At 49.9% G+C, this 57,671-nt stretch carries 52 protein-coding genes (2 of these 52 running past the window's edge); 24 read left to right on the top strand and 28 right to left on the bottom strand.

The features are described 5' to 3' along the window. Positions 1-656, top strand: the 3' portion of a protein-coding gene (locus tag F463_RS0107640) for a hypothetical protein (RefSeq protein WP_018986480.1). It extends 862 nt beyond the left edge of the window; 656 of the gene's 1,518 nt are visible here — the last part of the coding sequence; its start codon lies beyond the left edge, outside the window; its stop codon occupies positions 654-656. Here the strand turns inward: F463_RS0107640 and F463_RS14200 are convergent, their stop codons facing one another. The 10 genes from F463_RS14200 to hrcA all read right to left on the bottom strand — a co-directional run bounded on the left by F463_RS14200 (position 657) and on the right by hrcA (position 9,594). Next, positions 657-1,373 carry a BUD32 family EKC/KEOPS complex subunit gene (locus F463_RS14200; protein WP_018986481.1) on the bottom strand — a complete coding sequence of 239 codons (717 nt, stop codon included), beginning with the start codon at positions 1,371-1,373 and terminating at the stop codon, positions 657-659. It lies immediately after the preceding gene. Further along, on the bottom strand, positions 1,370-2,398 hold the full coding sequence (gene waaF, locus F463_RS0107650) for a lipopolysaccharide heptosyltransferase II (protein WP_018986482.1): 1,029 nt from the start codon (positions 2,396-2,398) through the stop codon (positions 1,370-1,372). Before waaF ends, F463_RS14200 begins: the two co-directional genes overlap by 4 nt. Continuing rightward, positions 2,395-3,852: a bifunctional D-glycero-beta-D-manno-heptose-7-phosphate kinase/D-glycero-beta-D-manno-heptose 1-phosphate adenylyltransferase HldE gene (gene hldE / locus F463_RS0107655; protein WP_018986483.1), complete on the bottom strand. Its 1,458-nt coding sequence runs from the start codon at positions 3,850-3,852 to the stop codon at positions 2,395-2,397. The genes waaF and hldE overlap by 4 nt, the downstream gene beginning before the upstream one ends. Further along, on the bottom strand, positions 3,852-4,412 hold the full coding sequence (locus F463_RS0107660) for a D-sedoheptulose-7-phosphate isomerase (RefSeq protein WP_018986484.1): 561 nt from the start codon (positions 4,410-4,412) through the stop codon (positions 3,852-3,854). Before F463_RS0107660 ends, hldE begins: the two co-directional genes overlap by 1 nt. 24 nt (positions 4,413-4,436) lie before the next feature. Beyond that, positions 4,437-5,426, bottom strand: coding sequence for an ADP-glyceromanno-heptose 6-epimerase (gene rfaD / locus F463_RS0107665; protein ID WP_018986485.1), 990 nt, complete (start codon positions 5,424-5,426; stop codon positions 4,437-4,439). A 428-nt stretch (positions 5,427-5,854) separates the two neighbouring features. Continuing rightward, on the bottom strand, positions 5,855-6,163 hold the full coding sequence (locus tag F463_RS0107670) for a hypothetical protein (RefSeq protein ID WP_018986486.1): 309 nt from the start codon (positions 6,161-6,163) through the stop codon (positions 5,855-5,857). A 150-nt stretch (positions 6,164-6,313) separates the two neighbouring features. Next, a complete protein-coding gene (gene hemH / locus F463_RS0107675; protein ID WP_018986487.1) occupies positions 6,314-7,420 on the bottom strand; it encodes a ferrochelatase in 1,107 nt (368 codons plus the stop codon). A 95-nt stretch (positions 7,421-7,515) separates the two neighbouring features. Continuing rightward, on the bottom strand, positions 7,516-7,734 hold the full coding sequence (locus F463_RS0107680; RefSeq protein WP_018986488.1) for a glycine zipper 2TM domain-containing protein: 219 nt from the start codon (positions 7,732-7,734) through the stop codon (positions 7,516-7,518). A 147-nt stretch (positions 7,735-7,881) separates the two neighbouring features. Continuing rightward, complete coding sequence (locus tag F463_RS0107685; protein WP_018986489.1) at positions 7,882-8,379, bottom strand: FxDxF family PEP-CTERM protein; 498 nt, start codon at positions 8,377-8,379, stop codon at positions 7,882-7,884. A 162-nt stretch (positions 8,380-8,541) separates the two neighbouring features. Next, positions 8,542-9,594: a heat-inducible transcriptional repressor HrcA gene (gene hrcA, locus F463_RS0107690; RefSeq protein WP_018986490.1), complete on the bottom strand. Its 1,053-nt coding sequence runs from the start codon at positions 9,592-9,594 to the stop codon at positions 8,542-8,544. Between the two features lie 63 nt (positions 9,595-9,657). On the opposite strand from hrcA, the gene F463_RS0107695 reads away from it, so the two are divergent. After that, positions 9,658-10,527, top strand: coding sequence for an NAD(+) kinase (locus tag F463_RS0107695; RefSeq protein WP_026295427.1), 870 nt, complete (start codon positions 9,658-9,660; stop codon positions 10,525-10,527). 19 nt (positions 10,528-10,546) lie between these two features. Beyond that, entirely contained in the window at positions 10,547-12,205 is a 1,659-nt protein-coding gene (gene recN, locus F463_RS0107700) for a DNA repair protein RecN (protein ID WP_018986492.1), read from the top strand. Here recN and F463_RS0107705 read toward each other — a convergent pair. Both F463_RS0107705 and fur read right to left on the bottom strand, forming a co-directional pair. Beyond that, complete coding sequence (locus F463_RS0107705) at positions 12,156-12,749, bottom strand: DNA-deoxyinosine glycosylase (RefSeq protein ID WP_245545173.1); 594 nt, start codon at positions 12,747-12,749, stop codon at positions 12,156-12,158. The two genes, recN and F463_RS0107705, sit on opposite strands and share 50 nt — an antisense overlap. 22 nt (positions 12,750-12,771) lie before the next feature. Further along, positions 12,772-13,191, bottom strand: coding sequence for a ferric iron uptake transcriptional regulator (gene fur / locus F463_RS0107710; RefSeq protein ID WP_018986494.1), 420 nt, complete (start codon positions 13,189-13,191; stop codon positions 12,772-12,774). A 112-nt stretch (positions 13,192-13,303) separates the two neighbouring features. Here fur and F463_RS0107715 point away from each other — a divergent pair, with 112 nt between their 5' ends. The 6 genes from F463_RS0107715 (at position 13,304) to F463_RS0107745 (ending at position 22,205) form a co-directional block, all read left to right on the top strand. Further along, positions 13,304-15,706, top strand: coding sequence for a L,D-transpeptidase Cds6 family protein (locus F463_RS0107715; protein ID WP_051082061.1), 2,403 nt, complete (start codon positions 13,304-13,306; stop codon positions 15,704-15,706). A 48-nt stretch (positions 15,707-15,754) separates the two neighbouring features. Further along, entirely contained in the window at positions 15,755-16,561 is an 807-nt protein-coding gene (dapB, locus tag F463_RS0107720; protein ID WP_018986496.1) for a 4-hydroxy-tetrahydrodipicolinate reductase, read from the top strand. Between the two features lie 230 nt (positions 16,562-16,791). After that, on the top strand, positions 16,792-17,931 hold the full coding sequence (gene carA, locus F463_RS0107725; protein ID WP_018986497.1) for a glutamine-hydrolyzing carbamoyl-phosphate synthase small subunit: 1,140 nt from the start codon (positions 16,792-16,794) through the stop codon (positions 17,929-17,931). Then, positions 17,931-21,146, top strand: a complete 3,216-nt coding sequence (gene carB / locus F463_RS0107730) for a carbamoyl-phosphate synthase large subunit (RefSeq protein WP_018986498.1) — start codon at positions 17,931-17,933, stop codon at positions 21,144-21,146. Before carA ends, carB begins: the two co-directional genes overlap by 1 nt. A 93-nt stretch (positions 21,147-21,239) precedes the next feature. Then, positions 21,240-21,722 (top strand): transcription elongation factor GreA, encoded by a 483-nt coding sequence (gene greA, locus F463_RS0107740; RefSeq protein WP_018986500.1) that lies wholly within the window; start codon positions 21,240-21,242, stop codon positions 21,720-21,722. 27 nt (positions 21,723-21,749) lie between these two features. Next, positions 21,750-22,205 carry a DUF4149 domain-containing protein gene (locus F463_RS0107745; protein WP_018986501.1) on the top strand — a complete coding sequence of 152 codons (456 nt, stop codon included), beginning with the start codon at positions 21,750-21,752 and terminating at the stop codon, positions 22,203-22,205. Positions 22,206-22,258: 53 nt separating this feature from the next. On the opposite strand, the gene yhbY is transcribed toward F463_RS0107745, so the two are convergent. Beyond that, positions 22,259-22,567, bottom strand: a complete 309-nt coding sequence (gene yhbY, locus F463_RS0107750) for a ribosome assembly RNA-binding protein YhbY (protein WP_018986502.1) — start codon at positions 22,565-22,567, stop codon at positions 22,259-22,261. 56 nt (positions 22,568-22,623) lie between these two features. On the opposite strand from yhbY, the gene rlmE reads away from it, so the two are divergent. The 5 genes from rlmE (at position 22,624) to F463_RS0107775 (ending at position 28,150) form a co-directional block, all read left to right on the top strand. Beyond that, positions 22,624-23,244, top strand: a complete 621-nt coding sequence (rlmE, locus tag F463_RS0107755) for a 23S rRNA (uridine(2552)-2'-O)-methyltransferase RlmE (protein WP_018986503.1) — start codon at positions 22,624-22,626, stop codon at positions 23,242-23,244. Between the two features lie 147 nt (positions 23,245-23,391). Further along, positions 23,392-25,302, top strand: a complete 1,911-nt coding sequence (gene ftsH, locus F463_RS0107760; protein WP_018986504.1) for an ATP-dependent zinc metalloprotease FtsH — start codon at positions 23,392-23,394, stop codon at positions 25,300-25,302. A gap of 92 nt (positions 25,303-25,394) precedes the next feature. Beyond that, positions 25,395-26,219 carry a dihydropteroate synthase gene (folP, locus tag F463_RS0107765; RefSeq protein ID WP_026295430.1) on the top strand — a complete coding sequence of 275 codons (825 nt, stop codon included), beginning with the start codon at positions 25,395-25,397 and terminating at the stop codon, positions 26,217-26,219. A 60-nt stretch (positions 26,220-26,279) separates the two neighbouring features. Further along, positions 26,280-27,632, top strand: coding sequence for a phosphoglucosamine mutase (gene glmM / locus F463_RS0107770; RefSeq protein ID WP_018986506.1), 1,353 nt, complete (start codon positions 26,280-26,282; stop codon positions 27,630-27,632). 17 nt (positions 27,633-27,649) lie between these two features. Next, complete coding sequence (locus F463_RS0107775) at positions 27,650-28,150, top strand: hypothetical protein (RefSeq protein WP_018986507.1); 501 nt, start codon at positions 27,650-27,652, stop codon at positions 28,148-28,150. Positions 28,151-28,176: 26 nt separating this feature from the next. On the opposite strand, the gene F463_RS0107780 is transcribed toward F463_RS0107775, so the two are convergent. The 8 genes from F463_RS0107780 to F463_RS0107820 form a co-directional block, all read right to left on the bottom strand. Next, positions 28,177-29,046, bottom strand: a complete 870-nt coding sequence (locus F463_RS0107780) for a mechanosensitive ion channel family protein (RefSeq protein ID WP_018986508.1) — start codon at positions 29,044-29,046, stop codon at positions 28,177-28,179. Between the two features lie 29 nt (positions 29,047-29,075). After that, entirely contained in the window at positions 29,076-31,025 is a 1,950-nt protein-coding gene (locus F463_RS0107785) for an alpha-amylase family protein (RefSeq protein ID WP_018986509.1), read from the bottom strand. Positions 31,026-31,028: 3 nt separating this feature from the next. Further along, a complete protein-coding gene (locus tag F463_RS0107790) occupies positions 31,029-33,245 on the bottom strand; it encodes an HAD-IIB family hydrolase (protein WP_018986510.1) in 2,217 nt (738 codons plus the stop codon). Between the two features lie 339 nt (positions 33,246-33,584). Next, positions 33,585-34,142, bottom strand: a complete 558-nt coding sequence (locus F463_RS0107795) for a flavin reductase family protein (RefSeq protein WP_018986511.1) — start codon at positions 34,140-34,142, stop codon at positions 33,585-33,587. Next, positions 34,142-34,879, bottom strand: a complete 738-nt coding sequence (locus tag F463_RS0107800) for a hypothetical protein (protein ID WP_154650032.1) — start codon at positions 34,877-34,879, stop codon at positions 34,142-34,144. Before F463_RS0107800 ends, F463_RS0107795 begins: the two co-directional genes overlap by 1 nt. Before the next feature lie 69 nt (positions 34,880-34,948). After that, entirely contained in the window at positions 34,949-35,122 is a 174-nt protein-coding gene (locus tag F463_RS14955; protein WP_018986513.1) for a hypothetical protein, read from the bottom strand. Beyond that, positions 35,119-35,634 carry an ATPase gene (locus F463_RS0107810; RefSeq protein ID WP_018986514.1) on the bottom strand — a complete coding sequence of 172 codons (516 nt, stop codon included), beginning with the start codon at positions 35,632-35,634 and terminating at the stop codon, positions 35,119-35,121. Before F463_RS0107810 ends, F463_RS14955 begins: the two co-directional genes overlap by 4 nt. Before the next feature lie 172 nt (positions 35,635-35,806). Beyond that, complete coding sequence (locus F463_RS0107820; protein ID WP_018986515.1) at positions 35,807-37,588, bottom strand: glutamine--tRNA ligase/YqeY domain fusion protein; 1,782 nt, start codon at positions 37,586-37,588, stop codon at positions 35,807-35,809. A gap of 167 nt (positions 37,589-37,755) precedes the next feature. Between F463_RS0107820 and F463_RS0107825 the strand changes: the two genes are divergently transcribed. Genes F463_RS0107825 through F463_RS0107835 form a run of 3 tightly spaced genes read left to right on the top strand, consistent with a single transcriptional unit; the run spans position 37,756 to position 40,326 of the window. Further along, positions 37,756-38,745, top strand: coding sequence for a biotin--[acetyl-CoA-carboxylase] ligase (locus F463_RS0107825; RefSeq protein WP_018986516.1), 990 nt, complete (start codon positions 37,756-37,758; stop codon positions 38,743-38,745). Beyond that, entirely contained in the window at positions 38,742-39,512 is a 771-nt protein-coding gene (locus tag F463_RS0107830; protein ID WP_018986517.1) for a type III pantothenate kinase, read from the top strand. The genes F463_RS0107825 and F463_RS0107830 overlap by 4 nt, the downstream gene beginning before the upstream one ends. 13 nt (positions 39,513-39,525) lie before the next feature. Further along, complete coding sequence (locus F463_RS0107835) at positions 39,526-40,326, top strand: SPOR domain-containing protein (RefSeq protein WP_018986518.1); 801 nt, start codon at positions 39,526-39,528, stop codon at positions 40,324-40,326. A 70-nt stretch (positions 40,327-40,396) separates the two neighbouring features. Here F463_RS0107835 and lpdA read toward each other — a convergent pair whose 3' ends face one another. After that, positions 40,397-42,169: a dihydrolipoyl dehydrogenase gene (lpdA, locus tag F463_RS0107840; RefSeq protein ID WP_026295431.1), complete on the bottom strand. Its 1,773-nt coding sequence runs from the start codon at positions 42,167-42,169 to the stop codon at positions 40,397-40,399. 74 nt (positions 42,170-42,243) lie between these two features. Further along, positions 42,244-42,714, bottom strand: coding sequence for a hypothetical protein (locus tag F463_RS15165; protein WP_018986520.1), 471 nt, complete (start codon positions 42,712-42,714; stop codon positions 42,244-42,246). Between the two features lie 207 nt (positions 42,715-42,921). Here F463_RS15165 and F463_RS0107850 point away from each other — a divergent pair, with 207 nt between their 5' ends. The 4 genes from F463_RS0107850 (at position 42,922) to F463_RS0107865 (ending at position 48,705) form a co-directional block, all read left to right on the top strand. Further along, positions 42,922-44,499: a glycoside hydrolase family 17 protein gene (locus F463_RS0107850; protein WP_018986521.1), complete on the top strand. Its 1,578-nt coding sequence runs from the start codon at positions 42,922-42,924 to the stop codon at positions 44,497-44,499. A gap of 44 nt (positions 44,500-44,543) precedes the next feature. Next, a complete protein-coding gene (locus tag F463_RS0107855; protein WP_018986522.1) occupies positions 44,544-47,105 on the top strand; it encodes a glycosyltransferase in 2,562 nt (853 codons plus the stop codon). Positions 47,106-47,196: 91 nt separating this feature from the next. Then, positions 47,197-48,285 carry a PA0069 family radical SAM protein gene (locus F463_RS0107860; protein WP_018986523.1) on the top strand — a complete coding sequence of 363 codons (1,089 nt, stop codon included), beginning with the start codon at positions 47,197-47,199 and terminating at the stop codon, positions 48,283-48,285. 9 nt (positions 48,286-48,294) lie between these two features. After that, the gene (locus tag F463_RS0107865) at positions 48,295-48,705 is read left to right on the top strand and encodes a gamma-glutamylcyclotransferase family protein (protein ID WP_018986524.1); all 411 of its coding nucleotides are present in this window, start codon (positions 48,295-48,297) and stop codon (positions 48,703-48,705) included. Between the two features lie 46 nt (positions 48,706-48,751). Here the strand turns inward: F463_RS0107865 and aceF are convergent, their stop codons facing one another. Together aceF and aceE are read right to left on the bottom strand one after the other, a co-directional pair. Then, positions 48,752-50,095 (bottom strand): dihydrolipoyllysine-residue acetyltransferase, encoded by a 1,344-nt coding sequence (gene aceF, locus F463_RS0107870; RefSeq protein ID WP_018986525.1) that lies wholly within the window; start codon positions 50,093-50,095, stop codon positions 48,752-48,754. A 27-nt stretch (positions 50,096-50,122) separates the two neighbouring features. Next, positions 50,123-52,792: a pyruvate dehydrogenase (acetyl-transferring), homodimeric type gene (gene aceE, locus F463_RS0107875; protein WP_018986526.1), complete on the bottom strand. Its 2,670-nt coding sequence runs from the start codon at positions 52,790-52,792 to the stop codon at positions 50,123-50,125. Positions 52,793-53,091: 299 nt separating this feature from the next. On the opposite strand from aceE, the gene F463_RS0107880 reads away from it, so the two are divergent. Then, positions 53,092-54,549, top strand: coding sequence for a M17 family metallopeptidase (locus F463_RS0107880; RefSeq protein ID WP_018986527.1), 1,458 nt, complete (start codon positions 53,092-53,094; stop codon positions 54,547-54,549). A 2-nt stretch (positions 54,550-54,551) separates the two neighbouring features. Here the strand turns inward: F463_RS0107880 and F463_RS0107885 are convergent, their stop codons facing one another. The 3 genes from F463_RS0107885 to F463_RS0107895 are packed head-to-tail and all read right to left on the bottom strand — an operon-like array spanning position 54,552 to position 56,617. Beyond that, on the bottom strand, positions 54,552-55,778 hold the full coding sequence (locus F463_RS0107885) for an NAD(P)/FAD-dependent oxidoreductase (RefSeq protein WP_018986528.1): 1,227 nt from the start codon (positions 55,776-55,778) through the stop codon (positions 54,552-54,554). A 39-nt stretch (positions 55,779-55,817) separates the two neighbouring features. Then, complete coding sequence (locus F463_RS15170; RefSeq protein ID WP_018986529.1) at positions 55,818-56,249, bottom strand: protein tyrosine phosphatase family protein; 432 nt, start codon at positions 56,247-56,249, stop codon at positions 55,818-55,820. A 20-nt stretch (positions 56,250-56,269) separates the two neighbouring features. Beyond that, entirely contained in the window at positions 56,270-56,617 is a 348-nt protein-coding gene (locus tag F463_RS0107895; RefSeq protein ID WP_018986530.1) for an ArsR/SmtB family transcription factor, read from the bottom strand. 215 nt (positions 56,618-56,832) lie between these two features. Between F463_RS0107895 and F463_RS0107900 the strand changes: the two genes are divergently transcribed. Beyond that, positions 56,833-57,498, top strand: coding sequence for a Crp/Fnr family transcriptional regulator (locus F463_RS0107900; protein WP_018986531.1), 666 nt, complete (start codon positions 56,833-56,835; stop codon positions 57,496-57,498). Positions 57,499-57,620: 122 nt separating this feature from the next. Then, positions 57,621-57,671 carry the start of a glycine zipper 2TM domain-containing protein gene (locus tag F463_RS0107905; protein ID WP_018986532.1) on the top strand. 546 nt of this gene lie beyond the right edge of the window, so 51 of the gene's 597 nt are visible here — the first part of the coding sequence; its start codon is at positions 57,621-57,623; its stop codon lies beyond the right edge, outside the window.

Here is a 57,671-nt window from a genome sequence, read left to right on the forward strand (position 1 = left end):
GCGTTGCAGGTTGGTCACCCACTCTGCTCGCTTTTGCTGAAAGGCATTCGATCAAGAAAAGTATGGAGCCAGTAGCCTATAAAATTTTGCTTTTCTGGATCGCACTATCATGGTTAATAGGTTGTTTGATTACTTTTAAAGTCAATCTGCTTTCAGCGCGTTATGTCGCCTTATTTGGGTTTGCGCTGATTATTTTTGCCAGTTTTGCTCTGCAGCGTTTATTGCATGACAAACGCCCGGTGAAGATGAGCAGGCAAGCAATACTTGGATTATCGGCCATTATTTTAATGGTGGGTTTTGTCAGTAATGTAAAATCAAAGCCAGAAACGTTTTACTATGAGATTGATGCCGTCAGTTATGTGAAATCAAGGCTGATGCCAGGTGACCAAGTACTCTACTCCTCAGCCAAGCAAAGATTTTATGCTGGTGCTGCATTTGATACTCGGTTTGACTATTCCTGGCAAGCGTTAGACAAACGCATAGCGGCTGGAGAGTTGCAACAGTATGAATATATCTTGCTGAAGTGTGGCGACAGCATTGATGAGCAGAAGAAGCTTGCCCAGCTACGACGTCAGCTCACAGCATTTAAACTGGAAAAGGTTTTTTATGGCCACAAAAACAAAAAAAGGGTTTTGATCTTTAAAAAAGCCGTTTAGTTAGTGTGGAGGATGCAACAGAAAGTCCTGCATTTTTTTTCTCAGCCAGCGAGATTTCAAGGTACTCAGTTTCGCCTCTGAAATGTAACTCTCTTGCAAAAGAGACCAGCGAGAGATGCCAAATGACTGATTGAGCGTGGCGTATCGAGTCAGATGCCTGAAACTGCGTAATCGAGTGCTGAACCACAGTTTCCATGGATAAATATCCATATCCGCTATATCAATTAACCCTAACTGCCCGTCGGGCGTCAGCACGATGTTCCCAAGATGCAGGGAACGGAAATATATTCCCTTTGCATGTAATTCTGCAATGAATTTGCCCAGTTGCACTACAAGGGTGTCACTCATCAATTGTTGCTTTAATAAATCCTTTAGCGTCTGTCCGGCCAGTGGTGCGTATTCAACCACGTAAGTATGCTTGGTCAGCGTTGCTTCTGTGGGGCAGGGGAAGTCAGGTGCTTTCAGCAATTCCGCATTGTCAGCTTTGTAGCATTGTTTGACTTGTACCGTCGGGATTCCCTTTTGATCTAGTTTCCGTGCATGTTTGCTAAATCGCTGTGCATAGCCATGAAGACGTGCCCACCCGTACTGGTGGCGCAGGCGGAAAACTTTTAGATAATCCCCACCAGGCAGTTGTAGCACCTTGATGCCACGCGGGTCATATTCTACGATGGTGGCATCTGCGAGATGCGCTCGTGTGAGTACTGGGTACTTCATGCAGTCTCTTCTGCCAAAGGAGAGAAGTTGATATGTCTTATCATGCGCTCCGGCAGCATCTGTTTTAAACAATTTAAGTGTCCCAACGGGCATATTCGTTCAAAACAAGGGCTGCACTCCAAGGCTAGATATTCAATCACAGCTTGCGGGTGCATAGGCGGTGTGTGTTTGGGGTCTGACGAACCATAAACCGCAATCAGTTTCTTATCTAGTGCAGCTGCCACATGCATGAGGCCTGAATCGTTACTGATTACGGTATGGCACAATGACATCAAATCAATCGCTTCGCCCAATTTCGTACTGCCAGCCAAATCTATGCAGCGTTGCTGCGTGAGATGTTGGATTGTTGTCGTGACCTGTTTGTCTTTTTCAGAACCGAATAGCCAGACCTGCCAACCCTGATTGAGGGCATGAGTGGCGACTTCAGCGTAGTATTCTGCAGGCCAGCGCTTGGCTTCACCGTATTCTGCACCTGGGCATAGACCTAAGACGGGTTGTTGCGTTTGCGGAATATCGAATTTGGCTAACAGTGCCTGTGCATGTTCGCGGTGTGTCAGCAAGACTGGTTGCGGGAGTTGTTCAGGCAGCTTCATATTTTTTTGCAGGCCGAGTGCCACAAACCGTTCCACCGTTTTCTTGAGCACGGTTTTATCCAGTTGACGCATGTCGTTGATCAAGCCATAACGCATTTCACCTTTAAAGCCGGTACGAATGGGTATCTTGGCTGCCCAGGGCAGGATGGCAGACTTCAGGCTGTTAGTGAGCAAAATTGCCTGGGTAAATCCTTGTTTGGCCAACTCACGCCCTAATTTAAAGCGCTCACGCAAAGCCAGGTCACCATGTTTAAATGGCAAGGCAATGGCATGTGTGACCTCAGGCATTCTTTCCAGTAATGGCAAGGTCCATGCAGGTGCGGCGACGGTAATTTCGCAATCGGGTTTATCTGTTTTGAGTTGCTTGAACAGGCTTTGTGCCAGCACCATGTCGCCCACCCATGATGGGCCGATTACAAGGATTTTGTTCATGCGTGCATTTTTTTGATCAGGTTAGTGGTGCTACGGCCTTCTACCAGGTCAATCAGCGCAATTTCACCCCCCCACGATAACACCTCTTTGCCACCCACTACCTGGTCGGTGGTGTAGTCACTGCCTTTGGCAATCACATCTGGTTTGATGGCATTGATCAACTTCAGTGGCGTTTCTTCGTCAAATAAAATCACAGCATCTACAGATTCGAGTGCCGCCAGCACGCGGGCACGGTCTTGCTCGTTGACCACGGGGCGGGTTGGGCCCTTGAGCGCAGAGACTGAACGATCAGTGTTCAAGCCAAGAATCAGCCTGTCACCTCGTTTTTTGGCACCTTCAAGGTAAGTCACATGCCCGGCATGCAGCAGGTCAAAGCAGCCATTGGTGAATACGATTTTCTGACCCTGCTGTTTCCAGGTGGCTACTTTATGCAACAGATCGGGTAATTCGCTCACCTTATGCGCCTGCTCGCTGCCTTGCTCCGTCGCGATGGCATCTATCAAGTCGGCTTTGGTGATGGGTACTGTACCCACTTTGCCGACAACCACCCCGGCAGCAATATTCGCCAGTGATAGGCTATCGAGCGCGTTTAAGCCATGCATTAATCCGGCGGCCAATGTGGCAATAACAGTATCACCCGCGCCAGACACATCAAACACCTGTTTGGCGGTTGCGCTCAGATGGCTGGTTTGGTCTGCAATCAGCGTAATGCCTTCTTCGCCACGCGTGACTGCTAAAAAGTCTAAAGCCAACGCGGCTTTGAGACTACTGGCCTTGTCTATCAAGCCGGCATCATTTACCTGAGTGTCGCATGCTTCAGCCGTTTCTTTTTTATTTGGGGTCAGGGCAGTCGCGCCACGGTATTTATCGTAGTTGCGTCCTTTAGGGTCAACCAGTACCGGAATATTGTGTGTGCGGCCATAGGCAATCACTTGTTGGCAGACTGCTTCAGTGAGCAATCCTTTTGCGTAGTCTGAAAGGATAATGAGCGCAGGCCTTTGTTGTAACGCTGTTTGAATGGTTTGTGTGACTTGTTCGGCTTCAGTTTCAGATAAGGTGCTGGTGATTTCCTGGTCCAGGCGCATCATTTGCTGATGCCCGCCCAGAATACGGGTTTTTGCAATAGTCGGGCGTACTGGTGTGGTAATCATCGCCTGTGTATCAATACCATACTCAGCCATCGCTGCCAGCAATCGCTGACCTTCATTATCACTGCCAATCAGGCCTACCATGCGCGTCTGTATCCCTAGCAATGCCAGGTTCGCAGCCACATTGGCGGCACCGCCCGCACGTTGTTGTTCTGATTTAATCAGTACCACCGGCACTGGAGCCTCCGGAGAAATCCGGTTCACTTCACCCATCAGGTAGCGATCCAGCATCACATCGCCAATCACCAGTGCATGCTGTTGGGTTTCACCAAAATGCGGAACAAGTTTAGCAATGATAGGATTCATCAGGATTCCAGAATCTCACACAGGCAGTGGCCAATAAAAATATGTGCTTCCTGGATGCGCGCCGTGACGCTGGAAGGGACCACAATATTGTGTTGGCAAAGGGTATTCATTTTGCCACCGCTGCCACCGGTCATGCCTATGGTGGTTGCGCCGATTTCATTGGCTGTTTCAATCGCGCGCACCACGTTGGCGCTGTTGCCGCTGGTTGTCAGGCCAATCAGGATATCTTCCGGGCGGCACAGTGCTTCTACCTGACGCGCAAAAATATAGTCATAGCCATAATCATTACCGACTGAGGTAAGGATAGACGTATCCGTCGTCAGGGCGATAGACGGCAGGCCTCTACGCTCTTTTTTGAAGCGGCCGACAATTTCAGCCGCAATATGCTGGCTATCGGCTGCACTGCCACCGTTACCGCATAACAGCACCTTGCCGCCACGCTGGATACAGTCGCGCAGTAGGTTGCCAACTTCACTGATCAACGGGAATAAGGATTCCAAGGCCTGAAACATAGCCATATGGGCAGCATGTTCACCTTTAAGGTATTCAATATTATTCATATCGCTCACAATCTCTGAAGCCAGTTATGCGTAAGGGTCATCCTGCAGCAAATAGTTCTGCACGTAGTCCTTCACGCCTTCTTCCAGTGTAGTAAATGGCTTTTTATAACCTGCATCGCGCAGTTTTTTCATCTCTGCCTGGGTAAAGTACTGATATTTGCCCTGTAGGTCTTGCGGCATGTCAATGTAAGTAATGTTGGGTTCGCGGCCCATGCTGGTCATCACACTGGTTGCCAGGTCTTTAAAACTGCGTGCCTGACCGGTGCCGATATTGTAAATAGCATTCGCTACAGGTTTGTTTTTTAATGCAGCTTCGAGAAAAAAGCCCATCACATCAGCCACATCTTTCACATATACAAAGTCACGCAACTGCATCCCATCTTCCACGCCGGGCTTGGTGCCTTTAAACAGGCGCATGGTGCCGGTTTCGCTAAACTGGTTAAAGGTGTGATAGGCCACGCTGGCCATGCGCTCTTTATGGTATTCGTTCGGCCCATAGACATTAAAAAACTTGAAGCCTGCCCATGCCGGAGGTGTCGCCTGTTTTTGTGCCACCTGCTGCATCACCCACTGGTCAAAAAAGTGTTTGGAGTAGCCATAGCCATTCAACGGGCGCAGATTTTCAATGCTGGCATCGTCATAACCTTGCTCGCCACCACCATAGGTTGCCGCAGAACTGGCGTAGAAAAATGGCACTTCATACTCAGTACACCACGACCATAAGTCCTGCGAGTAATGCATGTTATCGGCCACCAGCTTGTTAAAGTCTCGCTCAGTGGTCGCGCTGATCGCGCCCATATGAATCACCGCCGTGATGTCGTCATTCTCTTCCAGGAATTCAAACAGCTGGTCTTTATCCAGGTATTCGGCATAGTGGCGGTGCACCAGGTTTTGCCACTGGTTTTCATGCGTGATGCGGTCAACAATCACCAAGTCTTGCCGACCCAGTTTGTTGTTCAAATGCCAGGCCATAATAGAACCAATCATGCCTGCACCACCGGTGATAACGATCATAAGGGAACGATTAAAACGTTAAAACGCGATTATAACGCGTAATTAGGGAGGGCTGGCATAGGATTCTAAGATGTAGATTTCACTAGTTAATTACATCCACACAAGCTTGATGTAAGTTAAATCAATATCCAGTGATTGCAATTTAAGTTTTGTCATTCGTGAAACTCAAGGTATGAAGTAGTTCTCATCTCCAGATACACGGGACTCGGAAAAAAGTAGTGATGAAACTTTGCTCGGACCATATTTACATTTTTCACGAAAGAAGAATTTAAGGAAATTATGGACGCCTTTAGCAACTTTAACTGCATTTTCGCTATCCTAAAATTTAGGATTGATTGCTATATCGAGAGCTTTTGTTCGCACTGCTTCTGTTGACATCTCAGCTTCGGGGTCGCCATGCCACTCTACCTTGTGAGTTTTGAGATGTACTAAGCCATCGCGTAGAACTTTTCTTTTATCCATTCAATCTGGTGAGTTCCTCTCTCTAAATTTCTATTTTTGAAGCGCATGCGTAAGTAAAAATCAAACTTTCCTAAAACTGGCAATCTATCAATTTCTCCATGAACAGTTTTTTCTAGATTTAGGCTTTCAATACAAGTGTTTGCTGCCGCTTCAAGTAGCAATAGTGAGAAGACAATTGACGCTCGACTAAGTGGATATACCTTCTCATCAATGGGGTGAAGCTTGCAGGCTTCAACTAAGAAGTTAATACTGTCAAGAAGTAGTGTGTCAAACATTGCGCTCATAGGCAATGTGTATATGATTCATATTGGATTGTCTTATCGCAATTAGCTTGTTTTCTGAAGTCCTAATTCTTTGAAATTTATATTAAGTTAGTATTTTTGTCGCCATTAGAACAGTAGATTGCGCTTTAATAACTGCTAAGTTTAGTATTTAGCTCCCATCGTAACAGCACGTTGCTTACTTGCTTGGGTATCAGCTTCAGCTTTCACCGGATCAAACTCACTACTCACCCAACCCTGCAAATGCTCCAGCGCAATATCGCGCATGGCTTCAATCCAAACCGCTTCACTATTAAGTGCTGGGATGTAGTGATACTCGCCACCGCCCACAGATTGGAACAAATGTTTGCCTTCCATGGCAATTTCTTCCAAAGTCTCCAGGCAATCGCTGCTAAAACCAGGGCAGACGACGTCTATGCGCTTGAGTTGCTGTTTACCTAAGGCGTCCAGCGTGTTGGCGAGGTAAGGTTGCAGCCATTCCTGGCGCCCGAAGCGGGATTGAAAGGCGACCTGGTATTGTTCTTTGCTTAAGCCTAAAGCTTCAGCAAGCAGACGTGCGGTTTTGTGGCATTCGCAGTGGTAGGGGTCACCTTTAAGCAGGTGGAATTTTGGCACGCCGTGAAAGCTCATGACCAGTTTTTCAGGTTTGCCATGTTGCTTCCAGTACGCTTGGATATGGCTGGCCAGGGCCTGGATATACAAGGGATGATCATGGTAGTGCTTGATGGTGCGGATGGCAGGCACGTTACGCATCTTAAGCAGCACACGCCAAACGGCATCCAGCGCAGCAGCGGTGCTACTGGCTGCGTATTGCGGATAGAGCGGGAATACCAGGATGCGGTCACAGCCTTGTGTTTTAAGAGACTCAATGGCGCTTTTCATGCTGGGGTTGCCATAAGTCATACCCAGTTCAACGGCAAAAGGCGAGTTAATTTTTTCTGACAGGTAGCCTTGCAGCAGTTTTTTCTGCTGCTGGGCATAGACCATGAGCGGAGAGCCTTCTTTGGCCCAGATGCTGGCGTATTTTTCAGCAGATTTTTTCGGGCGTACTACCAGGATAATGCAATGCAAAATCCAGCACCAGATAAAGCGCGGGATTTCAACCACGCGCCTGTCCATGAGGAACTGTTGCAAATAAGGGCGTAACGCTTTGGCTGTCGGTGCATCTGGCGTGCCGAGGTTAGCTAACAGGATTCCCACTTTTGGTTGGCTGCCGTGGGTGTAAGCAGGCTCAGGTTGGTAATAGCTCATATGGGCATTTTAAGCGAATTAATGCCCATATGACGCATGCCATCTAAAAAAGTGCGATACCAGCCAGTTTTGGCCCAGCTGGCGCAAAAAGCAAATTATTTCTTGTTGATCTGGTTGCCGACAACGCCGCCAACCGCTGCACCACCTACGGTACCCAGTGCGCTACCGCCGGTTAGAATTGCACCGCCCACAGCACCAATACCTGCACCGATTGCTGTATTTTTACCACGAGTGCTCATAGAGCCACAGGCAGAAAGACTGAGAAATAATGCTAACAAGATAGACCATGTCATGCCTTTGCGAAAATTATTCATTTTTTTCTCCTTGAGATCTGGTGGGAGGGATTATGAAAAATCTAGAGTCAAAATGAACAGAGGTATCGTACTGATTCGTTTGTCAGAGGAATCGGACAAGAAATAAAAATCCCCGCAGACAAGCGGGGATTGATTAATAGCGTTCAGTTAAACTTTTTCACGCATTTTCCTGCGGCCTGCCACGCCAATTAAGCCCAATCCAGATAGCATTAACGCCATGGTCTCAGGCTCTGGAACAGCATTCGCTAAGGTGATCGTACCCGCGTAACTGGCATTTGTACCAGAGCTTTCTCCCACAACCTGCAGATAGTAGCTGCCTTGTTGAATGCTGTTTGCAAATCCAAAAGAAAGATTGGTAGAGCCTGAATTAAATACACTACCATTCATGACCAGGTTCTTGTTTTCATCCAATAGGTTAAATTCCTGGAGATTGAAAGTTGCGCCAGTTCCAGAGACGCTGGCGAGCACTTGTTGCAAGCCATCTGTACTAAAGGCAATGTAATCATCGAAGCTTGTGTTGCCGCTAAATGAATTGCTGAAAACATACCCGCCACCAGCTTGAGTAGCCTCATAGGTTGCAGCATAGGACGGATTAATGAATAAAGTACTTAAACCGAAAGCTATTAACAACGCAGTTTTTTTCATGACAAACTCCTGAGTGATTAAAAAGTCGTACTTGTGATGAGCCTTGTGGGCAGATCACTAAGCATCTAGCTCAGGATTGTGAAAAAAATACAGATTAAGGTTTATCGGCGATTGGCTGATATCTGTGTCGGAATTACTAACCTTAATGCCGTTAGAGCATATCTAATTTGAAAGCGCGTTAGACAGAAGTTTAGCTGTGATGTCGACAATAGGAATAATCCGCTCATAAGCCATGCGAGTAGGGCCAATAACCCCTAGAGTACCGACGACTTGTCCATCCACTTCATAGGGGGAAGTGACCAGGCTGCATTCATCCAGTGGCAGGTAACCACTTTCACCGCCGATAAAAATTTGCACGCCGTCTGCACGCTGGCTGTGGTCGAGTAGTTGCATCAGTGCCGTGCGCCGCTCAAAAATCTCAAACAGCTTGCGCAGGCTGGTCACATTGGTGGAGAGGTCATCCACTTGTAATAAATTGCGCTCGCCTGAGATGACAACCGTTTCTTTTTCTGAAGACTCTGGCTGGCTGGTCGCCTCCAGGGCTGCCGACATCAGACGATTGATATCTGCCTGTACTTCTTGCAACTCTTGCTTGAGCTTGGACTGAACTTCTTCCAGTGTTAAGCCCTGGCACTGGCTGTTGACGTAATTGCTGGCAGCGGTGAGTTCGCTGGCGCTAAAGGTTTTATCTGTGAACAGCATGCGGTTTTGCACTTGTCCATCTTCTGTCACCAGAATCACCAGGATTTTTTTGTCATTTAAATGCAGGAACTCCAGATGTTTGAGTACATTACGTGTCCGTTTGGGCGTCATGACAAGACCGGCAAATTGCGTCAGTTGCGACAACATGTCGGCAGCACTGTTAATCAACGCTTGCGGGTTGGGCGAAGTAAGCCCGGTTTTGAGTTGCGTGACCGCGCGCTGGTCCAGTGGTTGTACTGTCATGAGCGAATCGACAAACAGGCGATAGCCTTTTTTGGTGGGGACGCGGCCAGCAGAGGTATGCGGACTGGTGATAAACCCTAATTGTTCAAGGTCGCTCATGACATTGCGGATAGTCGCCGGGCTGACGTCCAGGCCTGAATGTTGGAGCAGAGTGCGTGAGCCGATAGGCTGGCCTTCGCTGATGTAATGTTCCACCAGGGTTTTGAGTAAAATTTGCGCGCGTTTGTCCACTTTTAAGCACCTTGTTGCAGTGACTGAATTTTGCACCATTTGTGCCCGCGATAACAGCCCCTTGCGCTTTTCAGTTCGAGGCTTCTATGCTTTAATGCGGCCATGCAATCTACATTCCGTTCAGTCGCCATTGTTGGAAAATACATGGACGCCATCGCCTTGCAGCAAATGCAAAGTGATTTAACCCGTTTGGCACACCATTTATTGTCTCAAGGTTTACACGTTTGTATAGAAGAGCGTACTGCACAGTTTGTGGAGGATAAAGGATTTGAGCTCGCCAGCCTGGATGATATTGGTAGCAAATCTGACCTGGTGATTGTCATGGGAGGGGACGGCACCATGCTCAGCGTTGGTCGTGCATTGCGGGATACGGGTGTACCACTGATAGGCATTAACCGGGGTCGTCTGGGATTTCTGACGGATTTGCAAACCGAACATATGCTGGATGATCTGGATAAGATTTTGCAGGGTGAGCATCAACTGGAGTCGCGCATACTGCTGCAATCTGTGGTGACCCGCGCCGGGCAAGTGATTAAACAAACGGTTGCCTTGAATGATGTGGTGATCAAGAGCGCTTTCCGCCTGATTGAACTGGAAGTGCATGTCGACGGTCAGTTTGTGTCGCGTCAGCGGTCTGATGGCCTGATTTTAACCACACCGACAGGGACCACCGCATATGGGCTGTCAGCCGGTGGCCCGATCATGCACCCGGACCTGGAAGCGATTTCTATCGTGCCGATTAGCCCGCATACACTCAGCTACCGGCCGATTACCGTGCCTGCCTGTAGTGTGATTGAGGTGATTGTGGTGAATGCTGCCGATGCCCAGATCAGTTACGATGGTCAGGGGCAATATCCGCTGGCCGTCGGTGATCATGTGCGGATCGAGCGTGCACCACAGGAAATTCGGTTGGTACACCCAAAAGATTACTGTTATTTTGATATGTTGCGCAACAAATTAAACTGGGGCTGATACAACCCTGCCATTCGCCATGCTACAAGCCCTTTCTATCCGAGACTTTGTCATTGTTGATACGCTGGAACTTGAGTTCTCAGCAGGATACACCGCACTCACTGGTGAGACGGGTGCGGGTAAATCCATCCTCATTGATGCCCTGTCTTTAAGCCTGGGCGCACGTAACGAGGGGGATGTGACGCGCAAGGGCTGTGAAAAGGCGGAAATCTCAACGACTTTTGATATTGCGGATAATCTGGCAGCCCGGGATTGGCTACAGGCACAAGAAATCGATATTGAGGATGCCCTGGTATTGCGCCGTGTGATTTATGCCGATGGCCGTAGCCGCGCCTTTATTAATGGTGCCTCGGCAACGGTAGGCCAATTGCGCGAAATCGGCGAAACCCTCATTGATATTTATAGCCAGAATGCGCATCACTCCTTACTCAAAATTGCTACCCAGCGCGAGATCCTGGATGCTTATGCACAAGCGTCACCACTGGCAAAACAAGTTGCCAAGTTATACAACGACTGGTTTCAGCTACATCAGCAGCAGCTGGCGTATGAGAAAAATTCCAGCCAGTTTGCAGAAGAGCTGGCTGAGCTACGTGACAGTACAAGAGAATTGAAGCAGTTGGGTTTTGCCAGTGACGAATGGCAGGCATTACAGCAGGAGCATGTCCGTTTAAGTAACGGTGCCAGTTTGCTCAGTGGCATGGAAGCCAGCCTGCAAATGATGAGTGAAGGGGATGAAGTCAATGCGCTGGATTTGCTCTCCCAGGCACAAACCAAGCTGGCCGAACTGCAGACGATGGATGCCGGATTGCAAGCGATTGCTGAAAACCTTGATTCAGCCGTGGTGCAACTGGAAGAAGCCAGCCGGGCACTGAATCGCTATCTGCAAAAAAGTGAGCTGGATCCTGAACGCCTCGCTGAGGTTGAAGCGCGTATCCAGGCGATTCATGGCGCCGCACGCAAGTTCCGCATCAAGCCTGATGAGCTGCCTGAATTATTGGCCCAGCAATTGCAGCGGGTGGCTGAGCTTGAAGGTTTTTCTGATGACGGTGCCTTGGCCAAGCAAGTGCAACTAGCCTGGAAAGCCTACCATGAACAAGCCACCCAGCTTTCGTCAGCCAGGCAGCAAGCTGCGCAAAGACTGGCTAAAACCATCACTGAGCAAATGCAGGCGTTGTCCTTAAAGGGCGGCCAGTTTGCTGTGGCTTTAACAACCTCCAGTGAGCCCACTGCTCATGGATTGGAACAAGTGGAGTTCCTGGTGGCTGGTCATGCCGGCGTTGAGCCCCGTCCGCTCAATAAAGTTGCCTCTGGTGGTGAGTTGTCACGCATCAGCCTGGCCTTGCAGGTGACCACCGCTTCATTAGGCACAGTGCCCTGCATGATTTTTGATGAAGTGGATGTTGGCATTGGCGGCGGCGTTGCAGAAGTGGTGGGCAGATTGTTGAATCAGCTTGGCCAGCATCGGCAGGTACTGGTGATTACCCACCTGGCACAAGTTGCAGCACAGGCGCAGCAGCATTTGCAGGTTAGCAAATCTGAGCAGCAAGGCGCGACATTAAGCCGTATTCGCGCATTGGACGCAAGCGAGCGAGTAGAAGAGGTGGCACGTATGCTAGGTGGTTTGCAGATTACTGAGACGACAAGGAATCACGCCCGGGAAATGCTTGGGATAGTCTGACTTGCAGAATTCGCCAGCGCTCCAGCTTTTCTTCAAAGCGCAGGCTGGCATGTGCGGGGCTAGTAGACGGTAGCGTCACCGTCTCCGCTAACAGGGATGTTTTGATGTGTTTTTTAAACAAGGTGGCTGCGGTATTGCCATTAAATGCGATCAACTCTATTTTGGGATAACTCACTAGTAAGCTGGGAATGTCGTTGGCAATCACGGAGTCGGCGTAAATCGCGCTATCCAAACTGCCAGGGCGGCAGGCCGAGTGGCACACATCCCAGATCGCCAGTTTTGCTTCCTTCACGCTTTCGCAGCGCTCAATATACGGTGCCTTTGCCGGGATATGGAATAAGCGCTCCAGTATTTTCCAGAAAGCATTTTGCGGGTGTGCGTAGTATTGTTGCTGTTTAAGCGAAGCTGCGCCAGGCAGTGTGCCCAGAATCAGTATGCGCGCAGCAGGGCCGACGACAGGAGGGAAACCAGCTGAGTAATATTCAGGATTGCTAGAGAGTTCGGACAAATTCTGTATGAGTAGTGAAGGAGTCAATGCCTGCAAGAGTATTGACTCTTGTGAGATGTTATTCGGTACAGGGCTGTTTTTTGCATACGCCGTAAATAGTCAATGAATGGTCTTGCATGGTAAAGCCATATTTTTCTGCGGCGGTTTTTTGTCTTTTCTCGATCTCTTCGTCGTAAAACTCTTCGACACGTCCACATTTGATACACACAATATGATCGTGGTGATTGCCTTCATTTAGCTCGAACACGGCCTTACCACTTTCAAAGTGGTGACGCACCAATAAGCCAGCCTGTTCAAACTGCGTCAGCACGCGGTAAACAGTGGCCAGGCCAACATCTTCACCATTGGTAATCATGACTTTATAAATATCTTCGGCCGAGAGGTGGCGTTGCTCGCTGTTCTCGAACAGCTCAAGGATTTTTAGACGTGGCAACGTCGCTTTTAAGCCTGCATTTTTGAGGTCTTTTGGATCATGCATAGGTTTTGTCCATGTTTTGTATATGGGTAAGTCGTGCGGCGTATTTGATTGGCGACACTACGTGGTATATTACTCAAAGTTTTCTGAATATACCGATTATAAAGTGAATCCAATGCGTAATTCTATCTTATTTGTGTTGGTTGTCGCATCTCTGGAGAGTGGGTGCGGTGCCAAGCTTCCTTCAGTCAAGCCTTTCAAGATGGAAGTTCAGCAAGGCAATGTTGTGACTTCCAAGATGTTGCTTCAGCTGCGACCGGGCATGACTCGTTCCCAAGTGCGCTATATCATGGGGACACCGCTAGTAGTCGATAGTTTCCGTGACAACCGTTGGGATTATTTTTACGAGCTGCGCAAGGAAGGAAAAGTGGTTGAAAAGCGCCGCGTGATTCTTGATTTCGACAAGGATAGCCTGGTGTCAGTACGCGGCGATGTGATTCCATCTGCTGAAAATCCTGAGATAAAAACAATCGCAGAAACACCTCAGAAGAAGGTTGGAGAAGCAAAAGATCAGAGTTGGACGGACAAGCTGAAGTTTTGGGAGTCTGAAGAAGCTGCGGCGAGTGATAAAGCAGCTGAATCAACTGTAGCCACTGCAGCGACGAATGAAAGCAAAGGCGCTGCACTCGCTAAGGATGAGGCAGCCGAATCTCAGAAAACCACGTCAGAGCCTGTCAAGGCCGAGCAAGAGGTATTGCCCTCGGCCACTGCAACAAATAATTCAGCTGCTGCAGCGACATTGGCTGAAGAAGAAGTGGTTCCCTACATTCCGGAGGGGGAGTATCAGGCTGCACCCACTCCAGAAGAGATGGCCAAGGGTAATCTGGATGTCAGTGAAAACCAGGTTACTGAGGCTAAGGCACATCCAGTGAATGAAAAGGAAATGGCTGCCCAAATTGCAGATACGGTTGAGCCACCACCCGTTTTTCAGCAGGAACCGATGGCAGAACCTATTGTAGCGGCTGAACCCGAACCCGTATTGCCACCGCCCGTAAAAGCCGAACCAGCTGTGAAGAATATCACAGCGCCAGTTGTTGCCGCAGCCACTGTTGCAGCGGCGGCAACCAAGACTGCTGAATCTGAGTCAGTTAAATCCAAACCTGTTGATCCTAAGCCTGTGGAAGCAAAAACCGCTGTATCAAAAACTGAAGTACAAACACCCGCGGCACAGGCACCTGCTGCGGCAGCGGCCGTTGAAGATGACGAGGTCATTCCATATATTCCCGAAGGTGAATATGTGGCTCCTGTCATTCCTAGTGAGGCCGAAATGGTTAAAGGCAATATGGCGGAGGCAAATGCACCTGCGACTGATGCTCAAGCGCGCCAGGTAACTGAAAAAGGGGTGGCACCCACATCGGATGCGGCAGCAGAGCCATCACCGACATTTGTCGCTGAGCAATTGCCAGAACCAGAGCCAGAACCTGAATTGCCACCGCCGCCTCCGCCATCCGTCAGCAAGCCTGTTGTGAGAGAGGTAGCGCCAGTGGCTGCGCTGGCAGCAGAAGAAGAGAAACCAGTCGCTGCGCAGCCTGAGACTGAGCAGCCGGCTGCCAAGGTTGTTGAGCCTGCATCGGTCGCCTCCCCTGTGGCGACGCCAGAAGCGCCAGCTGGTGATGCTGAAATCAACCAGGCTGTGGCGGCATGGGCACAAGCTTGGCGCAGCAAGGACATTAAAAACTACCTCGCTGCATATGCCCCTGACTTCATGCCAGAAGGGTTGCCTTCCAGAAAGGCATGGGAGTCGCAACGCAAACAGCGTTTATCTGCAGGCCAGGGTGCGATTACACTCGTACTAAATAATGTGCAGATTCAGCGTGACGGTACCACTGTCGCCGTGCAGTTTGAGCAAAAATATGCTGCTAAAGTTTATAAAGATGAATTGGTCAAAACACTGGAAATGCGTTACGAGCCAACGCAGAAACGTTGGTTGATCACACGTGAACGTGTTGCCCCTTTAACCGGTTTGCCAGTAGCGAGTGTGCCAACGACCCGTCTGCCAGCAGTCGCTGCAGCGTCATCCAATACGGATGTGGTCGAGTCAGCTGTGCCACCGACACAATCGACATCATCTGCGCCTGTAGCGGAAGTGAGTGTTGAATCAGCGATTGACGCCTGGGCACAGGCTTGGCGCAGTAAAAACATCAATGCTTACTTTGCGGCGTATTCTCCAGAATTTGTGCCGGAGGGATTGCCAAACAGAGGTGTCTGGGAAGCGCAACGTAAAAAGCGCTTGTCCCCACAGCAGGGCAAGATCAGCCTGGATGTCACGAATGTAAGCGTGAGCCGCGAAGGAGAAACAGCCGTGGCCACCTTTAGGCAGAAATATGCGTCTAAGGCCTATCGTGATGAAGTAGTGAAGCGTCTACAGTTAAAACTGGATGCTGCAAGCAATCGCTGGCTGATTGTGCGTGAAAGTACCGGTAGTGAGGCAGAAGTGCCAATGGGCAAGCAGTCAGTGAGTGCGCCAGAAGAGAGCTCGGAACATCAGGATGGTGCTCTGGAGCCGATCGGATTTTAATGGTCTGCTGATGTCGTGGTTTAAGTATTAAAAATAATTGAGTGAGTTATGTTGAAAGTAGTGATTGCTGGCGTGTCTGGTCGTATGGGACATGCCTTACTGGATGGAGTTTTTTCTGATAACGGCTTGCAGTTGCACGCGGCACTCGATCGTGCTGAAAGCGCCATGATAGGGCGGGATGCAGGCGAGCAGTTTGGCAAGGTCAGTGGCGTGAAAATCACGGCTGACATCCATGCCGCATTGGTCGGTGCCGATGTGCTGGTGGATTTCACGCGGCCGGAAGCCAGTATGCAATATTTACAAGCCTGCCAGCAAGCCAACGTTAAATTAGTGATTGGTACTACCGGGTTTAGTGAGGCAGAAAAGGCCAGTATTGAGGCTGCGTCCAAAAATATCGGTATCGTATTTGCTCCAAACATGAGCGTAGGGGTCACCCTCTTGATTAACCTGGTTGAGCAAGCCGCACGGGTGCTCAATGAAGGCTATGATATTGAGGTGGTTGAAATGCATCACCGCCATAAGGTGGATGCGCCTTCAGGCACGGCTTTACGGTTGGGTGAGGCTGCGGCAAAAGGGATTGATAAAGCGCTTAAAGATTGTGCTGTGTATGCGCGCGAAGGCGTGACTGGTGAACGCGAAGCGGGCACGATTGGTTTTGCAACCTTACGTGGTGGGGATGTGGTCGGTGACCATACGGTGGTTCTGGCTGGTGTGGGTGAGCGAGTAGAGTTAACGCATAAAGCATCAAGCCGTGCCACATTTGCACAAGGTGCGTTACGTGCGGCTAAATTTCTGGCTGATAAACCCAAGGGATTGTTTGATATGCGTGATGTGTTGGGATTTGAAAAGAACTGATCTTTAGTAGGCGATCCCGTCTGGCTAAGGTCTGGCAGGAATCGTCTGATGCTTCTGAGTTGCCCTTGAGTGGGCTGTCAATGTACGCTATAATGCTGTAATTCTGAAACGGGAAGAGTCGAACAAGCTTTTCCCGTTTTGCACATCTATTCACTGCAGCTTGAATTTCACTTCCAGCCATGGTGAACCCTCTAAAAGATGTGTTTCGTGTCAAACTTAAGGAGCTAAAGGTGTCAAAAACAATTCCAGCGATTCTCGTGTTAGCAGATGGAACTGTTTTTAAGGGCATTAGCATTGGCGCTTCCGGTCATACGGTAGGTGAGGTGGTGTTTAATACCTCCATCACCGGTTATCAGGAGATTCTTACCGATCCTTCCTATACCGAACAAATCGTGACACTGACCTATCCGCACATTGGTAACTACGGGACCAATCGTGAAGATGTGGAGTCAGGTAAAGTCTATGCTGCGGGTCTGATCATTCGTGACCTGCCCTTATTGGAAAGCAATTTCCGCAGTGAACAAAATCTCTCCGATTATCTCAAAGCCAACAACGTGGTGGCAATTGCAGATATCGATACGCGTAAACTGACACGCATCCTGCGTGAAAAAGGTGCGCAAGCAGGCTGTATCATGGCCGGTGAGCATGTAGATGAAGCGCAGGCGCTGGTGTATGCCAAGGGCTTCCCGGGGTTGGCTGGCATGGACCTGGCCAAGGTAGTCAGCTGTACTGAGCCTTACGAGTTTACCGAAGCTGAGTGGCAATTGGGTTCAGGCTACAGCAAAACAGCTGATTCCCAATACCATGTGGTGGCGTTTGATTATGGCGTGAAACGTAACATTCTGCGTATGCTGGTTTCACGCGGCTGTAAAGTGACGGTATTGCCAGCGCAAGCCACAGCCGAGCAAGCCTTAGCTTACAAGCCAGACGGCATTTTCCTTTCTAATGGCCCCGGGGACCCGGAGCCATGTGATTACGCGATCAAGGCCATTAAAACACTAGTGGATACCGGTATTCCAACCTTTGGGATTTGCCTGGGCCACCAGTTGCTGGCTTTAGCAAGCGGCGCCAAAACACTCAAGATGAAGTTTGGCCATCATGGTGCCAACCATCCGGTTCAAGATGTGGAAAGCAAGCGCGTTTACATTACCAGCCAAAACCATGGTTTTGCAGCTGATCCGGCAACATTGCCTGCGAATGTAAAAGTGACGCATGTGTCGCTGTTTGACGGTAGCTTGCAAGGCATTGCACGTACTGACAAACCGGCATTCAGCTTCCAGGGTCACCCTGAGGCCAGCCCCGGTCCGCAAGAAATGAGCGTGTTGTTTGACCGCTTTATCCAGTTAATGCAAGAAAGAAAGTCCATCTAATGGCAAAAAGAACTGACATTAAAAGTATTCTGATTATCGGTGCCGGTCCAATTGTCATTGGTCAGGCCTGTGAGTTCGATTATTCCGGTGCGCAAGCCTGTAAAGCCCTGCGCGAAGAAGGTTACCGTGTGATTTTGGTCAACTCCAATCCGGCTACCATCATGACTGACCCGGAAATGGCCGATGCGACCTATATCGAGCCGATTACCTGGCAAATCGTTGAAAAGATCATTGAAAAAGAACGTCCGGATGCACTGCTGCCAACCATGGGTGGCCAGACGGCACTCAATTGTGCGTTGGATCTGGACAAGCATGGCGTGTTGCAGAAATATAATGTTGAGCTCATTGGTGCTACCAAAGAAGCGATTGATAAAGCCGAAGACCGCCAGAAGTTTAAAGAAGCCATGACCAAAATTGGCCTGGGTTCTGCACGTTCAGCCATTGCGCACAGCTTGGAAGAGGCCTTGCAGGTACAAGCGACAATTGGTTACCCAGCGATTATTCGCCCTTCGTTCACCATGGGCGGCAGCGGTGGTGGGATTGCCTATAACCGCGAAGAGTTTATCGCCATTTGCGAACGCGGCCTGGATGCTTCTCCCACCAATGAATTACTGATTGAAGAGTCACTGTTGGGTTGGAAAGAGTACGAGATGGAAGTCGTCCGTGACAAAGCGGATAACTGCATCATCATCTGTTCGATTGAAAACCTCGACCCTATGGGCGTGCATACCGGTGACAGTATTACCGTTGCGCCAGCACAAACCCTGACCGATAAAGAATACCAGATCATGCGTAATGCTTCTTTGGCAGTGTTGCGCGAGATCGGTGTCGATACCGGTGGTTCCAACGTTCAGTTTGCCATCAACCCGAACGATGGCCGCATGATTGTGATCGAGATGAACCCGCGTGTGTCGCGCTCCTCTGCGCTGGCTTCCAAGGCAACCGGTTTCCCGATTGCCAAAGTGGCGGCCAAACTGGCGGTTGGCTTTACGCTGGACGAGTTGCGTAACGAAATTACGGGTGGTCAGACCCCAGCTTCATTTGAGCCATCGATTGACTATGTGGTCACCAAAGTGCCGCGGTTTGCCTTTGAGAAATTCCCCCAGGCCGATAGCCGCCTGACGACACAGATGAAGTCTGTGGGTGAAGTGATGGCCATGGGCCGTAGCTTCCAGGAATCTTTCCAAAAGGCCTTGCGTGGCCTGGAAGTCGGCGTGGATGGCCTGGATCCGGTGACGGATGACAAAGACCGCATCGTCAAGGAAATGGGCGAGCCTGGTCCTGAACGTATCTGGTACGTGGCAGATGCGTTCCGCCTGGGCATGAGCGTAGATGAGGTGTTTAATATCACTAAAATCGACCGCTGGTTCTTGGTGCAGATTGAAGAGATCATCAAACTTGAATTATCCCTGTCCAGCAAGTCCCTGGCAGACCTGAATAAAGAAACCTTGTTCAGGTTGAAGCGCAAAGGCTTCTCTGACCGCCGCCTGGCTAAACTGCTGAACACGGACCAGCATGCAGTGCGTGCTTTCCGTCAGGCGCTGAATGTTCGTCCGGTCTACAAGCGTGTGGATACCTGTGCGGCTGAATTCGCCACCAATACGGCATATATGTACTCGACTTACGAGGAAGAATGCGAATCCAACCCCTCAGACAAGAAAAAAATCATGGTTCTGGGTGGTGGTCCTAACCGCATTGGTCAGGGCATTGAGTTTGACTACTGCTGTGTTCATGCCGCGTTTGCAATGCGTGAAGATGGTTACGAAACCATTATGGTTAACTGTAACCCGGAAACCGTGTCTACCGACTACGATACTTCTGACCGCTTGTACTTTGAGCCAGTCACCTTGGAAGATGTACTGGAAATCGTCAATATCGAGAAACCGGTTGGTGTGATCGTGCAGTACGGTGGGCAAACGCCACTCAAACTGGCACGTGACCTCGAAAAAGCGGGCGTGCCCATTATTGGTACCACGCCTGATGCGATTGACCGGGCTGAAGACCGTGAGCGTTTCCAGCAGATGCTGCACAGCCTGAACCTCAAGCAGCCACCAAACCGTACGGCGCGTGCGCCAGAAGAAGCGATCCGCCTGGCGACCGAGATCGGTTATCCATTGGTCGTGCGTCCTTCTTATGTGCTGGGGGGTCGCGCGATGGAAATCGTGCATGAGCAAAGTCAGCTTGAGCGCTATATGCGTGAGGCGGTAAAAGTGTCCAACGAATCCCCAGTCTTGCTGGACCGCTTCCTCAATGATGCAATTGAAGTGGATGTAGATGCTCTGAGCGACGGTGAAGATGTCTTGATCGGCGGCATCATGCAGCACGTGGAGCAAGCCGGTGTGCACTCCGGTGATTCCGCCTGTTCATTGCCACCTTATAGTCTGAGTGATAGTTTACAAGATGAATTGCGCAGACAAACCGTGCAAATGGCGAAAGCGCTGGGCGTGAAGGGCCTGATGAACGTACAGTTTGCCGTGCAGAATACCGAGCAGGGTGAAGTAGTGTATGTGCTGGAAGTAAACCCGCGTGCCTCGCGTACTGTGCCGTTCGTTTCTAAAGCCTGTGGTTTGCAACTGGCCAAGATTGCTGCGCGTTGTATGGCGGGTCAGACCCTGAAATCACAAGGCGTGACCAAGGAAGTGATTCCGCCTTATTACTCTGTCAAGGAAGCCGTGTTCCCGTTCATCAAGTTCCCGGGTGTGGATACTATCCTGGGGCCTGAAATGAAATCAACTGGTGAAGTGATGGGCGTTGGTAACACTTTTGCAGAAGCATTCGTGAAGTCGCAATTGGGGGCATCTGTCAAAATGCCTACCGGCGGCAGGGCTTTCATCAGTGTGCGAAATGAAGACCACAAAAAAGTGATCGACATTGCTAAAGACTTGGTAAAGCTTGGCTTTACGCTGGTCGCGACCAAAGGTACCGCACGTGCGCTAGCTGAGAATGGATTGGATGTGACGCCTGTGAACAAGGTTGCCGAAGGTCGTCCGCATATTGTCGATATGATCAAGAACGATGAGATCAGTTTGATTGTCAATGTGACAGAAGACAAGAAAGCCATTACCGATTCTTACGAAATCCGTCGTAGCGCCTTGCAAAACAAGGTGACTTACTACACGACATTGGCGGGTGCACGTGCGGCGTGTATCGGTATGGCACAAAGTAAGGACATGGATGTCTACTCTGTGCAAGACTTGCACAAACGCCTTGCTTAACATACACTAGGCTTAATTGATATTTGAAATAAGCCACGCTCATCCGGGTGTGGTTTATTTTTTTTATACTCATTTTTTTGAAGGTATTTCAACATGGCAGTACATCAGATTCCTGTCACCGTGAGAGGTGCAGAATTGCTCAAAGAAGAATTACAACGTTTACGCGCTGTGGATAGACCCAACATTATCCAGGCGATTGCAGAGGCGCGTGCGCAGGGTGATTTGTCTGAAAATGCTGAGTATGAGTCAGCCAAAGAGCGCCAGAGTTTTATTGAAGGGCGTATCTCTGAGCTCGAAGCAAAGCTGTCCAATTTGCAGATCATCGATCCGACCACCTTGAACGCTGAAGGTCGCGTGGTGTTTGGCGCCACTGTCCGTTTTGAAGACCTAGATTCAGGGGATGCCAAAACTTACCAGATCGTTGGTGAGGATGAAGCTGATATCAAGAATGGTAAAATTTCAGTCAGCTCACCGATTGCACGTGGCCTGATTGGCAAATCAGAAGGTGAAGTGGTGGAAGTCCAGTCACCTGGTGGTATCAAAGAGTACGAAATTATCGAAGTACTTTACGTTTAAGCGTACGTTGTTTAGGAGTGCATAAGCATGGCCAGGCAATCAGGACTGACAGGTTGGTTGAATCCCTTGCTGCTAACATTCTGGGTGGGTGCTTTATGGATGACTGCCATCACCGCCAGCGTGTTGTTCCAGACGATTCCTGACCGCCAGCTCGCCGGACAAGTGGCGGGCCGATTGTTTAGTATTGTCAGCTATATCGGTCTGGGTAGTGGTTTATGGTTGTTGGTCCAACGCCTGGCAAGTGAGGGCTTTTCTGCCTTTAAGCAAGGCTTGTTCTGGGTGGTGCTGATTATGTGGGTACTGGTACTGATAGGCGAGTTTGGTATTCAGCCCTTGCTAGCCCAGTTAAAAGCCAGTGCGTTGCCAAATGACGTGATGCAAAGCGTATTTGCCAGCCGATTCAGGACTTGGCATGGCGTTGCCAGTATTGCTTACCTGGTTGAGTGTTTACTGGGAGTCTGGCTGGTGGTGAAATCCAGATAGGGGCAATAAAAAACGCGCAATTAAATGCGCGTTTTTTTTGATTGGTGCTGAATTTACAGTTTTGGAATGACGATCTTGGCAGAAGCTTTAACGGTTTCGCTGGCACGGTAAAATACCAGTTGTTTGCCAATATGGTGTACCGCAATCGCATTCGCTTTATCGGCGATTTCTTCCAGCAGGGATTTGCGCAGTTGGCGGTCATCCCCTGCAACTTGTACTTTAATCAGTTCGTGGGCATTAAGACTGACATCAATTTCTTTTAACACGGCTTCGGTCAAGCCGTTATTGCCTATCATGACCACAGGATTTAAATTGTGTGCCAGGCCACGTAAATAAGCGATTTGTTTGCTGTTTAATTGCATGCAAAAATATTCCTTGAAAACAGTCCGCATTTTAGCATGAAGCAGGAATTCCCCCTATGAAACCCTCCAAAACCAGTAAGGCATGGATGCAAGAGCATCTCAATGACGAGTTTGTGAAGCGCGCACAAAAAGATGGTTACCGCGCCCGTGCCGCCTATAAACTACTGGAGATTGACGATAAAGATAAACTGATTAAGCCAGGGATGACGGTAGTGGACCTGGGCTCCACACCTGGCAGTTGGTCACAAGTGGCAGTGCAGCGTATTAAGGGTCAAGGACGGGTCATCGCACTCGATATCTTGGACATGCATCCTATCCCTGGGGTGGACTTTATTTGCGGTGATTTTCGCGAAGAAGAGGTGCTGAAAAAACTCGAATCCTCACTCAATGGCAAACTAGTGGACCTGGTCATTGCCGATATGGCACCGAATATGAGCGGCGTAAAGGATGTGGACCAGGCCGGTGCAACATATTTGACCGAGCTCGCGCTCGATTTTTGTCAGCAATGGTTGAAACCGGGCGGCCATTTTCTGGTCAAAGTTTTCATTGGCAGCGGATTCGAGGAAATTGTGAAACAGATGCGCGGCCAGTTTGAAAAAGTGGTTACGCGCAAGCCGAAAGCTTCACGTGACCGCAGCAGTGAAGTCTATTTGCTGGGGCAGCATCGAAAACCTTGAAATGCAGGGCTTTTACACGTTTAGTTTTCGTCGCACAAGCAAAAAATTGGGTATACAATGCCATCAAGGCTTGAAATATTTGGTTTTGCCTCCATTGTTTTCTTAGGGATTCTCCCTGCCTTTTGTTTTTAAAGTTAAGGAACCACTTTGAATAATCTACTGAAGAATATCGCGATTTGGGTAGCTATCGCCTTGTTGCTGATGACGGTATTTAATCAATTCAACGGCACGGGCAGGAGTAGCGGTCAGGTGGTTTACTCGCAGTTTATGCAAGAGGTCAAAGATGGCCGCGTTGCCAAAGTACAGATTGATGGCCGCTCGCTGCATGTGACAACCAATGAAGGCAAAACCTACGATACATTCTCGCCTTCAGATCCATGGTTGGTCTCCGACCTGCTCAAAAATAACGTGATTGTGGAAGCCAAACCAGAAGAGCATGAATCCATGCTCATGAGCATTTTCGTGTCCTGGTTCCCGATGATCCTGCTGATTGGCGTCTGGATTTTCTTCATGCGTCAGATGCAAGGTGGCGGCAAGGGTGGTGGGCCATTCTCATTTGGCAAGAGCAAGGCGCGTCAATTGGACGAGTCTAACAATAGTACAACCTTTGCCGATGTGGCGGGGTGCGACGAAGCCAAGGAAGAAGTGGCTGAACTGGTCGAATTCCTGAAAGACCCTAGTAAGTTCCAGAAACTGGGTGGCCGCATTCCACGTGGCGTATTGATGGTAGGCCCACCAGGAACTGGTAAAACCTTGCTGGCTCGTGCGATTGCGGGTGAAGCCAAGGTACCATTCTTCAGCATTTCTGGTTCAGACTTTGTTGAAATGTTTGTTGGCGTGGGTGCTGCACGTGTGCGTGACATGTTTGAAACCGCCAAGAAAAACTCGCCTTGTATCGTGTTTATCGATGAGATCGATGCCGTCGGCCGTCATCGTGGTGCCGGTACCGGTGGCGGTAATGATGAACGCGAACAAACCCTGAACCAGATGCTGGTTGAGATGGATGGCTTCGAAGCAAACTCAGGCGTCATCGTGATTGCTGCAACAAACCGTGCCGATGTGCTGGATAAAGCGTTATTGCGTCCAGGCCGTTTTGACCGTCAGGTGATGGTTGGCTTGCCAGATATCAAAGGCCGTGAGCAAATCCTCAATGTGCATATGCGCAAAGTGCCAATTGACCCGGACGTTAAAGCCGATATCCTGGCACGTGGTACACCAGGCTTCAGTGGTGCTGACTTGGCGAACCTGGTGAACGAAGCTGCCCTGTTTGCTGCGCGCCGTAACAAACGTACGGTAGACATGCAGGATTTTGAAGATGCCAAAGACAAAATCTTCATGGGCCCTGAGCGCAAGTCTATGGTCATGCGTGAGGAAGAGCGCTTGAATACGGCTTATCACGAGTCTGGTCATGCGGTGGTGGCTAAATTGCTGCCTAAAGCTGATCCGGTTCACAAGGTAACGATTATGCCGCGTGGCTGGGCTTTGGGCTTGACCTGGCAGTTGCCTGAGCACGACCGTATCAGCAACTACAAAGACAAAATGCTGGAAGATATTTCGATTCTGTTCGGTGGTCGTATTGCCGAAGAGATTTTCATGAATCAAATGTCTACTGGTGCATCGAATGACTTTGAACGTGCGACAAAAATGGCACGTGATATGGTCACCAAGTTTGGTATGTCTGACACCTTGGGTACGATGGTTTACGCTGGTAGTGAGCAGGATTCATGGATGGGCAGCATGTCTTCCCGTACCGTGTCTGAGGCGACACAGCAAAAAGTGGATGCTGAGATCCGCCGTATCCTCGACGAGCAATATGCGATTGCGCGTAAATTGCTGGAAGATAACCGCGATAAGGTAGAGGCCATGACCAAGGCGTTGATGGAATTTGAAACCATTGACGCTGACCAGATCAACGACATTATGGCTGGTTTACCAGTCCGTGCGCCTAAACAGAAAAATGGCCCAACCATGACTTCTGGCGGTAGCGGCACTGGTACCATCGTCAACCCTACGCCACAACCGACGGCGAAAGGTGATGGCGCCGAAAGTAATGTCTAGAATGGTGTGCCGGGTGTTTTATCCCCCGGCATTCAGTTAAAATAACAAGGCTGGCAGTTGCCAGCCTTTTTGTTTTGTGGAATTCAATGGACATGCTGTTTCACTGTGGACGCTTTCATCTCAATGTCGAGTCACCCAAAGTCATGGGTATCGTCAACGTCACGCCAGATTCCTTTTCGGATGGTGGCCAGTTTGACCAGCGAGATGCAGCCCTCGCGCATGCGCTGGAACTGATCGAACAAGGCGCAGATGTGTTGGATATTGGTGGTGAGTCTACTCGGCCAAATGCAACACCTGTGCCCCTTGAGGAAGAGTTGCGACGTGTCATCCCAGTGATTGAAGCACTGGTAGCGCGAGATATTCCAGTCCCGATTTCAATTGATACCTATAAACCCGCTGTCATGCGTGCTGCGATTGCTGCTGGTGCCAGCATCGTGAATGACATACGAGGCTTGCAGGAAGAGGGCGCACTGGAGGCTGTGGCTAATAGCGATGCTGGCGTGTGCATCATGCATATGCAGGGCACGCCGCAAACCATGCAAATTGCCCCGCACTATGAAGATGTGGTCGCCGAAGTGAAGCAGTTTTTACGTGTACAACGCGATACTTGTTTGTCGGCAGGCATTGCCCCTCAGCGCATCATGCTGGATCCCGGTTTTGGCTTTGGCAAAACCAGGGCGCATAATATCGCACTGGCCAAAGCATTACCGCAGTTGCTGGAGTTGGGTTGCCCGTTATTGGTGGGATTATCCCGCAAGTCTGTTCTGGGACAAATGACTGGCAACGATGTCGATGCCCGTTTGCATGCCAGTGTGGCTGCAGCGGTGATTAGCGCCATGCACGGCGCGCATTTGCTGAGAGTGCACGATGTCAAGGCGACAGTCGAAGCGCTTAAAGTCGTTGCCGCGCTGAAATAGCAGATAAAAATAAGCAAGCACAACAAATTAGAGCAAGAAAAATTGTAAAGGATAAGAGCGATGAGTAAACAGTATTTTGGCACCGATGGCATTCGCGGCCGTGTCGGCGAATCTGTCATTACCCCGGAGTTTGTCATGAAGCTGGGTTATGCTGCCGGACGCGTATTAGCTAATCACGAGCATTTACCTGCAGGTAAAAGGCCAACGGTACTCATAGGGAAAGATACCCGTATTTCAGGTTATATGCTGGAAGCTTCGCTGGAGGCTGGCTTGTCAGCAGCAGGTGTGGATGTGTTGCTGACGGGTCCTATGCCAACGCCCGCCGTTGCCTATTTGACACGCGCCTTGCGTGCGCAGGCCGGCATCGTCATCTCAGCTTCGCATAACCCTTATTATGATAATGGCATCAAGTTTTTTTCAGCACAAGGTACTAAATTGCCTGATGACATTGAGCATGCGATTGAAGCCGAGCTAGGCAAGCCTATGCAGGTCATGGAGTCTGCAGAGTTAGGCAAGGCTAAGCGTGTAGACGACGCGGCAGGCCGTTATGTCGAATTCTGTAAAAGCACTTTCCCTAACCACCTGGATCTGCGCGGCCTTAAAATTGTGCTCGATTGCGCCCATGGTGCGACTTACCACGTTGCGCCCGATGTGTTTCATGAATTAGGTGCAGAGGTGATTGCCATCGGTAACCATCCGGATGGCCTAAATATCAACGAAAATGTAGGTTCCACCCATCCGCAGGCCCTGCAAAAAGCCGTGGTCGAGCATCAGGCAGATCTTGGTATTGCTTTTGATGGCGACGGTGACCGCGTCATGATGGTCGATGGTACAGGCAACTTGCTGGATGGCGACCAGTTGCTGTATATCATCGCCATGGGCCTGTATGCCAAAGGTAAGCTAAAAGGCGGCGTTGCAGGCACCCTGATGACCAATCTGGCCCTGGAGCACGCCTTGCAGAAACACCAGATCCCGTTTGCACGGGCGAAAGTAGGTGACCGTTACGTCCTTGAACTGCTCCAGGATAAAAACTGGAAATTGGGTGGCGAGAACTCCGGCCATATCCTCACCCTGGACAAACACACCAGTGGCGATGCCATTATTGCTGCCTTGCAAGTGCTACAATCCTTGCGTGAGAGCAGGAAAACCTTGCAACAGTTAGGGGCCGATTTGACCCTGTACCCGCAAGTGCTGATCAACGTGACCACCAAACAAAAACTGGATTTAAACCAGGATGCCGTGCAGAACGCTGTGCAGCAAGCCGAGCAGGCACTTAATGGCGAAGGCCGTGTGCTGTTACGTGCTTCTGGCACCGAGCCTAAAATCAGGGTCATGGTCGAAGGTCTCAATCCAACCTTGGTACAAACACAGGCGGAGCAATTGGCAGACGTGATCCGCCAGCTGGCTGCCTAAATCTTCCAGGAGCTAGTATGGACACCTTTAGCCACGCGTTGTGGGGTTACGGCCTGTTTGGATTCCGTAAGTCTCCCCGATTAGCTTATCCAAAGTTTGCGGCGCTGATGGGTGCCATGCCTGACCTGATTTCCTTTGGTGCGCTTTTTTTCATGCGTGTGATTGATGGCAGCTATACGTGGGGAAAACCAGCGCTGGCAACCTTGCCTGCCTGGATTTACCCGGCCTATAACGTTGGACACAGTTTTGTGGTTGCATTCACCGTGATTGGCCTGGTAGCTATCTGGCGCAAAGAGATTGCCTTTGCCATGCTGGCTTGGCCATTCCATATTACGCTGGACTTTCCTTTCCATAGCCTGGAATACTTTCCAACGCCCATGTTCTGGCCGGTTTCAGATTTCAGGATGGACGGCATCCCATGGTCGCACTGGTATATCTGGTTTCCAAATGTTGCAGGCATCATTATCCTGCTGGCTTATCGTGACAGGCAAAGGCGAAAAGCATTACGTCAGTTATAAAAAAACGGGATTATCGCCCGTTTTCATTAAGCAGCCAGTTGCCCCTGACCTTGATAAACGGTGAGGTGAGGGAAAGGAATCTCAATCTGTTGGGCATCAAATGCGTTTTTAATACGTTTGAGGTATTCACGCTTAATCGTCCATTGTTCCAGTGGTCGGACTTTGATACGGCAACGGATAATGACAGCAGATTCTGCCAGGTTATCGACGCCGGCAATTTCCAGCTTGTCGAGCACCTTATTTTGCAATGCCTCATCTTGCACAATAGCAGCCCCCACTTCATGCATGATCTGCATGACCTTGGCGATATTTTCATCATAGCCTACGCGAATATCCATCACCGCATAAGCAAAATCGCGTGAGCGGTTGGTGACTGTCGTAATCTGGCCATTAGGTACATAATGGACATTGCCCTCGTAATCGCGCATTTTGATATACCGTAAGGTAATTTCTTCGACCAGCCCGGCTTTGCCAGCAATCTCTACCACATCATCCTTGCGAATCTGGTTTTCCAGCAATAAAAAGAATCCGTTGAAGTAATCCTTGACCAGGCTTTGTGCACCGAAGCCGATAGCCAAACCTACGACACCGGCTGCTGCCAGTACCGGGGCAATCGAAATGCCCAGCTCATGCAGGATTTCTACCACGGTAATGGCCAGGATCACCGTAGTGACAATATAGCGCAGCACCATGCTCAGTGTATTCAGGCGTTTGATTTCTTCGAGGTTGTCCACTTGTCTGGCATTCAACTTATCCCGTAATTTAACAATGAGTTTTTTGCTCAGGCGATTGAGAAAGTAGGCAACCCCTATAATGAGGAAAATGCGTAACAGGGTTTTGATCAGTGCCAACATTTCCGCTGGATTTTCGATGCCTAAATAAGTAAACCAAGACATTGTGTTTAATATTCCTTTCAAATGAGTGGTTAGGTAGATAGCCAGTAGGCCGTGAGTTTAGGGATGGTCAGGAAGTCTGATTCTGGGATGATTTGCTGACCGCTATATAACTCTGTCAGTACAGCGCCTTTAAACAGGCCTTTTTGCCGGAACGATTGTAAAGGGACGGATTGTGGTGAGGTATCAAAATTGGCGACCACCACCACTTTGGAATGCATGCCGGTTTGTACAAAACGGTGGAAGGCAAACAAATGTGGGTTTTCCAGTGTAATCAATTCGCGGTTATTTAAATCCGCAAACGCAGAAATCTCCTTGCGGATGGCGATCAATTGCTTGATCTGGCTGAACAGGCGTTGTTGAATGGTGCCGGGCTCATTCCTGAGCGCCATCACTTCCCAATCCAGCGTGGGCCTGTGCACCCAGCGGTTATCATGCATTTTGTTTTCATCTTGCAAATAACTGTCATTGTTCAGTGTGCCTACTGCATCGCCATAGTAAATCAATGGAATGCCGCCAAATGACATGATCAAGTTATGCAGCAGGATGATGGTCATCATCGCATTTTCAATGGCTGACTGATCCTGATAGTCAAGCGCAGTTTCCAGGCCGGCCAGGGATGCGAGCGCACCAGAAATTCTGGCATCCCCTGTTTTCTTGTTGACGCCAAAAGCGAAGCCCCTGGCATTGGATTCAGGATAGCGTCCCGTGTAATAGTCCACCAGGAAGCGACGGTGTGAGACTGGATCAAAACCCGCCTCAATAATGGCTTTGTCGCTAAAGCCTAAGCCGATATCGTCATGGCAACGCACATAGTTCAACCAGGTGGCGCGGTCCAGTTTTTCCGGCAAATCTTCCACACCTTTGGTCAGTAGCACCGTCTGTTTGGTCGCCACTGCATCCCAGAGCAGGGCCATGAAGGTAGCGTTGTAGGCGATTTCGCATTCCTTGGCATTAATCGCATCTTCCCCAAAATATTTGATGATTTCGGTAGGGGCCACAATGGCTTCTGCGATAAAGATGACGCCTGGTGCAGTCACCTGGCAGCAATCTTTCAACAGTTGCAGAATCAGGTGGGCTTCCCGTTCATTCTGGCAACTGCTGCCTATTTTTTTCCATAAAAAGGCAACCGCATCCAGCCGCAGGATATCCACGCCCTTATTGGCCCAGAACAGGACAATATCCACCATTTCGATGAATACCGCCGGGTTGCTGTAATTCAAGTCCCATTGATAATGGTTGAACACTGTCATCACCCATTTGCCAGTGTCGGGGTTTAACGTGAAGCTTCCGGGTGCCTGTTCGGGAAAAACCTCAGGCATAGCAGCCTCGAACATATCTGGCAGGGTCCGGTCAGGGTACATATAATAGTAATCTTGGTACTGCTGGTCACCTTGCTTGGCTTTAAGGGCCCACTCATGCTCATCCGAGGTGTGGTTGACGACCACATCCAGCGTCAGCAACATATCACTCTGTTGCATGGCCGCAATCAACTGTTCCAGATCTTCCATGGTGCCATTACGTGCATCTACTTTCCTGAAGTCGCGCACGGCATAACCGCCATCGTTCTGTAGTTCCGGGCAATCGCAGAGCGGCATAATATGCACCAGGTTGATGCCCAGCTCCTGCAGGTATGGCAGGCGTTCACGCATACTGGCCAGGTTGCCGGCAAAGCCCTGACAATACAACGCCATCCCCACCCATTTTTGCTGCATGAACCAGTCATGGTTTTTTTCCCGCTCCAGGTCCTTGGCTCTTAAATGGGGAGCGCGTTGCGCATATTGCTGCGCCAGCACATTCACCAGCTTGCCAAGCTGTTCTTTAAAGTCAGCGCGTTGTCCGTATAAGTGCTGAAACAGCGAGTGGATGGCATAGAAATTAGCCCCCAGCCGGGTATAAAAATGTTGCCAATCTTCGCCTTTGGGTTGTTTGAATTGGGTCAGGATGTCATTCAACAAAGAATGTGAGATTTGCTCATACATGTCTTAGGCTCCTTCAACAACTGTTTCACTTTTGTGGTCCGGGGTTCCACCATGATCCTTGCTGATAGGCTTACCAAATTTGTAATGCTGCATGCCCTCCAGGATGCCGTTTGCATGAGTGGCTTCGGCAAAATAAATACCGGGGATGCCCTTGAGGTGAGAGAGGTCTTCACTGTAGTTACCTACTACCACCGCCATGGTGTCGCCGATGAGCATTTCAATATCATTGCCGGAATCACCAGAAACCAGGAAATTGGTTAATGGCAACCCCCATTTATAGGAGAGGTAACGGATAGCGTGACCTTTGGAAGCACGTATCGGCAAAATATCTAGAAACTCGCCATGAGAGTAAATCACCTGCGCATGCAAACCATGACCGCGTAAATGCTGGCTGATTTTGTCCGCTCCCGGCATTTTTTTTGGGTCTACCACATAAGAAATCTTGAATTCGCGCTGGTTTTCAGGTGCCTGCAAGCGTATGCCGGGGACTTCCTGCATGGCCTTCAACACATCGTCACGCCGCCATAAGTGGCGGATATGGTTAGCCCAGCCAATATCCGGAATCTGACGTATGCCATAATGAATTTCGGAGCCGACCGAAGTGATCAACACATCGGGAATTGGGATGCGGTTTTTACGCAAGATATCAATCGCGCTTTCGAGCGGGCGCCCGGTGGCGATACCAAAAACGGTATAACTGCCGTTGGCAATTAGCCACTCAACCAAGGCTTCGTGTCCAGCACGGTTGCCGAGCAGGGTATTATCAATATCGGTGATAAAAGCATGCTGTGCCAGAGGAATCGTAGACTTACCGCTATGCAGGGCAATCTGTTGCTTACGCAAGTTTTTACGCTGCTTGCGCAATAATGCATTTACCTCTTTTAGGTATTTACTCACGTGACCCTCCCACGTGTAGTGACGCTTGACGTTTAACACGCCATTCTTAGCCCATTTGCGCCAGCGGGCTTTATCCGTCAATGCAGAGAGTAATGCCTCCCCAATTGCTTCACTACTTAGGGTGTCGACTAGCAAGCCGTGATGGCAATTGGTTAAAATATCCCGTGGACCACCATCATCCGGTGCAATGACAGGCAGACCGCAAGCACCAGCTTCCAGCAAGGTTAATCCAAACGGTTCGGTAAAGGCGGCATTGATAAAAATACCGCGGCTTTTTGCTGCCATGCGGTACATTTCGGGCACGTCTTCCTGGGCATGGTTTTTAGGAATCGCCACCTTGCCCCAGAGGTCATAACTGTCAATATCAAGCAGCAAGTCATTGAGCACAGCCGCCTGCGATTTTTCCAGTTCGCGGATATTCTCGCGGCTACCTGCTACCAGCACCAGATTGGCACGTTTTTGCAGTGCTTGGTTATTGGCGTAGGCAGCGACCAGGCCTTTGATGTTTTTACGTACTTCCGGACGGCAGATACACAAAATCATCGGTTTTTTGGGGTTTTCTAAAAAACGGTTGATGCTGTGTTCAACCGTGTCGGAAATGGGGCGCCTGCCAGGCGGTGAAAAACGTGAAGTATCTGTACCAGGTGGAATCACGCGGAAACGCTTGAGGTCTGGCTGCGAATACATGCCATATTGCAATTCCACTTCTTGCCGCGTACTGGTGACGATCATGGAAGCATGTTGAATCAGCGCTTCTTCCTCGGCAATCCGCCGCTCAAAGTTAAACTGTTTTTCAATATTTGCGGCTTTACGGCCACTTGAAAGCAAACGTTCCTGCTTGGGCTTACCCAGCGAATGCCCGGTATGAATCAGCGGAATACCCAATAACATGGACAACTGACGGCCCACGTATCCTGCGTCGGCATAATGGGAGTGAATCACGTCCGGCAAACGGCCTTGCTGGCGCAAATAATGCAGGCAGCGGTCTACCATCTGGTCCAGATGCGGCCACAGGGTTTCCTTTCGCATATAACGCTTGGGGCCACACGGGAAGCGGATAATCCGGGCTTTTTCACTGAGCTGCTCTTGAGGCAGGGAGTAATCAGGCGAGATATTGGGATCTTCAATCAAGCGCGTCATTAATTCGACTTTACCCACTTGCGGGTGCTCAGCCAATGCCCTCGCCAAGTCCAGCACATAGGTGCATTGCCCGCCAGTATCAGCGTCGACGCCAAGTTCAAGCTGCTCGCCCCTGATTAAACCGTGAACGCTGATCAGCAACACATAGAGCTGGTCATTTTTTTGTTGATGTTGTGTACGCATGTTTACCCTTACCACCAATGAGAACCGTGAGGGCAACCGAGCGGTATGCCGATTGCCAAATGCTAGCCGCAGGTCGCGACAATGAAGACAACGTGATGCAACATTGTTTGATTTATTCTGAGGCATCAACGCCAGTGTCAGCTTTCACGATGGAAGGCTTGTCATGACAGGATTCAATTCCAGGTCTCAATGCCGCTAACTTACAAAATTCTTTAGAACCCAATAAACCTGACATTCAGCCAAGGCATAAGTTTAGTTTTGCAGTGTAGGAATTGTCTGAAAATAAAAAGCCCCACGCTGATTCGAGGGGCTTTATAGAGAAAAATAGAGGATAGGAAATTAGCATTGTTGACCGGTGGCGTAGAACACGCCTCCGGCAACATGGTGAATGGTACGCAACTCATCATGGCCTTCAAAATGCCACCTACTATCACTAAACACACGCTGATCGGCCTGCGCCGCGACCACCTCAGCAATAAATAAATCGTAAGTGTTCTGGTTATGCGGCTCGGGGATAATTTTGCACTCCAGCCACGCCACGCAATCTTTCACTAGCGGCGGGCTGATCTCCTGTGCGGCAAAGGTCCCAATGCCGTATTCAACAAATTTGTCTGTGCCCGGCAAATCACGACCGCTAATACCTCCAACTTTTTTCACCATTTCAATTTGTTTGACACAGGGTAGGTTGATGGCAAATGTGCCTTCGGCTTCCATCAGTTCGCGGGTGAAGGTTTTGCTATCAATGACGACAGTGACCTTGGGTGGATTGAAGTCTAAAGCGCAGACCCAGGCGGCGGCCATGATATTACGCTGACCAGCGTGATAAGAGGTTATTAAAGTTGTGGGACCGTGGTTGAGTAAACGATAGGCAGTTGAGGGGTTGACACTATGGAGCATTATTTTGAGCTCTTAGGTAAATTAAAGGTGATTATTTTTTGATCAGGATAAATAGTCTTCATACTATCTTTGAGTCTGTCAGCGACCAATTTTAGACTTTCAATCGTGCTATCGACATGAGTAATTACTTGCTCAGTCGTTTCTTTAAGCATCGACAAAAGGCGGTTACCCAAGATAAGCTCTAAATCTGCATCACTGATTGTTATCGAAAGTCCATTTTTAAAGCCCGCGTTTTCTAGTTTTGGCTGAATTTCATTTAAGTGTATGTTAGATCTCAAATTAATAGCTTCAATTGCAGCAATGTAACGTTCACCTTCAATTGCTATTTCACTCAAGAGATTTCTAAAGTCAGTATTCAGAAGAAAGCTTAGACTCTCAATATCAAGTTTAAAGAGTTCTTTATCATATTGGCTTGTTGGCCTTAATTTTAAGAAGGCTTCTTTTTCATCTCGTACAAGATTAATGTAATCTCTTTGATATACGAATAAATCATTTGCCATCCTAGATAAAGTAAAAATTGCTTTATTAATGGCAATTAAATTATTTTTTTTCTCAATTTCTAATTCTTTCTGATTCTGAAATTCAAATGCAAATTTAGCGCCGTAATAGGCAGCAACTAATGTTGCCAAAGCAGGTATATACGAAGTAATAAAGTTATGCCAATCTTTATTTCGTATCATAAGGCCAGCTCCAACACCAAGTAGAAAGCTTGTGCCAATTTTGAGAATATTGTTCAATTTATTTATGCCAAATAAGTTGATTTGTAAGTGCTTGTTTGGGCGCACTAATTCAGAGTCAGGAGCAAATTATTTTTTACTAGTAATAATATTTTGCTCAAACTTATTTCTACCAGTGTCTAGTGAAACTACATAAGGTGTACCAGTTTGTTCTGCCAGTTTTTTTGCAGCTTTAGCTGCGCGACGTAGTGCTTGATCAATGCCCTCAAACTCTTTCTCTATCAACTTTTCTTTTTCAGTCATGGATTTACGCCTCGTGAGATTAGTTTTGGTTCATTGCCTGAATTGTCATACAAAGACCATGAATTTGCTAGAGCGCTGTAAAGCTGATGAAAGTTTTCTAAACCTGCTTTGAATCTCCGCCTGATGGTTGCCTCTGAGATATTGTGTCCGCCAGTGGCAACCCTTGCTTTAACCCTGGCTATCGCCATTTCTGGGTCAGGCAGGCTAAGGAAAGTTAGTGTGATGTGATAGCCAAGTTTTTTCCATGCAAGAATATCTTTTGCATAGGTTTTGCCTGAAAGTGTTGTCTCAATCGCAAAACTGTTGCCAGCTTTCACATTAGACTCAATTTCTTTCAGCATGAGTCTTGCCGCTTTTACCGCAGCCGTTTCAGGAGAGAAGGGTGCCAACCCGGCAGCAATTAGGTCGGCATTGATAAAGATTGGACAATTGGCCTCATTAGGCAAGTATTCACGGGCAAAGGTGGTTTTACCAGCGCCGTTTGGACCTGCAATAATGATGACTTTTTTCATTGGTCTACAAGTTGATCAATTCTTTCAAAAACGACTTATGCTGGGATGGTTTTTACCTTTTTGGAAAGGATGTCGTCCAGACGTTGATTAGCAACATTTAGCCACGCTTGCTCATTCAAGCTTAGTTCCCGATTAGCAGTGAAAGATGAATGATCGGCGTGGCTCGTATCCATTATTTTTGCCACGTATCCTTCAATGTCACCGTTCTATTAAACACCGGCTTACCAGCCACACTGTCTTTACGGTCTGCAACAAAATAGCCATGGCGCTCGAACTGGTAGCTATCACCAGGTTGTGCTTCTTGCGCGCTTTGTTCCAACTGTGCGGTGATGACTTTGACGGAATCCGGGTTGATGTCCTCTAAAAAGTCTTTATCACCGCTACCTGGATGCGGGTCTTTAAACAGTCTATCGTACAGGCGGATTTCAGTAGTGTAAGCGTGGTTGGCACTGACCCAGTGGATATTGCCTTTGACCTTGACGCTATCGGCACCCGGTGTGCCGGATTTTGTGTCTGGCAGGTATTCACAATGCACGGTAGTCACGTTGCCAGCCGCATCCTTTTCACAGCCGATGCATTTGACCACGTAGCCATAGCGCAAACGCACCATGTTGCCTGGGAATAGGCGGAAGTAGCCTTTAGAGGGCTCTTCCATAAAGTCTTCGCGCTCAATCCACAGCTCTTTGGAGAGTTTGACCACGCGTTTGCCAAGCTCGGGTTTTTGCGGGTGGTTAGGGGCGTAGCAGTCTTCTTCCTGACCTTCAGGGTAGTTATCAATCACCAGTTTGATCGGGTCAAGCACGCCAATTTTACGGGGTGCGGATTCGTTGAGCACTTCGCGCATGCAGTCTTCGAGGATGCTGTAATCAATCCATGAATCTGCCTTGGAAACGCCGATGCGGTCTGTAAACAGCTTGAAGCCTTCTGGCGTATAGCCACGGCGGCGGGCACCGGCCAGCGTTGGCAGGCGAGGGTCATCCCAGCCATTGACGTGTTTTTCTTCAACCAGTTGAATCAGCTTGCGTTTGGAGAGCACGACATACGTCAGGTTCAGGCGTGCAAATTCATATTGGTTGGGCACCGGATTGGCCAGCAAGCCCGCTTCTACCAGGCGTGCCATCAGCCAGTCATAAAATGGACGTTGGTCTTCAAACTCTAGCGTACAGATGGAGTGTGTGATTTGCTCCAGTGCGTCTTCAATTGGGTGGGCGAAGGTGTACATCGGGTAGATGCACCATTGGTCACCGGTATTGTGGTGATGTGCGCGGCGGATACGGTAAATGGCCGGGTCGCGCATATTGATGTTAGGCGAGGCCATGTCGATTTTGGCGCGTAATAACATACTGCCATCAGGGTGTTTGCCATCGCGCATTTCACGGAAAATACGCAGGTTATCTTCTATGCTGCGGTTGCGATAAGGCGAATCCTTGCCTGGTTCAGTCAGCGTGCCACGGTTGATACGCACCTCTTCGGCCGTTTGTTCGTCGACATAGGCGTGACCATGTTGAATCAGTGCTTCCGCCGCCTGATACATCACGTCAAAATAATCGGAGGCAAAATAAAGGTTATTTTCTTTGCCGCCATTGGGTGTGGGGTTGTCCCAGCCAAAGCCCAGCCATTGCACCATGTCAGAGATGCTGTCTACGTATTCCTGGCTTTCTTTTTCCGGGTTGGTGTCGTCAAAGCGCAAATGGCAGACGCCGCCGTAATCGCGTGCCAAGCCAAAGTTTAAAAAGATGGATTTGGCATGGCCGATATGCAAATAGCCATTAGGCTCGGGCGGAAAGCGTGTGCGGATTTTGGCAAAGTCTACTTGGCCAGTGGCCTGGTGCGCTGCATCGCCTGGGCTGCCCGCCCATTTTTTGTTCGCGTATTTGTTTTCTGCAAGGTCTTTATCAATGACGGCGCGGATAAAGTTGGAGGCAGCGGGGATGGGTTCTTTTTCTGTCGACATGGCGATTCTTGAAGTTTCTAAAGTATGGTCTATTTTACACGCTTCACGACCTGACCAAAACGCTTAATGCACGCCTTTTATGGCTTTTATCGGCCTGGCCTATCAGGCCGATATGCTACACTGCGGCCTATGATTCACGCATCATATTTCCTTTAAAACCATATTTGATGAACAAACTGGCATTCCCGATATTGGCGGTGTTGGCCGATGGCAAATTTCACTCCGGTGAAGCACTGGCACAGCGTTTTGGCGTGACGCGCGCCACGGTCTATAACGCCATGCAATCGGTTGAAACGCTGGGCATCACAGTATTTTCAGTGCGCGGGCGCGGTTACCGTTTGCCCAAGCCTGTGACCTTGCTGGACGCTGATGAAATTGTGCAGGCGTGCGGTGAATATGCGCCATGGTTTCATGTGCAGGTGATGGCGCAAGTGGATTCGACCAACCGTTACCTGATGCAGGAAAGCGCCCGAGGTGTAGCCCATGGCACTTGTGTGGCAGCGCAGATCCAGACCGCGGGCCGTGGCCGTCGAGGCCGATCCTGGTTGTCACAACTGGGCGGTAGTTTGACGTTTTCGCTGCTGTGGCGGTTTCAATGCGGAGCGGCAGGTTTATCTGGCCTGAGCCTGGTGGTGGGCCTGGCCTTGGTGCGCGCCTTGCATGACTTAGGCTTGACGGATGTGGAACTCAAATGGCCAAATGACCTGCTGGTTAAGCACCAGGGGCAGTGGCATAAGCTGGGCGGTATTTTGATTGAATTGCAAGGCGATATGGAAGGCCCGAGTGCGGCGGTGATTGGCATAGGACTGAACCTGGAAATTGAGACTGAAATGCGCCAGCAGATTGACCAGCCTGTGATGGGCCTCAATGCGTTGTTTGGACAGGCGATGGATCCTAACCTGTTACTCGGCCGTTGCCTGAGCCAGCTTGCCATGCATTTAAACCAGTTTGCAGAACATGGGTTTGCCTATTTTCAGTCTGATTGGACCACCTATCATGCGTTTCACCAGCAACCGGTCAACCTGTTACTGGCAAGCGGGCAGGTGGTGCCAGGGCAAGTGCTAGGCGTTGCAGAAGAGGGTAGTCTGCTCGTAGAAACGGCCGCTGGTCAACAGCGCTTTAATGCCGGTGAAATCAGTGTGCGGAGCGCAGTATGAAGTTATTGATTGACGCAGGCAATAGCCGGACCAAATGGGCCTGGTGTCCGTCAGCAGATGAGGAAGCGTCGTGGCAGGTTCATGCGCTGGAAAATGCGCAGTGGTTTGCCGTAGGTGGCGAAGCTGAGTTGTTACGTCAGGCAGTATTAGAGGCTGATGAGGTTTGGGTCAGCAATGTAGCCGGTGAACTCTGGTTGCGGGGATTGCCAGCCATGGTGAAGTCTTTGCATGTGATTCAGGCAGAAGGTTCCGCGCTGGGTTTAAAAAACCATTACAGCCACCCGGCACAATTAGGCAGTGACCGATGGTGTAGCCTGCTGTCAGCCTGGCGGCAATTCACCCAGTCCGCGCTGGTGGTAACCGCAGGCACCGCCATGACGATAGATGCCTTGCTGGTCAACAATCATGAGGCAGATTTTCTGGGTGGCAGCATCCAGCCGGGCTTGCGACTGATGTGGCAAAGTTTGCAGCAAGGGGCTGCGCAACTTGATTACAGCTATGCTGAAGGGATTGCGTGGCAGGATTTTGCGCTTAATAGTCAGCAAGCCATGTGGTTAGGCTGTGTGAAAGCACTGACCGCACCGATTGTCATGCAGTACGCACGGCTGTCAGAACAGGTCGGGACACCTCCATTATTGCTACTCAGTGGCGGCGATGCGCAGTTGTTGCGCAGATATTTGTCACATGCATTGTCAGCACAGGCGATTATTGTGGATAATCTGGTATTAAAGGGGTTGGCCTGCCTGGCCAGGAATTCAGATAAATGAAAAGTACAGTGCAATGAAACGACTATTCTGGATATTGCTATTGATCAATGTGGCTGTGTTTGCCTACTTCAAACGCGATGCGCTATCGCCAGCGGTCAGTAGCCTGAAGCCGGAATTGCATCCTGAACAAATCAAACTGTTAGACGCCAAGGCGTTAGAATCTTACCCAAAGCGGGTGATAGCGCCTACGCCCGCACCTGCTGAACCAACGGTAACGCCGGAAGAGCCTTCACCCGCCCAAGCTGCCGTGGTAACGAGCCCGCCTAATTCGCCTAAGACGGAAAGTAAACAACCTGAACCTAAAACACCTGAGAAAACACCTGCCAAACCCGCAGAAACGCACGCGCCAGTACAAACGGCTTGCTATGAATGGAGCGGATTTAATATGTCACGCGTCAGTGAAGCTGCCAATGCAGCGCAGCAACTGAATATTAAAACGCAAACCAATATGACTAGCAGTGCCCTGGAGAATGTCCGCTATTGGATATACAAACCACCATTGGCGACGCCGGAAGCGGCCCAAGCCAAGGCTGATGAGTTGCGCAAACTGGGTGTTGAGGATTTCTTTATTGTGCAGGATGACCCTAAATGGCGTAATGCGATTTCATTTGGTGTGTTCCGCGATGAAAAACTGGCGGATAAACTGATGGCAGACCTTAAAAACAAAGGTGTAAAATTGCTGATTAAAGCGCCGCGCAACGGGGGACAGGCGGTGATCAAGCTACAACAGGTGTCGGCTCAGCAATTTGCCAGTTTGGAGAAGTCACGTTCGCGCTTCCCGGATACAGTGTTGAAAGAGATTCCTTGCCAGTAAATTAAGCCTGTTACTAAAGCAAAAAGCCCGCAATTGCGGGCTTTTTGTTAGAGATAATATTACTGAGCTCTTAGCGTTTTTTCGGCGGCAGCATATCCGTAATCGTGCCTTCCTTAAGTTCTGCAGCAAAGCAGACTGTTTCGGATAAGGTTGGATGAGCGTGTATGGTGAGACCCAGATCGTGGGCATCAGCGCCCATTTCAATGGCCAGCACAGCTTCTGCCAGTAATTCACCAGCATTGACACCAACAATACCAGCCCCAATGACACGATGCGTGTCTTTATCAAAAATCAGCTTGGTCGCGCCTTCAGTACGCGCGATGGATAAAGCACGGCCACTGGCTGCCCAGGGGAAACTGGCTTTTTCAATTTCTATGCCTTTGGCTTTTGCTTCGGTTTCAGTCATGCCTACCCAGGCCACTTCAGGGTCGGTGTAGGCAACAGATGGAATCACGCTGGCAACAAATTCTACTTTGTGACCAGCGATGACTTCTGCGGCCACTTTGGCCTCGTGCGTGGCCTTGTGTGCCAACATGGGTTGGCCAACGATATCGCCAATGGCAAAGATATTCGGTACATTGGTACGCATCTGTTTATCAACCGCAATAAAACCACGGTCATCGACGATCACACCGGCGTTTTCCGCACCAATATTTTTACCGTTTGGACGGCGGCCAATAGAAACGAGCACACGGTCATATTTCTGTGTTTCTTTTGGGGCGTTTGCACCTTCAAAATCCACATAAATGCCATCAGATTTGGCTTCCAGTTTAGACACCTTGGTCGATACCATGATGCTTTCAAAGCGTTTTTCCATGCGCTTCTGCAATGGACGGATCAGGTCACGGTCTGCGCCTGGGATCAGACCGTCCATAAATTCGACGACGCTGACTTTGGTGCCCAGTGCGTCATAGACAGTGCCCATTTCCAGGCCAATAATGCCGCCACCAATGACCAGCATGCGGCCAGGAATATCTGCCAATGCCAATGCGCCGGTAGAATCCATAATGCGCTCGTCTTCTGGCGCACCAGGGAATTTCGTGGCCTGTGAGCCTGCCGCAATGATGGCGTTTTGAAAGCCGACCAATGTGGTTTTACCATCAGATGCAGTCACGGCGATCTGGTTCTGGCTGGTGAATTTACCTACACCGTTGACGACGGTAACACCGCGTGCCTTGGCCATTTGTGCCAGGCCACCTGTCAATTTACCAACCACATCGTTGGCTTTCCAGTCGCGCAGTTTGTCGAGGTCGATATTCGGTTTGCCAAAGCTCAGGCCGTGGTGTTGGGTCTCTTCTGCTTCGGTAATCACCTTGGCTGTATGCAATAAAGCCTTGGATGGAATGCAACCGACATTGAGACACACGCCGCCCAAGGTTGGATAACGCTCGACCAGTACTACTTTTAAGCCGAGGTCAGCCGCGCGGAAAGCGGCAGTGTAGCCACCTGGACCTGAGCCCAGTACCATTACTTGGCACGTGATGTCGTTGTTACCTGTCGCAGTGGCTGGTGCAGGTGCCTGAGTTGGGGCGGCTGGTGCTGATTCGGGTTGTCTAGCTTGGGCAGGTTCTGCTGCTGGCTTGGCTGGAGCAGCTGTTGTTTCGGCGCCCTCTAAGAGTAAGATCAGGCTGCCTTTGGTTACTTTGTCACCGACGGCCACCTTGAGTTCTTTAACCACGCCAGCATGTGACGAGGGGATATCCATGGAGGCTTTGTCAGATTCCACGGTAATCAGGGAGTCTTCTTTGGCAATGGTATCACCCACAGCCACCAAGACTTCAATGACATCTACACTCTCAAAATTGCCGATATCCGGCACCACTATTTCAACCATTTGACTCATGAAAACCTTATATTCCGATTAGTTCTGCTATTTTATCACCAAAAGAACGAGTTCTCTTTCAGGCTGTCCATCTACTAGCGCTTGCTGGCTGGTGTGCTGTTAGGCGTGGCTTGCAATGGTTTCATGGTGCAGGTTTCATGACCATAATTGCCACCGGTATCGTCTGGTTCATAGTAGTCGTTTTTAAATGACCAGCCGCTTTTACCCACCTTGGTAAATTGGCCCATACCCGTCGAAAACTCGGCATATTTGGCATCAGACAGTTTAAAAGTCATTGCCAGTTGCCTGCCGCGGGTAATCGCCTGGCCGGTATAGCTCTGCTTGTTTTCGGTGTGGGTCGCCAGGTCATACACAGACACATTGGCTGTGCTGTTGCGACGATTTTTTTTCAGGTAGATGGTGACTTCGTAGTCACCCACAGTAACGTTGTTGCCTTTGCAGAGATATTCACCACTGTAATCAGGGCTGGCAGTTGTCGCTGACAGCGCTGGCAATGAAAATGACGAAAGCAACACGAGTGTGGTCAAGCAGGATTTAACGTTCATAAGACTTCTGAGATAGTTGTTTTGGCGTGAGAGGTTTAAAAGCCTGTGTTTTTAGCGAGACTTTTGAATACGTTTTATCATAAGTCCAATTGATTAATTTACCAAGTCTCTTTTGGAGTATTTGTGCCTTTCGTTGCTGAAAAGCGAAACGCAAGGGATGGGTATTTATGAGAGAATAACTGCTATTTTTTAGCAATTCCGTTCAGGGTGATCATATTGCAGCGTTTGTTATCTCGAATTTCACCGGTTGTCTGGCTGACCTTGTTTTTGATTGGCTCTCTTTATTATGTATGGCGTCTGCAACAGCCACAAGTATTGATTGATGCCGTTGCGGAGGCATTGCCATTGCAATGCGTTTCGTATGCGCCATACTACAAGCCGGGTATGAACCCAACGGTTAAAGACAGTTTTGTGGACCCTCTGCAGATCGAGCAGGACTTGCAGGCATTATCCAAAGTCACAAAGTGCGTGCGCACGTACTCAGTTTCACAAGGCCTGGATTATGTGCCCAAAGCCGCACAAAAATTAGGTATGAAGGTGATTCTCGGAGTGTGGATTGGCTGGGTTGATGCCCTTAATGTGAAAGAACTGGAACTGGCCGTGCAACAGGCCAATCAATACCCTGACACTGTACGTGGTCTGGTAGTGGGCAATGAAGTATTGCTACGTGGTGAGCAGTCTGAGCCCAAAATGCATGAATACTTGCAATGGGCCAAGGCAAATACCAAAGCACCCATTACCTATGCAGATGTCTGGGAGTTTTGGCTCAAGCATCCGACATTGGAGCAGGATGTCGATTTTGTTACCGTGCATATTCTGCCTTACTGGGAAGACAAACCGGTTGCGATTGAGCAGGCGGTTGCACATACCGCTTCTGTCATGGGGCATCTGGGCACTGTGTTTAAAAAGCCAATCCTGATTGGCGAAACCGGTTGGCCCTCACAAGGTCGCCAGCGGTTTTGGTCCAAACCCAGCGCCATTAACCAGGCGCTCTACATGCGCGGATTTTTAAATGCTGCGCAGCAAAACCATTGGCAATACAATGTGATTGAAGCGGTAGACCAGCCATGGAAGCGTGAACTTGAAGGCACCGTTGGCGGCTACTGGGGCGTGCTGGATACTGACTTGCAGCCAAAATTCAGTCTGCAAGGTGCCATGGCTGAACGTTCAGATGGCTTTAAACCCTATCTGGTTGCACTAGTGCTGGCACTGCTTGGCGCGGCGTGGGGGCAGTACACGCAGTTTTCTGCCCGCCACAAAGTATTAATTGTCTTGACTGGTCTGGCCGCAGGCTTGCACGCATATTTGCAAATCAATTATGTCCATATGGCTGCACGCAATACCGGCGAATATGCCATGTTAGGCGGGCTGGTGCTGTTAGGCTGGGCGCTGGCATGGCTGCAATTGCGGCAATGGTTGGGATTGAAGGTGTACACCTTTCTCGAACAATCCTTGTTACGATTGCTCGCCCTCGCATTTTTATTGACCAGTGCTGGTCTGGCGATTAATGGTCGATATCTCGATTTCCCACTGATCCTGGTTTGCTTGCCAATGGCGTTGATGACGATTTCGCTGATCTCGGCGACTGTACGTCAGGAGCCTGCAGCGACCTTCGCTCAAGCTGGTTTCTGGTTAACTGCTGTCATGGGGATGATGGCTGCCAATATGGCCGTCGCTGTCGCCATCATGGAGCCCGGGAATATCATGGCCTGGTGGTGGTGTGGTGCGTGTGGCTTAGCCCTGCTTGTGCTGCCAGCCAGAAGTCTGCAACTTGGCCGTGAATAGAAGATTTAAATAAACACATCATTCATTGATGGAAAGAGTGAGAAGTGATCGTTTCCTGGTTTAAAAAACTAATTCCTGGCTTGGTATTTGCCATTCTGTTTTCGGCCTTGCATTTCGGCTTGTGGGCGCTGACAAACCGGGCCTTGCCGCTCATTAATGTGAAACCTACTGTGAATGGGTTTGCTTACACGGGCTATCGCGCCAATCAAAGCCCGCTCGAAGGTCAGCATCCGAGTACGGCCGAATTGGCAGAAGATCTCGACCTGATGCGTAAACATACCCGTCATATTCGCATGTATTCATCGCTGGATCTTAACGAGGTGATTCCCCTCGCTGCCAAACGCAATATGAACGTGATTGCCGGGGCGTGGATTGATACCGACAACATGAAGAATACGCGTGAAGTGTCTGCGCTACTGGAGAAGCTCGACAACTACAGCAATATTGACCGCGTGATTGTTGGTAACGAGGCTTTGTTACGTAATGACTTGCCGGTACAGTCATTGATTGGTTACCTGGATTTTGTGCGTGAGCATAGCAATGTGCCGGTATCTACTGCCGAACCATGGCACGTCTGGATTAAAAACCCTGAACTCGTTAAACACGTAGACTATATTGCAGTTCACCTGCTGCCATACCATGAAGGTGTGCCGGTCGAGAAGGCAGTGCAATATACGATTGAGCGTTATAACCAGTTAATGGAAGCCTATCCACGCAAGAAAATTGTGATTACCGAAGTCGGCTGGCCTAGCCGCGGCCCGTCCATTGGTGCCTCAGTCGCCAGTGAGGTCAATCAGGCACGCTTTATCCGTGAGTTTTTGGCACGCAATTCCATTGAGGACCTTGATTTTTACCTGATGGAAGCATTTGACCAGCCATGGAAGGTCGCGCTGGAAGGCTGGGCAGGGGCTTATTGGGGCATGTATAACGCTGACCGTCACCAGAAATATTCCTTGCAAGGTGCCGTTCCGCCCAATACACGCTGGATTGCCAAGGCGACCTGGTCTACCGTACTCGCGTTCGTTCCACTGATGCTGATTGCCTGGCGTTTCAAGCATTGGGGCATTGGTGGTGTATTATCAATGGCGATCTTGTTCCAGGCCTGTATTACTACGCTGACCATTGCCTGGAACCTGCCAGGGGATTATTACTATACGCTACGTGACTTTGTCGTACTGGTAGGGCTGATTTTAGGGATCGCACTGACTTCCATGGTCCTGATGATTTATGCGGCCGAGTTTAGTGAAGTGATGTTCAAGCCTTACTGGCGGCGCTTGTTTAAACGCGCGCAGCCCTTACCCGCGGACCAGGAATTATTTGTTTCTATCCATCTGGCTTGTTACAACGAGCCGCCGGAAATGGTGATCGCCACCATCGACAGCTTGCGTCAATTGAACTACACACGCTATGAAGTGATTGTGGTGGATAACAACACCAAAGATGAAGCAAAATGGAAACCGCTAGAGGCTTACATGGCCAATATGCCGGATAACTTCCATTTTTATCACTTGCCTTCATGGCCCGGCTTTAAAGCGGGTGCACTGAATTTTGCGCTCGATAAAACCCATCCTGATGCGCAAGTGGTTGGCGTGGTGGATGCTGACTACGTGGTCACGCCAGACTGGTTGTCTGACCTGGTGCCGCATTTCCTGGAGTCTCAGGTGGCTGTGGTGCAGGCACCTCAGGCACACCGCGAATGGGAACATAGCTTCTTCCACCGCATGTGTAACTGGGAGTTTGAAGGCTTTTTCCGGATTGGCATGCATCATCGCCATGAGCGTAATGCCCTGATCCAACATGGCACCATGACGCTCATCCGCAGAGAATCACTGCAAACGCTAGGCGGCTGGTCTGAGTGGTGTATTTGTGAGGATACCGAGCTCGGTTTACGTTTGCTCGAAAATAACATGGAGCTGCGCTATATCGACGAAACCTTTGGTCGTGGCCTCACGCCAGCCAACTTCAAGGCGCTTAAATCCCAGCGCAATCGCTGGGCATTTGGCGCCATGCAGATTCTCAAACACCATATGCCGAAGCTACTGGGCAAATCATCGCTCAACTTCAGCCAGCGCTACCACTTTTTAACTGGCTGGTTCGGCTGGTTTGGCGAGGCCTTGCAACTACTCTTTACCATTGGCTCTATTGGCTGGACGATTGCCATGCTGGCATTCCCCAAGTATTTCAGCTTGCCCGTGGTGGTGATGATTGTGCCTATATTGTGTTTCCTGGCGATCAAGGCCATTTTGGGACCAGTGCTATATCGCAAGACCATGCATTGCAGCTGGATGGATATCTTTGGTGCGTCGTTGGCAAGCCTGGGTTTATCACATGCAATTGCCAGAGGGATCATCAGTGGCCTGACGCACAAGGCAGGTGTATTCGTCGTGACCAATAAAACCAAGGCCAAACTGAGCAATTGGCAGCTCATCGCACCTATCAAAGAAGAGCTGACGATTCTGGTTTCTCTGCTGCTTTGCGCAGCGGCCATGCTTTACTCACGTGGCTTCAGCAATCTGGATGCGCAATTATGGGTCTCTATGCTGGCCCTGCAATCGCTTCCTTACTGGAGCGCATTGGCATGCCAGTGGATCTCCGAAAAGCGCTAATACATTCATGTGTGCAACTTAAGGTTTTGGCAGGTTAAAAACAACAACGAATAGCATTTTGTCAGAGGCCTTTTTTCAGGAATGATGTTTTATGAATGAAAAACCTCTTATTTACAAAGGACGTGCGGCCAGTAGTAATATGGTCAGCCGATTTGATCCACATACCCGTGAGTCACTGGATGATGGCTGGGGGAGCCTTGATGAAGAGGCGCCCCCATTACAGACTGAAGTGATGCTGGATGCTTCCAGGTCAGTCATCAACTACATTCAATCCCCTGATCTGCCTTTTGACCGTACCCTGAACCCTTATCGCGGATGCGAACATGGTTGCATTTACTGCTACGCACGTCCTACGCATGCCTATTTAGGCATGTCTCCAGGGCTGGATTTCGAATCGCGGCTGTTAATGAAGGCTGATGCGGTAGCTCTCCTGAAAAAAGAACTGGCACATCCCAAATACCAATGCAAACCCATTGCCCTCGGCATGAATACCGATGGCTACCAACCCATTGAGCGTGAATACCAATTAACGCGGCAAATTATCCAGGTGCTGAGTGAGTCCAATCATCCATTCAGCCTGGTCACCAAATCCTCGCTGGTCGAGCGTGATATCGACCTAATTGCGCCTATGGCTGCCAAACGGCTGGCCAGTATTTACGTCAGCATTACGACGCTGGACAGACAAGTAGCACGCCGGCTGGAACCTCGTGCCGCAGCCCCGGAGCGTAGGTTTGAAACATTGCGCAGACTCAGCGAAGCAGGCATTCCTACTGGCGTCATGGTGGCGCCTGTCATTCCAGCGCTCACAGATTGTGATATGGAGCAGATCCTGGAAAAAGCACATGAGGCCGGCGCCCGCAAAGCCGGATATGTGTTCCTGCGTTTGCCGCATGAATTAAGTGATTTATTTCAGGAGTGGCTACAACAATATTTTCCGCTCAAAGCCCAGCATGTCATGAGCATCGTCAGGCAAAGCCGTGGTGGTAAAGACTACCAAAGTGAGTTTGGCCAGCGCATGCGTGGCGAAGGTATATTTGCTGATTTGCTCGCACACCGCTTTAAACTCAGTTGCCTTAAATTAGGCATCTCGGGAGAGCGGACCGGTTTTTGTACTGACTTGTTCTCTGTACCAGCCGCCTGGCAAGCGACAGCCAATCATCCGCAATTGGCCTTATTCTAAAGACCTGCTATGTCTGATTTGCTATTTGTATATGGTACTTTGCGTAAAGGTAACCAGAATGCGATGACGAAGTATCTGGGCGAGAACGCAGAATTTATCACAGAGGGCTGGTTTCAAGGCCGCATGTTTCATATCACTTATTATCCTGGTGTGGTTACTTCAAAATCTGACAGCGATCGCGTGTATGGAGAGATCTACAGATTACATGATCCAGTAACCATGCTGAAGGTGCTGGATGATTACGAAGAGTGTGCGCAGCAACATATCCAGCCTGCAGAATACAAGCGCAGCTATGTTTCCATTACTGGCATCAATGGCAAGCGCTATGACACTGTATGGATTTACTTATACCAATGGTCAGTAGAAGATAAAGCCCAGATCAAGAGTGGTGATTTTATGCAGCAGAGTCAGTTAAATTAAAACACAAAGGGCGCTTAAAGCGCCCTTTGTGTTGCAATACTAGAGCTTAGAGCAATAAGCGTCTCACGTCACTCAGCATCACGCGCAGGTGGCTGGTGAAGCGTGCACCGTCAGCACCGTCAATCACACGGTGATCGTATGATAGTGACAGTGGCATGATCAGGCGCGGATCAAAGCCGCCAGTGTCTTTGTTGTAAACCGGCTGCATGGCAGCACGGGAAACACCGAGGATCGCCACTTCAGGGCAGTTGATGATAGGCGTGAACATGGTGCCACCGATGCCACCCAGGCTGGAAATGGTAAAGCAGCCGCCTTGCATTTCTTCAACCTTGAGCTTGCGCTCACGCGCCTTGGCAGAGAGGTCAGCCAGGTCACGTGCGATATCCATCACATCCTTCTGGTTTACATCACGTACGACTGGAACGACCAGACCGTCTGGCGTATCGCAGGCGAAGCCGATGTTGTAATACTGCTTGAGGATCAGGCTATCGCCCTCTGGTGACAGTGAGGCATTAAAGTTAGGGTAAGTACGCAGGGCATTGACTACCGCTTTCATGAGGAAAGCCAGCAAGGTCAATTTGACGCCACGCTTTTCCGCCTCAGCCAGCATGGATTTGCGGAAGTCTTCCAGATCAGTAATGTCGGCCTCATCAAACTGTGTCACATGTGGCGCAGTCACCCAGTTACGGTGCAGGTTGGCCCCGGACAATTTCTTGATGCGTGACAGTGGCTTGGTTTCGATGCTGCCAAACTGGCTGAAGTCGATCACCGGCATCGGCAAGGTGCTTAAACCACCGCCTACACCCATGTTTTCAGAACGTGGCTTGGACAACTCACCTTTGACATAAGCCTGTACGTCAGATTGCAGGATGCGGTTTTTCGGGCCGCTGGCTTTAACCAGTGACAGGTTCACACCCAGTTCACGCGCAAACTTGCGTACGGAAGGGCTGGCATGTGCCAGTTTGCCATCGCTGGCAACACTGCTGGCCGCCACCGGGTTAGGTGTCGCTTGCGGCTGAATCACTTGCGGTACTTCTGCGACTGGGCGGGTAGGCTCAGGAATGGCAACCTTAGCTTCATCAACAGTCACGGTCGCCACCACTGGTGTGGCCGTTGGCTGAGGAGCCACTTTTTCTGCCGGTGCCGCTTCGGCTGCAGTATCCAGTGTCAGGATCAGTGCGCCTTGTTTGGTTTTATCTCCCACCTTGATGTGGATTTCCTTAACCACACCAGACAGTGAGGAGGGGATATCCATGGAGGCTTTGTCAGATTCCACGGTAATCAGTGAGTCTTCCTTGGCAACGGTATCACCCACGCTGACCAGGACTTCAATCACGTCGACGCTGTCAAAGTTGCCGATATCAGGCACCAGTACTTCTTTGATAGACATGTTTTGTACTTTCCTTATGTCGTGACCTTAGATCGTGGCCGGGTTGGCACGAGTAATGTCGATATTATATTTTTTGATGGCTTCAGTCGCTTTGGCTACAGGCAGTTTGCCGTCGTCAGCCAGTGCCTTCAAGGCAGCCAGCACGACATAGTAGCGGTCCACTTCAAAGAAGCTACGCAGCGCTTCACGTGAATCTGAGCGGCCATAGCCATCGGTACCCAAGGCCACAAAACGATTGGGCACGAATGGGCGAATCTGGTCAGCAAAGCTGCGCATATAGTCGGTTGAAGCCACCACTGGGCCTTCTGCTTTCTTCAGGGATTCTTCCACGAAGCTTAATTTAGGTTTGGCTTCCGGGTGCAGCAGGTTATGACGCTCTGCATCAATACCATCGCGGCGCAGCTCGGTAAAGCTGGTCACACTCCAAACGTCGGCAGACACGCCCCAGTCTTTTTCCAGCAATTCAGCCGCAGCAATCACTTCTCGCAAGATCACGCCTGAACCCATCAGTTGTACCTTGGGACCTTTAGCTTTGGACTTGCTGAAACTGTACATCCCTTTGAGAATACCTTCAGCACTGCCTTCAGGCATGGCCGGGTGGCTGTAGTTTTCGTTCATCAAGGTGATGTAGTAATACACATCTTCTTGGTTTTGCACCATGCGGCGCATGCCTTCCTGAATGATCACGGCCAGCTCGTAAGCGAAGGTCGGGTCGTATGAAATGCAGTTCGGGATGGTGGCAGACATCAGGTGGCTATGGCCGTCTTCATGCTGCAAACCTTCACCGTTCAAAGTTGTGCGGCCTGCGGTGGCCCCCAGCAGGAAGCCACGTGCACGGCTGTCGCCAGCAGCCCAGGCAAAGTCGCCGATACGCTGGAAGCCGAACATGGAGTAGTAGATATAAAAAGGGATCATCTGCGTGCCGGTGACGCTGTAAGACGTCGCCGCAGCCAGCCAGCTGGCAAATGAACCCGCCTCGTTAATGCCTTCTTCCAGGATCTGGCCGCTTTGTGATTCTTTGTAGAACATCACCTGATCAGAGTCTTGTGGCTCGTACAACTGGCCAACAGAAGAGTAAATGCCCAGTTGACGGAACATGCCTTCCATCCCGAACGTACGTGCTTCGTCCGGCACGATAGGCACCACGTATTTACCCACCTGCTTGTCACGTACCAGGGTGGACAGGATACGCACGAACGCCATGGTGGTAGAGATTTCACGCTCACCGGTGGCGCCCAGCATGTTTTCAAACGCAGACAGCTCTGGCACGGTCAGCTCGTTGCCTTTACGGCGGCGGCTAGGTACAAATCCGCCAAGCGCAGCACGGCGTTCCATCATGTATTTAATTTCCGGGCTGTCTTCAGCCGGACGGTAATATGACAGCTTTTCTACCTGCTCGTCAGTCAGTGGCAGGTCAAAACGGTCACGGAAGGCCTTGAGGGAGGCGATGTCCATGCTCTTTTGCTGGTGTGTGGTATTTTGGCCTTCGCCAGCTTCGCCCATGCCATAGCCTTTAACCGTTTTGGCCAGGATGACAGTGGGCTGACCTTTGTGGTTCACCGCAGCATGGTATGCCGCAAACACCTTGTGTGGATCGTGGCCGCCACGGTTCAGGCGCCAGATGTCTGCGTCGGACATGGCTGCCACCATTTCACGCAGCTCAGGATATTTGCCAAAGAAGTGCTCGCGTGTGTAGGCGCCACCTTTTTGCTTGAAGTTCTGGTATTCGCCATCCACGCACTCTTCCATGCGCTTACGCAGCAGGCCGTCTTTATCCATGGCCAGCAGAGGGTCCCAGTAAGAACCCCAGATGACCTTGATCGCGTTCCAGCCCGCACCGCGGAAGTTGGATTCGAGTTCCTGGATAATTTTGCCGTTGCCGCGTACCGGGCCATCCAGGCGCTGCAGGTTACAGTTAATGACAAAAATCAGGTTATCCAAACCTTCACGCGCAGCCAGTGATATCGCACCTTGTGATTCCGGCTCGTCCATCTCGCCGTCACCGCAGAATACCCATACTTTGCGGTCAGCCGTATCGGCAATGCCACGGTTGTGCAGGTATTTCAGGAAGCGTGCCTGGTAAATCCCTGCCAATGGTCCCAGACCCATAGAGACGGTTGGAAACTGCCAGAAGTCCGGCATCAACCAGGGGTGAGGGTAGCTGGACAAACCATTGCCGCCCGTTTCCTGGCGGAAGTTATCCATTTGTTCTTCTGTAATACGGCCTTCGAGGAAAGCGCGCGCGTACACGCCTGGAGAGGAGTGGCCCTGGAAATAGACGCAGTCACCGCCAAAGCTTTCATTGGCCGCGCGGAAAAAGTGGTTAAAACCAACATCGTACAACGTTGCCGCTGACTGGAAGCTGGCGATGTGGCCGCCAATGCCTGGTGATTTTTCGTTGGCACGCAATACGGTCATGATCGCGTTCCAGCGGATCAGCGCGCGTACGCGGCGTTCCATCTCCGGGTCACCTTGCAGTTTGGCCTGCAGGTGTGTGGGGATGGTGTTAACGTAAGCGGTGGTTGCTTTATAAGGCAAATGGCCGCCGGAACGGCGAGCCTGATCAATCATTGCTTCCAGCAGGAAGTGGGCACGTTCAGGCCCTTCATTCTCAATGACGGCACTAAGGGATTCTAGCCATTCTTGCGTTTCCTGTGCGTCAGTTTCATTGAGGTGTGCTTGCGAATGCGTTGCCATGCGTGAGGATTCTCCGAGTTTTAAGTCGCTATGCGTATAATCTAGCACTTAGCATCAAGCACTGAGCCATGCCTAGCGCTGAGAAAGTATTGATTACCAAGAAGGGATTCCGTAATTGGATACTGCTTTTATGGTATCACGTTGCTGAATATTATTGATGTGTCCCAGCAACCTAGCTATCAGCTGTAAGTGTCTCTTTTTTGGCGCTTTTGGTCAAGTTTTGCATGAAAAAACCATGCCTAACTACAGGTATTTGCTACGTTTATTTAATGTTTTATATAAGAGTGTTTTTTAACAATATGCGCATCGAGTGGTCACAAAATTCCGAAGTCAATTCATCCTTGCTGTCAGGCTTTGCCAAGCATATTCTGCTTGTGGTTGAAGAAAAATTGTTTTCTTCCATGCCATTTGCGGATGCGCTCAATGCCAAACTAAAACGTGCAGGGCTGGATATTGCCGACCTCAAGGAAAAGTCAGTGACCCTGGAGCTGGCAGAAGGGACATTGGTCAGTGTGTGCCAGCTGGAAGAAAAATCGTCTAGATTTGCCATGAATACGGCATTGCGTACCGCTGTTAAACCCCTGCTGGCGGAACACCCGGAGCGTATCGCACTGGCGGTCTGTGCAAAAAAACATGCATCATTATTTGCCCGTTTGGCGGCCTATGTCACCCTCGTGAATGCGCAATCGCTGCCAGTATTAAAACAAAAAACCTCGGGGCAGAAGTTACGTGAAATCGGCGTATTTGGCGTCGCGGATATGGCATGGGCTGATGAAGTCACCGCACTGGTGGCAGGGAATACCGTCTGCCGTGCGCTGACCATGACGCCGCCTAATATGCTGACGCCTGCTTTATACCGCCAATGCCTGCAAACCATGGCAAATGAAAAGGCCTGGCAATACACCGAATGGGACACGGAAGCGCTCCGGCAATTGAGGGCGGGTGCTTTTGTGGCGGTGGCACAGGGCTCAGACCCGCAAGATGCTGCCATCGTCAAGCTTTCCTACCGTCATCCACAAGCCAAGAAAACGCTGGCGTTAGTGGGTAAGGGGATTTGCTTTGATACCGGTGGCCACAATTTAAAGTCATCCAAGTACATGCAAGGCATGCATCAGGATATGAACGGCAGCGCAGTAGCCATAGGCGTGTTGCAGGCCATTAGTGCGCAACAGTTAGCGATTAATGTCGATTGCTGGCTGGCACTGGCGCAAAATCATATCGGCCCCAATGCCTACAAGCAGAATGATGTGATTACGGCACTCAATGGCATGACGATAGAAATTGTCCATACCGATGCCGAAGGCCGTATGGTGCTGGCAGATACGCTGACGCTGGCCAGCCGTGACAAGCCTGATGTGATGATTGATTACGCGACGCTGACAGGTAGTATGCAAACCGCCCTGGGTTCACGCATGAGCGGAATTGTGGCTAACCGTGAGCCTTTGGCAGAGCAGATGGTTGCGGCAGGGGCGGCCAGTGGCGAGCGAGTGGTGGCTTTCCCGTATGCCGAGGATTATGATGGTGAGCTGGATAGCGAGATTGCCGATATCAAGCAGTGCACCATGGATAGCGATGCCGACCATCTGCTGGCAGCGCGTTTTCTAGGCAAATTTATCGAAGGTGAAGTTGACTGGTGCCACGTTGACTTATCTTCCTATGCACACAAGGAAGGCCTGGGGGCAGTTGCCAGCGAGGTGAACGGCTTTGGCGTGGCGCTCACCTTGCAATGGTTACAGGCCTTTATGTCGGGCAAATAAACTTAACCGCAAGCTCCGCAACGGGCCAGCCATTCCCGTCCTTTGAGCATCAGGTTCCAATAGACGCACGGTAACAAGTATTTCTTAAGCCACCAGGCAGTGCGGCGTGGCTTGGTGGAGTCCCAGGGGAACGTCGGCACGATTTTGCCGCCATAGCCGAATTCAGCCAGGATGATTTTCCCTTTTTCAACCGTTAGCGGGCAGGAACCATAGCCATCATAACGCGAAGGCAGTGACTGACCGGCGCGTAGTGCGAGCAGGTTTTCTGCGGCAATAACGACCTGTTTGCGCGCTGCCGCCGCTGTTTTTGCATTAGGTGTACTGGTGCAATCACCGACCCCGAAAATATTGGGATAGCGCACATGCTGCAAGCTGTGCTGATCCACTTCCACCCAGCCATCGGCATTGGCCAGCGGGCTTTGCTTGATGAAGTCCGGTGCGGTTTGCGGCGGGACCACATGCAACATCTCGAAGGACTTGCTGATGCGTTGGACGTTACCATCCGTATCTTTGACATTAAACCATGCTGTTTTGCCAGGGCCATCTACTTCAACCAAAGTCGTATTGAGCTTGAGGTCAACCTGGTATTTACGGATATATTGCATCAATGGCTCTACATACTCCTTGACGCCAAACAATGCTGGGGTAGAACTATAAAAGGAAGCCTTGACCTTGCCGAGCCTGCCTTTGCTCAACCATTCCGCACATGAGAGATAGAGGGCTTTTTGCGGCGCGCCTGCGCATTTGATGGGCATGGGCGGTTGTGTAAACACCGCTTCACCGGATTGCAGCTGCTGTACCAGTTGCCAGGTATATGGTGCCAAATCTACCCTGTAGTTCGAAGTAACGCCATTTTTGCCCAGGGTGTCGGTTAAGCCTTTAATGCCTTCCCAGTGAAGTTTCAGGCCAGCGGCGACCACCAGTTGCTGATATTTGATATTGCCTAGCTTGTCCGTTGTGACCTGTTGCTGTTCCGGATCAAAACTGGTGACTGCGGCTTGCAGCCAGGTAATGCCAGAGGGAATACACTCTGCCATCGGGCGCACGGTTTTCTGCACATCGAACTCGCCAGCACCCACCAGAGTCCAGGCAGGCTGGTAATAATGTTTTTCAGATGGCTCTATGATGGCAATATCAAGTTCGGGGGCACGTTTTTTCAGGCTGGCTGCAATGGCACAACCTGCGGAGCCACCGCCAACAATCACAATGTCAAAATTGGTTTTTTGCATGGAATGAAATTTTTCTGATTATTTGAGTGTATTTTTTGATTAATTAAACCAGTTTTTGACTTTGTTAAGCAGGCCTTCCTGTTCAGGCGGCTGGCTGCAGCAAGCGGGTTTGGCATTGGTGGACGCTGAGCCAGGCTGTGCATGTTGTGTCAGCTGATACACCTGGTTGGCACGGTTACCTGTCCGGCAAAAACCGAGTACAGGCCCAGGATGTGCATCCAGTAATGATTTAAGCTGCTGCCCATGTTCAGGTTTCACCTGGTTAGGCACAACCGGAATGTGCGCATAAGCCATGCCCAAGGCTGCTGCCTTTGAGGCGAGTTCGGTACTTGCGGGTTGCGAGTCTCCGCCTTCGCCATCTGGCCTGAAATTGACGACCAGTTTCACGCCTTGCGCCGCCAGCGTATCTAGGTCGGCTGTAGTTAACTGGTCACTGACGCGGTAACGCTGGTCTATTTCTTTAATTTCCATATGTTTGATTCCGTTTAGTTCTATGCACTTTTGAGACGGGGTGACGCTTCTTTCTGGCAAAACTCGTCATGCAATACCCGGATAACCGCTAAAGCGGCTGGACTGCCAATACTGTAATACACATTTTTGCCTTCACGGCGGGTAATCACAAGCTGTGCTTCGCGTAACACAGTTAATTGTTGTGACAGGCTGGGTTGCCTTAAATTCAAGCAGGCTTCCAATTCACTGACTGATTTTTCACCTTGCGACAACTGGCATAACAACATGAGCCGATCAGTGTTTGCCATGGCTTTCATGAGTTGGCTGGCCTGATCGGCAGATGCCCTTAATTGATCAAACAAATCCACCGCAATATCTGAAGTTTGCATAATACCCCTTGAAGATCATTTTATTTTTATCTTGTTTGTCATATGAGATTCCATCATAAACCTGTTGTCGCAGATTGTGTACGCTTTAACACTTATCTGATAAAGGATGGTAATGCTTTCAAATCAATTTATGATAAAGTTTGTCGCATAAAATGATTGCATGGTGGCTTGAGCATTGCCGTGACAATCGCAAAATAATCAATTGGGGATATTGGATGATGCAATCACTATCATGGATAGGCTTGTTTCCGGAACTTGAAGCGCTGGAAGAGCCTGCAAAAAAACTGCTGACGCAATATGCGCGTATTGTTGAAGCACCCATAGGCACCATAGGCTATCGTGAAGGCGATCACTGCAGTGGTTATGTGCTACGCCTTAAGGGTCGCTCCCGCGTGTATAAAATGTCTGCCAGCGGTCGTGAAATCGTCTTGTATCGCGTGAGTGCAGGCGAAACCTGTGTCATTACCACCACTTGCCTGCTGGGTAATAGCCAGTATCCGGCGTCTACTATTGTCGAAGAGCCGATTGAGGATGTCATCATTCCGGAGAACATTTTCCATAAGCTCATGATTGATTCGCCTGTGTTCCGGCAATACGTCATGCAAAATTATGGCGCACTGATCAGCGATTTGATTGTTTTATTGGACGAAGTCGCCTTCCAGACGCTGGATGCGCGTCTGGCCAAGTGCCTGCTGGATATGGGTAATAACACCATACAACGCACCCATCAGCAGATTGCCGATGAGTTAGGCACCGCCCGCGAAGTGATCAGCCGCCAGTTAAAGCGCCTGGAGCAAAAAGGCTGGCTGACCATGGGACGTGGTGTGATTGAGATCCAGCAGCGTGGCGAGTTGCTCAAACTGGCCAACAGTAGCCAGTAATCTGTATCGGGTCAGATACAAAACTTCACCTTATCTGATACATCTGGCGGTCATCTCCCGTGATTGAATGCTCGTTAACGAGGTAACTGCAACTTGCAGTCATTCACAAGAGGAGAAATAAAGTGCGTAAACTGATCGTATCCAGTGTAGTCATGATGGCTCTGAGCCAGAGT

This window comes from Methylophilus methylotrophus DSM 46235 = ATCC 53528 (genome assembly GCF_000378225.1).
GTDB lineage: Bacteria > Pseudomonadota > Gammaproteobacteria > Burkholderiales > Methylophilaceae > Methylophilus > Methylophilus methylotrophus.

Excerpts from the sequence above, each read along its gene's own strand:
- folP (WP_026295430.1), top strand. The coding sequence starts at position 25,395 with ATGCTGTTTCACTGTGGACGCTTTCATCTCAATGTCGAGTCACCCAAA.
- rfaD (WP_018986485.1), bottom strand. The coding sequence starts at position 5,426 with ATGATCGTTATCACCGGTGGTGCAGGCATGATTGGTTCTATTATGGCC.
- F463_RS0107780 (WP_018986508.1), bottom strand. The coding sequence starts at position 29,046 with ATGTCTTGGTTTACTTATTTAGGCATCGAAAATCCAGCGGAAATGTTG.
- lpdA (WP_026295431.1), bottom strand. The coding sequence starts at position 42,169 with ATGAGTCAAATGGTTGAAATAGTGGTGCCGGATATCGGCAATTTTGAG.
- F463_RS14200 (WP_018986481.1), bottom strand. The coding sequence starts at position 1,373 with ATGAAGTACCCAGTACTCACACGAGCGCATCTCGCAGATGCCACCATC.
- F463_RS0107820 (WP_018986515.1), bottom strand. The coding sequence starts at position 37,588 with ATGTCGACAGAAAAAGAACCCATCCCCGCTGCCTCCAACTTTATCCGC.
- waaF (WP_018986482.1), bottom strand. The coding sequence starts at position 2,398 with ATGAACAAAATCCTTGTAATCGGCCCATCATGGGTGGGCGACATGGTG.
- yhbY (WP_018986502.1), bottom strand. The coding sequence starts at position 22,567 with ATGCAATTAAACAGCAAACAAATCGCTTATTTACGTGGCCTGGCACAC.
- F463_RS0107900 (WP_018986531.1), top strand. The coding sequence starts at position 56,833 with ATGATGCAATCACTATCATGGATAGGCTTGTTTCCGGAACTTGAAGCG.
- aceE (WP_018986526.1), bottom strand. The coding sequence starts at position 52,792 with ATGGCAACGCATTCGCAAGCACACCTCAATGAAACTGACGCACAGGAA.
- F463_RS0107785 (WP_018986509.1), bottom strand. The coding sequence starts at position 31,025 with ATGTATGAGCAAATCTCACATTCTTTGTTGAATGACATCCTGACCCAA.
- F463_RS0107880 (WP_018986527.1), top strand. The coding sequence starts at position 53,092 with ATGCGCATCGAGTGGTCACAAAATTCCGAAGTCAATTCATCCTTGCTG.
- F463_RS0107680 (WP_018986488.1), bottom strand. The coding sequence starts at position 7,734 with ATGAATAATTTTCGCAAAGGCATGACATGGTCTATCTTGTTAGCATTA.
- F463_RS0107830 (WP_018986517.1), top strand. The coding sequence starts at position 38,742 with ATGAAGTTATTGATTGACGCAGGCAATAGCCGGACCAAATGGGCCTGG.
- hldE (WP_018986483.1), bottom strand. The coding sequence starts at position 3,852 with ATGAATCCTATCATTGCTAAACTTGTTCCGCATTTTGGTGAAACCCAA.
- F463_RS0107715 (WP_051082061.1), top strand. The coding sequence starts at position 13,304 with ATGCGTAATTCTATCTTATTTGTGTTGGTTGTCGCATCTCTGGAGAGT.
- F463_RS15170 (WP_018986529.1), bottom strand. The coding sequence starts at position 56,249 with ATGGAAATTAAAGAAATAGACCAGCGTTACCGCGTCAGTGACCAGTTA.
- carB (WP_018986498.1), top strand. The coding sequence starts at position 17,931 with ATGGCAAAAAGAACTGACATTAAAAGTATTCTGATTATCGGTGCCGGT.
- F463_RS0107865 (WP_018986524.1), top strand. The coding sequence starts at position 48,295 with ATGTCTGATTTGCTATTTGTATATGGTACTTTGCGTAAAGGTAACCAG.
- greA (WP_018986500.1), top strand. The coding sequence starts at position 21,240 with ATGGCAGTACATCAGATTCCTGTCACCGTGAGAGGTGCAGAATTGCTC.
- F463_RS0107695 (WP_026295427.1), top strand. The coding sequence starts at position 9,658 with ATGCAATCTACATTCCGTTCAGTCGCCATTGTTGGAAAATACATGGAC.
- hemH (WP_018986487.1), bottom strand. The coding sequence starts at position 7,420 with ATGAGCTATTACCAACCTGAGCCTGCTTACACCCACGGCAGCCAACCA.
- dapB (WP_018986496.1), top strand. The coding sequence starts at position 15,755 with ATGTTGAAAGTAGTGATTGCTGGCGTGTCTGGTCGTATGGGACATGCC.
- F463_RS0107825 (WP_018986516.1), top strand. The coding sequence starts at position 37,756 with ATGAACAAACTGGCATTCCCGATATTGGCGGTGTTGGCCGATGGCAAA.
- F463_RS0107795 (WP_018986511.1), bottom strand. The coding sequence starts at position 34,142 with ATGCTCCATAGTGTCAACCCCTCAACTGCCTATCGTTTACTCAACCAC.
- F463_RS0107835 (WP_018986518.1), top strand. The coding sequence starts at position 39,526 with ATGAAACGACTATTCTGGATATTGCTATTGATCAATGTGGCTGTGTTT.
- glmM (WP_018986506.1), top strand. The coding sequence starts at position 26,280 with ATGAGTAAACAGTATTTTGGCACCGATGGCATTCGCGGCCGTGTCGGC.
- F463_RS0107685 (WP_018986489.1), bottom strand. The coding sequence starts at position 8,379 with ATGAAAAAAACTGCGTTGTTAATAGCTTTCGGTTTAAGTACTTTATTC.
- F463_RS0107670 (WP_018986486.1), bottom strand. The coding sequence starts at position 6,163 with ATGTTTGACACACTACTTCTTGACAGTATTAACTTCTTAGTTGAAGCC.
- F463_RS0107745 (WP_018986501.1), top strand. The coding sequence starts at position 21,750 with ATGGCCAGGCAATCAGGACTGACAGGTTGGTTGAATCCCTTGCTGCTA.
- rlmE (WP_018986503.1), top strand. The coding sequence starts at position 22,624 with ATGAAACCCTCCAAAACCAGTAAGGCATGGATGCAAGAGCATCTCAAT.
- aceF (WP_018986525.1), bottom strand. The coding sequence starts at position 50,095 with ATGTCTATCAAAGAAGTACTGGTGCCTGATATCGGCAACTTTGACAGC.
- F463_RS0107775 (WP_018986507.1), top strand. The coding sequence starts at position 27,650 with ATGGACACCTTTAGCCACGCGTTGTGGGGTTACGGCCTGTTTGGATTC.
- F463_RS0107885 (WP_018986528.1), bottom strand. The coding sequence starts at position 55,778 with ATGCAAAAAACCAATTTTGACATTGTGATTGTTGGCGGTGGCTCCGCA.
- hrcA (WP_018986490.1), bottom strand. The coding sequence starts at position 9,594 with ATGGTGCAAAATTCAGTCACTGCAACAAGGTGCTTAAAAGTGGACAAA.
- F463_RS0107790 (WP_018986510.1), bottom strand. The coding sequence starts at position 33,245 with ATGCGTACACAACATCAACAAAAAAATGACCAGCTCTATGTGTTGCTG.
- F463_RS15165 (WP_018986520.1), bottom strand. The coding sequence starts at position 42,714 with ATGAACGTTAAATCCTGCTTGACCACACTCGTGTTGCTTTCGTCATTT.
- F463_RS0107810 (WP_018986514.1), bottom strand. The coding sequence starts at position 35,634 with ATGAAAAAAGTCATCATTATTGCAGGTCCAAACGGCGCTGGTAAAACC.
- F463_RS0107895 (WP_018986530.1), bottom strand. The coding sequence starts at position 56,617 with ATGCAAACTTCAGATATTGCGGTGGATTTGTTTGATCAATTAAGGGCA.
- fur (WP_018986494.1), bottom strand. The coding sequence starts at position 13,191 with ATGCATGATCCAAAAGACCTCAAAAATGCAGGCTTAAAAGCGACGTTG.
- recN (WP_018986492.1), top strand. The coding sequence starts at position 10,547 with ATGCTACAAGCCCTTTCTATCCGAGACTTTGTCATTGTTGATACGCTG.
- F463_RS14955 (WP_018986513.1), bottom strand. The coding sequence starts at position 35,122 with ATGACTGAAAAAGAAAAGTTGATAGAGAAAGAGTTTGAGGGCATTGAT.
- F463_RS0107660 (WP_018986484.1), bottom strand. The coding sequence starts at position 4,412 with ATGAATAATATTGAATACCTTAAAGGTGAACATGCTGCCCATATGGCT.
- F463_RS0107860 (WP_018986523.1), top strand. The coding sequence starts at position 47,197 with ATGAATGAAAAACCTCTTATTTACAAAGGACGTGCGGCCAGTAGTAAT.